This window comes from Streptosporangium sp. NPDC005286, assembly GCF_040607515.1.
Lineage (GTDB): Bacteria > Actinomycetota > Actinomycetes > Streptosporangiales > Streptosporangiaceae > Streptosporangium.
In genome coordinates, this window is the sequence record NZ_JBEXGU010000060.1 from 1 (window position 1) to 49,919 (window position 49,919).

Sequence of the window (49,919 nt, forward strand, 5' to 3'; positions counted from 1 at the left end):
CCAGTCTCAGCAAGAAGGACTCAAAGATCCCGGAACGAAGAAGGCATCCGCCCCCCGACCGGGGAACGCGCCCGCACCGTCATTAGGAACGAAGCCCTGGACCGTCGATCGCCCCCAACCCTTTGCGGGGATCAGCCACAGTCAGGCGATCGTCAGGGTGGCACCACTAAGGGAAACGTGGCGATATGCGGCTTGCTGTGGTCAGAGCCAGGCATTGCGTGCGACCAAGTTGAGCACCAGGGCACCGGCATTCCAGGCGTCGTCAACTCCACGGTGTTCTGTGCCTTCCAAAGGAAGGCCGGCGAGCCGGAAAGCCTCGGGGCGGTCGGGCCCATGCGAGAGACCGTAGGCGGCGGCAAACTTTTGTTTGGCATTGGTATGAAAAGGGCTGAGAGGGTAAAAGACGCCTGCGGCGGCGCACTGTTCGGTGAACTGCCTGCGATCGAAGTCGCCCCAGCTCGCCCAGTGCCGTGTTCTAGCCTCATGATCGCTGACGAGCAGGGCGCATGCCTCGGAGAAGGAGAGGCCCCGGTCGACCTCGCGCTGGGTAAGACCGGTCAACTCAGTGCAGAAGTCGGTGACCGTCGAACGCTCTGGCCGGATGAGGATCCGGTGCCGGGACACCCGAGTCCGAGTGGTGAGGTCCACGACGCACAGGCCGACTTCGATGATCTCTGTGATCTGACCGGGTGGCGCGACACGACCGGGCCAGCAGGTCGCCTCGACGTCGATGACATTCAGTAACATCAGCACCTCATCCGGATGTTTTCAAACGCACTCTACTGACATTTCGCCCACTCGCTGATGATCAATGAGTTTGCCAGTCGGTTGCGGGCTCGGCAGGAGGACATCCCGGCCATCGTCTGGGCTCTTGCTCGCTGAGGCACAAGTAGTTTCCTTGGTTGCTGAGCTGGTCTTGGCTGATGTACCCCGGCTTTCGTGGAGTCGCTTTGGTTGACTTACATGCCTCCACCCCCTTCAGGAAAGGTCGGCATGGCAAGGAGATATCCCCCTGAGTTCCGTCGGAAAGTCCTGGATCTGTTGCAGGCCGGCCGGACCGTGCGGCATGTGGCCTTCGATCTACAGATCAGCGACCAGACGATCTACAACTGGCGCGAGCAGGAGCTAATCGACACCGGCCAGAAGCCCGGCATCACCTCCTCTGATCACATTGAGCTGGTCGCGGCCCGGCGCCGGATCGCCGAATTGGAGACCGAGCTGGCCGTGACCAGGCGTGCCGCCGAGCTGTTGAGAGAGGCGGTGCCCCAAAAGGCGGTTCGAGGCCATCGCGGTGATGGCCGCCGAAGGACTCCCCATCCAGGTCTGTTGCCGCATTCCGAACGTCTCGGAGTCGGGCTTCTACGCCTGGAGAGACCGGCCACCCTCAGCCCGGGCGCTCCGGCACGCCTGGCTGACCAATGAGATCCGGCAGGTGCACGCCGCATCCAACGGCATCTACGGCGGCCTGCGGGTGCATGCCGAACTCACCTTGGGACGCGGCATCGCGGTCAGCCACGGTGCGGTGGCCATGCTGATGCACCGCGCCGGCATCAAGGGCCTACCCGGCAACAAGCGCCGCCGACCCGTTCACCGGACACCCACCGCCGCGGACCTGGTCGACCGCCAGTTCGCCCGAGACGCCCCCAACGAGCTGTGGGTCACCGACATCACCGAGCACCCCACCCGCGAAGGCAAGGTCTACTGCCGAGTCGTCTTGGACGTCTACTCTCGCCGGGTGGTGGCTGGTCCATCGATGCCGGCCAGACCGCCACCCTGGTCACCAATGCACTCGGCATGGCCATCCATAACCGCAGGCCGGCGGCGGGCACGCTGATTCACTCCGATCACGGGGTGCAGTTCACCTCCTGGGCCTTCACCCGCCGTGCCCACGATTCCGGTCTGGTTCCATCGATGGGGTCGATCGGCGACTGCTTCGACAATGCAGTCATCGAGTCGTTCTGGGGACGGATGCAGACCGAGTTACTCAACCGCAAGCGGTGGAAGACCCGTATCGAACTGGCGAATGCGATCTTCGAGTACTTGGAGATCTTCCACAACCGGCGGCGACGACACAGTGCCCTGGGGATGCTCACCCCCATCGAGTACGAGATGCTTTACCCGAACGCCCAGCTGGCATGAGAGTCAACCAAGCCGACTCCACCGAACTCGGGGTACATCATTTGCGAGTAAGACCGATGCGGATGTCTGGCTTGCTCGGAAAGAGGGCGAGATCCACGACCAGGAGTGGACCGATCCGGACGCGGGCAAGGTCCCTTTCCGGAGTTACGCGGCCTCGTGGATGACGGAGAGGGCGCTCCGTCCCAAGACGGCTCAGCTCTATGAGGGTCTGCTTCGGCTGCACATCGCTCCGACCTTCGGCGAGAAGCTGCTGGCGGAGATCACCTCACGTCACGTTCGGCAGTGGCACACCAAGCTCCTGGAGGGCGGTCCCGGTGCGTCCACTGTGGCCAAGGCGTACCGGCTGCTGCGGGGCATCCTGAATACGGCTGTGGAGGATGACCTGATCAAGAAGAACCCGTGTCGGATCAAGAACGCCGGGGTGGAGCGTCCCGAGGAACGCCCGGTGTTGACCGTCTCGGAGGTCTTCGCGCTGGCCGGTGTCGTGCCTCGCCGGCTCCGCGCCCTGGTGCTCCTGGCGACTTTCGGCAGTATGCGATGGGGTGAACTCGCAGCTCTCCGGCGTCACAACCTCGACCTCACGGCGCGGACGGTGAAGATCGAGGCGTCGGTCTCGGAGATGAGGACGGGGAAGTTGGTCACTGGCCGGCCCAAGTCGGATGCGGGAGCTCGGGTCGTCACCCTGCCGGAGATCATCGTCGGTGACCTGGCCTGGCATCTCCAGCGGTTCAGCGAGCCGGAGCATGACGGCCTGGTCTTCGTGGGGGAGGAGGGCGCCCAGCTCCGGCGCAGCAACTTCACGAAGGTCTGGGCCAAGGCACTCAAGGACGCCGAGCTTCCGCAGATCCATGTTCACGACCTGCGGCACACGGGCAACACCCTGGCGGCGATGACTGGGGCCTCACTCAAGGAACTGATGGCGCGGATGGGCCACTCCAGCACCAAGGCCGCGATGATCTATCTGCACACGGCCAAGGACCGGGATAGGGCCATCGCCGACGCACTGGGGGAGATCGTCAAGGAAGGGCTCAAGTCCAAGGGTGACGACGGCGATGATCCGCCCCTTGTCGGGGCCAAGATCAACTGATCTGGCACGAATCTGGCACGCGAGTGAGAATGGTCTCCGAAAACAACTAAGACCCCGGTTCGGATTCATATCCTGACCTGGGCCTTTGAGTGTGGAGCGGGTGACGGGAATCGAACCCGCGCTGTCAGCTTGGGAAGCTGATGTTCTGCCATTGAACTACACCCGCAGCGGTATGCCGCCCCACCACTGTAGCGGAAGTTGGGTGGCTCTCGTCCACTGTGGGAAGCGGGATCGGGGTCTGTGCCGACGCTCCCGGGAGGGCGTGGCGTTGGTAGGTTGCCTCACGTGCTGCTTTCCGATCGTGACATCGTTGCCGAGATCGAGGCGGGGAGGGTGAGGATCGATCCCTTCCAGCCGGAGATGATCCAGCCGTCCAGTGTCGACGTATGCCTGGACCGCTACTTCAGGGTCTTCGAGAACCACCGGTACCCGCACATCGATCCGGCTGTCGAGCAGCCGGACCTGACGCGGATGGTCGAGCCCGACAAGGACGAGCCGTTCATCCTGCACCCGGGGGAGTTCGTGCTGGCGAGCACGTACGAGGTCGTCACGCTGCCGGACGACATCGCCTCGCGGCTGGAGGGGAAGAGCTCGCTGGGCAGGCTCGGCCTGCTGACCCACTCCACGGCAGGGTTCATCGACCCGGGCTTCAGCGGGCACGTCACGCTTGAACTCTCCAACGTCGCGACATTGCCGATCAAGCTCTGGCCCGGGATGAAGATCGGCCAGCTCTGCATGTTCAGGCTCAGCTCGCCGGCCGAGTATCCCTACGGTTCGGAGAAGTACGGATCCCGCTACCAGGGGCAGCGGGGACCGACGCCGAGCCGTTCGTACCTCAACTTCCACCGGACGCCGATCTGAGATCCGGGATCAGATCCCGGAGGCGGATTCTCCGCCAAAGATGAACTAACGGTGAATTCAAAGTGAACTTTCATGCCGGGGCGGGTTGTCGTGGCGGGGTGAACCCTCCGAAGAAGGGGAGCGCCCGGGGACTCCGAGGGGCGAGAGGCCGCGGGAACGGGTCCGCGGGTAGGGCTGCCGTGAGCAGGCAAAATTCGGGTTAACGGACGATCGTGATGGAAATCACCCTGATTTTTCGCGGGAGGCCGACGAGCCCTGGCGACCTTGGTGAACCGTGCGGGAAGGGCACTGGACGCGGGGGTTTCCGAGGGAGGTACGGGGAAGGTGCCGGATGGCGTTCAGGGGTAGAGAAGTCCCATACTTGGCCTGTCTTCGTCATACTGTGGCCGAAAACCAGCAAAACGGTCAGCGGAAAGATGACCTCAAGGCTGCCTCAAGCTGTGTGTCGCCGGGTATGCGCCGGGTAGCGACATCGGGAAGAGTGCATGTCTAGCGGGTGAAGTTCGCATTTCCGCTGGTAACCCGTACCCTTCTCTGCGGACCATCCCCGCACATCTGGAGAACGACGTGCGCCTCCGTCTCACACCAAGTGAGGACAGCTACTACGACTTGTTCGCAGACTCGGCGAACAACCTCGTCACAGCGTCCCGTCTGCTGGTAGAGATCATCAGTGACGGATCGGACAGGGAAGCTCTGGCCGAGAAGATGCGCGCATGTGAGCACGCCGGTGACGAGCGTACTCACGCGATCATGAACCGGCTCAACGAGAGCTTCATCACCCCCTTCGACCGCGAGGACATCTACCGTCTCGCCTCGAACCTCGACGACGTGATGGACTACATGGAGGCGGCCGCCGACCTCATCGTCCTCTACCAGATCGACCACCTGCCCAAAGAGGTGGTCCGGCAGGTCGAGGTTCTGGAACGTGCCGCCGAGCTCACCGCCGAGGCCATGCCACGGCTGCGCTCGATGAAGAACCTCAACGAGTACTGGATCGAGATCAACCGGCTTGAGAACCAGGCCGACCAGGTCTACCGCCGCCTTCTCGCCAAGCTCTTCGGCGGGGAGTACGACGCGTTGACCGTCCTCAAGATGAAGGAGGTCATCGATCAGCTCGAGATGGCCGCCGACGCCTTCGAGCACGTGGCCAACACGATCGAGTCGATCGCGGTCAAGGAAAGTTAAGTGGATCTCACGCTCGCACTCGTCATCGGCGTGGTGGTCGTAGCGTTGGTGTTCGACTACACCAACGGCTTCCACGACGCCGCGAACGCGATCGCGACCTCCGTCTCAACGCGCGCGCTGACGCCGAGGGCCGCGCTCTTCATGGCCGCGGCCATGAACTTCCTGGGTGCGCACCTCGGTACGCAGGTGGCCGCGACCGTCGGCAAAGGCATCATCGACGCTCCACAGGGAAGCCACGGTCTCGTCATCGTCGGCTCGGGCCTGATCGGCGCGATCACCTGGAACCTCATCACCTGGTACTTCGGCCTTCCCTCCTCAAGCAGTCACGCGCTGATCGGCGGTCTGGTCGGCGCCGCGCTCGCCTCGGCGAGCAACGTCCACTGGGACGGGGTGATGGAGAAGGTCGTCATCCCGATGATCCTGTCTCCGGTGATCGGCTTCACCCTCGCCGGGCTCATCATGATCGGCATTCTGTGGGGGTTCCGGCGCTCCCAGCCGTCGAAGACCAACCGGGGCTTCCGGTACGCGCAGACCGTCTCCGCGGCGGCGATGGCGCTGGGTCACGGCCTCCAGGACGCGCAGAAGACCATGGGCGTCATCTTCCTGGCCCTCGTGGTCGGCGGTTACCAGCATGACGGCGACCCGATCCCGCAGTGGGTCATCCTCGCCGCCGCCACGGCCATCTCGCTCGGCACGTACGCGGGAGGCTGGCGGATCATGCGGACGCTCGGCCGCCGGATCATCGCGCTCGACCCCCCACAGGGATTCGCCGCGGAGACGGCCGCGGCGACGGTGCTCTACACCGCGGCCATCGGCTTCGGTGCCCCGATCTCGACCACCCACACGATCACCAGCGCGATCATGGGCGTCGGCGCCACCAAGCGCCTTTCCGCCGTGCGCTGGGGCGTCGCGGGCAACATCGTGACCGCCTGGGTTCTCACGATCCCGGCCGCCGCGTTGGTCGCCGCGCTGTCCTACTTCGCGCTGCACTGGATGATCGAGTAGTACTCCAGGTGGACCAGATCCCTCGGGGGGGGACCTGGTCCACTTCAAGTCCGTCAGGCACTGCCCTTCCGGTACATCACGTCGACGTCCCAGCGGGTGAAACCCAGCCCCTGGTACAGGCGGATCGCCGCGGAGTTGCTCTCGTCGACGTACAGCATCACGTGGGTCAGGTCTCGCGAGCGCAGGTGGGCCAGGCCCGCCAGGGTCAGTGACCTGCCCAGGCCGCCGCCCTGCTCGGCGGGGTCGACGCCGACGACGTAGACCTCGCCGATCGGCTCGTGCGCGTGGTCGCCGTCGCCGTGCACCTTGGTCCAGTGGAAGCCCACCAGCCGGTCGCGGCCCTCGGGGCCGCCGGGCCGTACGGCGAGGAAGAACCCGGCCGGGTCGAACCAGGGTTCCCGCTCGCGCAGCTTGAGGTCGTCAAGCGTCCACGCGCCCTGCTCGGGGTGGTCGGCGAAGGCCTTGGCGTTGAGGGCGAGCCAGGCCTCCTGGTCTGAGGTGCCGGGCTCGAAGGTGCGGAGCCGTACGCCCTCGGGGAGGTCGAAGCCACCGATGTCGGCGGTGAGGGGGCGGCGCATCTGCCACAGCGACCTCGCCCTTTCGAACCCCTCCGACAGGGCGAGGGCATCGGCCGCCGGGTGTCCGCCGTGCGCCCACAGCCGCAGGTGCCCGCCGGCGCGGTCGAGCACGGCCCGCAGCAGCCGCCGTCCGTATCCCCGCCCGCGGAACGCCGGGTGGACGACCAGTTCCCCGCTGGGCCCCTCGACGGGGTCCGTCGGGTCCAGGTGGGCGTAGCCCGCGAGGTCGTCCCCGGCGTACAGGAGCACGGCTCCGGCCCGCTCGTCGCCGCCGTAGCGCAGGTGCAGCATGACATGTTCGTTGAGTGGCCGGACCCCGTCGGCCTTCGTGGCCGCATCCACCACCGCAAGGACCTCGGACACCTCTTGTTCGCCGAGTAGCCCCCGGTGTTCAACACGCACATTCATGTTCTGGACTCTAGGCGGGTACACGTCCTGGGAGAGCACCGGGGACTGGCAAAAGCCGCCAGCTACCGGTCGGGTGAATCGTTATCTCTCGGACATTCCTTGCACAGATAGTCCCCTTAGTGTCGTGGACCATGATGTCTCGTTCCTTCCTGCGGCTGACCATGGCGTGCGTGCTCGCCGGGGCCGGTGTCACGCTTGCGATTGGGCCAGCCGAGGCGGGCAACAAGCCCGCCAAGACGGTGCCGGTCCGCCTGCTCTCCCTCAACGATTTCCACGGCAACCTTGAGCCGCCGACGGGTTCCTCCGGCCGCATGGTCGATGAGAACGGCGCCACAGTCGACGCGGGTGGCGCCGCTTACGTCGCCACCCACCTCAAGCAGCTGTCCGACAAGAACACGCTGAAGGTCGCCCAGGGCGACCTGATCGGCGCGACCCCGCTGATCTCCGCGGCCTACCACGACGAGCCGTCGGTGGAGTTCCTCGGCAAGATCGGCGTCACCGCCTCCGCCGTGGGCAACCACGAGTTCGACGAGGGGTACGCCGAGCTCAGGCGGATCATGAACGGCGGCTGCCACCCGGTGGACGGCTGCTCGCCCGCGGGCAGGTGGAAGGGCGCGGCCTACAGCTACCTCGGCGCGAACGTCGTCTTCAAGCGGCCGGCGCAGGGCGCGGAGAAGCAGGCGCTGGACGCCCTGGGCGGGACGAACACCCCCTCGCTGCGCGCTCTGCTCAAGGACTACGGCATCCCGGCCCTGCCCCCGGTCGCGATCCGCTGGATGAACGGCGTGCCGATCGGGTTCATCGGCCTGGTCACCGGGAGTACCCCGAGCATCGTCACCTCGGAGGGCATCAAGGACCTCGACTTCATCGACGAGGTGAAGGCCGCGAACGTCGCGTCCAAGCTTCTCAAGATCGTTGGAGTCAAGGCCCAGGTCGTGCTCGTCCACGAGGGTGACCAGGTCACCGCGGGCCAGTCGCCCGACAGCTGCAGCGCCCAGCCGGGCGCGGGCAACCGGATCGCCACGCAGGTCGACGCCGAGATCGACATGATCCTCAGCGGCCACTCCCACCAGGCCTACCTGTGCACGGTGACCGACCCCAAGGGCGCCAGCCGCCTCTACAGCCAGGGTGGTTCCTTCGGCCGGGTCATCACCAAGGTCGACTTCCAGGTGGACGTCAAGACCCGCGATGTCGTGCGCTCCTCTGTCGTGGCCGACAACCAGGTCGTGACCAGGACCGTCACCCCCGACCCGGAGATCAGCGCGTTCGTCCAGACCTGGAAGGACCGCGTCGCGCCGGTGGCCAACCGGCCGATCGGCAAGATCACCGCGGACATCACCAACGCCGCGTCCGCGTCCGGCGAGTCCTCGCTGGGCAACCTGATCGCCGACGGCCAGCTCGCCGCGACCAGGACCGGCGGCAACGCCCAGATCGCCCTGATGAACCCGGGCGGCGTGCGGGCCAGCCTCACCTACGCGGGCTCGCCCGCCGGTGAGGGCGACGGGGTGGTGACGTACGGCGAGGCGTTCACGGTCCAGCCGTTCAACAACCTCATGCAGGTGGTCACGCTCACCGGTGCGCAGCTCAAGACCGTTCTGGAGCAGCAGTTCACCGGCGGCCCCAACGCCCAGCCGTTCACCAAGATCCTGCAGCCCTCGTCGAACTTCACCTACACCTACAGCGCGAGCGCGCCGTGGGGTTCGAAGATCTCCGCCATGAAGATCGACGGTGTCGGCGTGACGGACACCCAGACGATCAGGGTCGCGGCCAACAACTTCCTCGTCGGTGGCGGTGACGCGTTCGCCGCCTTCACCGGTGGCACCGACCTGTGGAGCGGCCCGCTCGACATCGACGCCTTCGCCGCCCACTTCGCGGCGAACCCGTTGATCACGCCCCCGGTTCCCAACCACATCACGGTCGCTCCGTAGCAGGGGCGAAAGGCACGACGCACGCGTCAGACCTGCCGGATGCCTCCGGTGGGTCTGGCGTGATGCCGGGAACCCGGGCCCACGGGGCGCGGAGGCACCGGTACGACCGCGGACGCGCGAACTCACCGATCGGCGGCCGACCTGGCAGCTTGGAGAGGCCAGTGCCGATCGCGGCGGGAGTGCCCGTCTCCCGCTCCCGCGCGGCGATCGCCGCGGGGTGGGAACCGCTCGCCCTACTGGCGGGCGGGCTCGCGCTCCTCGACGGCCTCGTTGCCGCGCTCGGGGACGAACCGGTAACCGACGTTGCGGACCGTTCCGATCAGTGCCTCGTACTCGGCGCCGAGCTTGGCGCGGAGCCGCCGGACGTGGACGTCCACGGTACGGGTGCCGCCGAAGTAGTCGTATCCCCAGACCTCCTGGAGGAGCTGGGCACGGGTGAAGACCCTGCCCGGGTGCTGCGCCAGGTATTTCAGGAGCTCGAACTCCTTGAAGGTCAGATCCAGCGCGCGGCCGCGGAGCCGGGCGGTGTAGGTGGCCTCGTCGATCGACAGGTCACCGTTGCGGATCTCGTCCGGCACCTCCTCGGCGGCGGCCAGGTTGAGCCTGCCCACGGCCATCCTGAGCCGCGCCTCGACCTCGGCGGGACCGGCGCTGTCGAGAATGACGTCGTCGGCACCCCATTCCGCGGTCAGCCCGGCGAGACCGCCCTCGGTGACGATCACCACCAGAGGGCAGGAAACGCCCGTGGTGCGGAGCAGCCTGCACAGGCTCTTGGCCTGGACGAGCTCGCGGCGTGCGTCCACCAGGATCGCGTCGGCGGGCGGGGCGTCGAGCAGGGCGGACGCCTCCGCGGGCACGACACGTACCGAGTGCAACAGCAGCCCCAGCGCCGGGAGCACCTCAGTCGAGGGCTCAAGGGCGTTGGTGAGCAGTAGGAGATTGCTCACAATGCCTCCTTCCCGCGTCATGTCGGCGATAGCCGTACAAACACGTAAGGACCCGGGGGCTACGTTGCCCAGGTCCCGTAGTACGTGAGGATAACCCACGAGGAGTAAGCGTCCAGCGAAGGTCCACCTGGTGAACACCGGTTCTCCGAGTGGATTCGCCGTAATGGTGTGGTAACCCTGTGTGTGTTCGAGGAGTTGATTCACAGGTGGCGACGGGCACTGTCAGATATTGGGCCGCGGCCAAGGACGCGGCGGGCATCGCGGAGGAGCCTTTCGAGGCCGAGACCCTTGCCGAGCTGATGACGAAAATCACACCGGGCCGTGAAGAGCTGGCCCGCGTGCTGAAGCGGTCGTCGTTCCTGGTCAACGGGGATCCGGTGGGCAGACGGGCGCACGAGACGATAGTCCTGGCCGAGGGGGCGACGGTGGAGGTGCTCCCGCCCTTCGCGGGGGGTTGATCGGGTGCTATCGCCGGCACGGCGTTTCGTACAGGATTGCAGGGGGAGGGCACGCGAACGGGCCCCCTCGGGCTGGAGAATGAACAGGGAGTCGGATGCGCAAGCTGATCGTTTTTCTGGTCCTGCTGCTCGCTCTCGTCGCGATCCTGGACAGGGTCGCCGTCGCCGGAGTCCAGCGTGAGATCGCCACGCAGGCGACGGCCAAGTACGACCTGGAGTCCCCGCCAGAGGTCACCATCGAGGGCATCCCCTTCCTGACCCAGGCGATCGCCGGGCGCTACGAGGAGGTCAAGGTCGCCGCGGGCGCGATGACCGTCTCGGGTGTCGCGCTGTCGAGCGTGGACTTCACCCTTTACGGTGTCACCGCGCCGCTTGCGGACCTGGTGCTCCGCCCCCAGCAGGTCGACATGCGCGCCGAGCGCGTGGTGGGGTCGGTGGTCGTCCCGGTGAAGACGCTCAGCCAGCGGGCGCCCCGCGGGATCAAGGTCGACGTCGTGGGCGACGCGCTCAACGTCAGCGGGGAGATCACCGTGCTGGGGCAGAAGGTGCCGGTGAAGGCGGTGCTGAAGGTCGAGATCGTCGAGGGCGGCCTGCAACTCGTCCCCGGGAAGGTGACCCTGGGCGGCGGCATCCCGGTGCCCGATCCCGAGCGGTTCATCAACTTCCGGATCCCGATCGGGAAGCTGCCGTACGACGTCAAGCTGACCGACATCAAGGTCGCGCCCGAGGGCCTGCGCATCTCGGGTGAGGCCTCCGATGTGCCGCTGAGAGGCTGAACGTGCCCCGTGTCTGAACCGGATCGTCCCGCCGTACGTCGTGGGGATGTGAGTCAAGCCGGAACCGCCGACGAGCAGCTTGTCAGAGCGCTCTTCGACGAGCACGGCGGACCACTCTACGGTTACGCGCTGCGGCTGACGGGCGACTCGGGGAGAGCGGAGGATGTCGTGCAGGAGACGCTGTTGCGGGCCTGGCGCCATCCGAACGCGTTCGCCGGCCGCTCCATCCGCGCGTGGCTGTTCACGGTGGCCCGCAATCTCGTCGTCGACCAGCACCGGGCACGTAAGGCGCGCCCGCCGGAGACGGGCGACGAGGCGCTCGCCGTGGTGCCCGCCGATGACGAGCTGGAGCGGGCGGTGGAGTCGTGGGCGGTCGCCGAGGCGCTGGCCGCGCTGCGGCCCGAGCACCGCGAGGTGCTGGCCGAGGTCTACTACCAGGGGAAATCCGTCGCGGAGGCGGCCGCGTCGCTCGGCATCCCCGCCGGAACGGTTAAGTCGCGCACGTATTACGCGCTTCGGGCGCTCAAGCTGGCGCTGGAGGAGCGGGGGCTCGCGCCATGATGACCTGTGACGAAGTACGGATGTCGCTCGGGGTCTACGTGCTCGGAGCCCTGGAGCCGGACGAGCGCGTGCTCGTCGAGGCCCATCTCGCCGAGTGCGCGGAGTGCGCGGCGGAGCTCGCCGAGCTGAGCGGGGTGGCGACGTTCCTCGGCAGGGTGTCCGAGGACGATGTGGCGCAGGTGGCGAGCCCGCCTACGGCGGTGCTGGAGCGGCTGCTCAGCGCCAAGGTCAAGCGGCGTCGCATCACCCGGCTGATGCTCCTCCTGGCGGCCTCGGTCCTGGTGGTCGGGCTCGGTGGCGGGACCTTCTGGGCCGTCATCCAGTCCCCGGGGGACGTCGCGACGGTCGCCGGGTCCGCCGCGCCCGAGTCGGCCGCGGACCTGAGCACTCAGGAGTACGCCGAGCCTCTCTCGGCCTCGGCCTCCGCGCCCGAAGCCAGGGCCAAGGCCTCTCCCACCTCCGCGCCCAGCGCCGACTCGCAGCTCCTGCTCGCCCCGAGCGACCTGCGGGTCACCGGGGGGGACGGCACGATCCGCGCGGTGGTGACCGCGTCCGCCGGGCAGGGGGCGACCACGGTCAAGGTCGTGCTCACCGGCGTGGCCAAGGGCACGCGCTGCCGGCTGGACGTGATCGGGGACGGTGGCGTCAGGGAGACGGCGGGCAACTGGACCGTCAACCGGGCCGCCTATGACAAGTCGGGCGCCTTCACGGGCACCACGACGATCCCACCGGAGCGCATCACGTCGTTCGAGATCGCCACCGCCGAAGGACGGGGGCTGCTCACGGTCGACGTCCCCTGAGCCTGTCCGGCGCCGCCGGGACCGCGTGGCAGGCGAGGGCGTTCGGTGCGGGGGCGTTCCGGGCGCGGAAACGGCGCCGGATGGCTGAGCGGCGCGGGAATGGCTCGGAGCGCCCGCCTGTTGTCGTGTTCCGTGACCGGATTGACGGTGGTGGTCGTCACTCTCGCCCTCGCCACGCTCGTGGGCGTGGTGGCGCGGCGGCGGAACGGCGTGGCGCGAGAGGTGAGGGGCGAGGTGGAGCGGCTCACGTCCGGCGACATCCACGCGGAGCTGGGGGAGCGGGCCACGCTGGTGCAGTTCTCCAGCTCCTTCTGCCAGCCGTGCCGGGCGACCCGGCGGATCCTCGACGAGGTGGCGGGGATGGTGCCCGGCGTCGCGCACGTGGAGATCGACGCGGAGTCCCACCTCGATCTGGTCCGGTCGCTGAACATTCTGCGCACCCCCACCGTCCTCGTCCTCGACGCGTCAGGGCGGGTGGTGCGGCGCGCATCCGGCCAGCCCAGGAAGGCCGACGTGATCGGCGCTCTAGGTCTGGTGATCGACGGATGAACGGGTCACCCTATCGTTCCTCAAATGATCACGTCTCAGAAATTGGACAGGGATGTGACAGATGGCGGGACACCGGGGTACTGTCGTGGACATGAACCCCACGACAGAGCTGCTCACAAAGCGGCGCGCGGTTGATTTCTGCCGCGTGACCACCGCGCTCTGTCGTATTTCCTAAAGGGCGATCTCAAGCGGCCGTCGAGCCGCACCGATCTGCACAACCCTTCAGGAGCATCAAGCGATGCAAGCTGATCCCCGAGCTCTCCGCTTCACCGCGGCCGTCACAACAGTCGTGCTCGCGCTCGTCCTCGTGACGGGCAGTGCGTGGCTGCTGGTTGCACAGGCCGTGGCGTTCGCACTGGGCACTCTCGGCCTCTCGCCGTACGGGATGGTTTTCAAAGGGATAGTGAAAAGCCCTCCGAAGGAGTTGGAGGACGCCGGCCCGCCGCGCTTCGCGCAGGGAGTCGGCCTCACCTTCGCCCTGGTGGGCTTGGTCGGATACGTCGCACAGATCACGCCGCTGGCCCTCGGGGCCACCGCGGCGGCACTTTTCGCCGGATTTCTCAACGCCGCTTTCGGCTTCTGTCTCGGCTGCGAGATGTTTTTGATCATTCGCCGCCTACTACCCGCCGCACGATGATCCTGGAGGATCAAAATGAGCCGCTCCGCCGTCCTGGTCGACGCTGACTGGGTCGAGGCCAACCTCGATACCCCCGGTGTCGTTCTCGTTGAAGTGGACGAGGATGCCAGCGCATATGACAAGGGCCACATCCGTGGCGCCGTGAAGGTCGACTGGAAGAAGGACCTGCAGGACCCGGTCCGCCGTGACTTCGTCGACCGCGAGGGCTTCGAGGCGCTGCTGTCCGCCCGTGGCATCGCGGGCGACGACACCGTGGTTCTCTACGGTGGCAACAACAACTGGTTCGCCGCCTACGCGTACTGGTACTTCAAGCTGTACGGCCACGAGAACATCAGGCTTCTCGACGGTGGCCGCAAGAAGTGGGAGCTTGAGTCCCGCGAGCTGGTCAAGGACGTTCCCAGCCGCCCCGCCACGGACTACAAGGCCAAGGAGCAGGACCGGTCCCTGCGCGCCTCCCGCGACGAGGTCGTCGCCGCGATCGGCAAGCTCAGCCTGGTCGACGTGCGCTCGCCCGACGAGTTCACCGGCAAGCTGCTCGCCCCCGCGCACCTTCCGCAGGAGCAGGCACAGCGTGTCGGCCACGTGCCCACCGCCCGCAACATCCCGTGGTCCAAGGCTGCCAACGACGACGGCACCTTCAAGTCCGACGAGGAGCTCAAGGCCCTCTACGAGGGCGCGGGTGTCGACTTCAGCAAGGACATCATCGCCTACTGCCGCATCGGGGAGCGCTCGGCCCACACGTGGTTCGTGCTGCACGAGCTCCTCGACCAGGCCGGTGTCAAGAACTACGACGGTTCATGGGTTGAGTACGGCTCGCTGGTCGGCGTGCCGATCGAACTGGGAGAGGCTCGATAATGACTCAGGGATGCGCTGCTCCGGAACAGACGATTGCCCTTCCGGCCGGGATCGATCTTACGAACCAGGCCGTCATCCAGGGCGTGGTCACGGGCGCGGGCACGGCCTACGCCCGTCTGCTCGACCACTCCGGTGAGTTCACCGGTGAGGTCGTGGTGTCCGAGGAGGGAATCTTCCGCTTCTTCGCCGCCCCCGGTGACTGGACCGTCCGCATCATCGCGGGCGGCGGCGTCACCAAGGACATCCCGGCCCAGGCCCGCCTGGGTGAGGTCACCCAGCTCGCGGTGTCCGTCTGACCCTTCGGTCCGACGCCCGCCGAGCCGGCTCGGTAAAAAGGACCGGCACTCCCTCGAGGGAGTGCCGGTCCTTTTGGTCAGGCCAGGTCAGCCGGCCAGCCGGTGCTCGACGCGCCGGAGGGCGTCGAGGTAGTCGGGCTCTGGGGACATGGCCGCGGCCAGGCGCAGGTGTGGCAGGGCCTCGGGGTGGCGGTTGGCGCGTTCGAGGGTCCTGCCCAGCAGGAATCGGGCGTAGTGGTCACCGGGGGTGCGCTCCAGCAGCGACTCCAGCGTCTCGCTCGCCCGGCCTAGCTGGGCCGAACCAAAGTAGGCGCGGGCCGCCAGCAGGCGGACGGCGGGGTCCCCGCCGTGCTCGGCCATCAACGGCTCCAGGGTCCGCAGGGCGCCGAGGGGATCTCTGACACCCAGCAGGGCCTCGGCCTGGCGTAGCCACCTGACCTCGTCGGGGAGTTCCCGCCGGGGAGCGGCGTGCCGCACCAGGTCGGCGAGGACCTCGGGCGGCTGCGCGCCCGCGACCGCCGTGTCACCCACCACGAAGGTCGGCGAGGTGGCGATGCCGAAGGCCTTGCCGCGCAGCAGTTCGGAGCGGACCTCCGCCGCCCCCTCGCCGTGCTCCAGAGCCTCGGTCATGCCCCCGAGTCCGGCCTCGGCGGCGAGCGCTGCCAGCGTGCCGCGGTCTCCGATGTCGGAGCCCTCGACGAAGTGGGCACGCAGGATCCGCTCCACGACCGCGTCCTGGAGCGCCGCGCCGCCGCGGCCGTAGGCGAGGGCGATGACCCGGTGGGCGTCGAACGTGTTCGCCCGCCAGACCGCTCCCCAGCGCCGCCCGCCGTCGTCGGCGCGCTCGCCGATCCGCTCCGCGGCGGCGACGCGCGAGACCCGGGCCCGGTTCTCGGCCGGGGTCAGGACGGGGTGGCAGGCCCGCAGGGCACCCTCGGCGACCGGGTCGCGAAGGGCGTCCTGCAGCGGCTCGGACCGTGCCGGAGCCATCGGGTCGATGAGGTACGGGCGCCAGACGATCTCCACGTCCGCGCCGAGGTCGGCCTGCTCCAGCCGTCGCTTGCCGATGTAGGCCCACGCGCAGACCATGTCGGCCCAGACTTCGATGCGCTTCATGGCCGCTACAACAAACGACAGGTGTCGTTTATTCGACAGGTGTCGTTTAAGGTTGACGGCGTGCCCGGAGACGATCCCAGAATCCGCAGAACCCGCGCCCGGCTGCGGTCCGCCGCCCTGGAGTTGACCGCCGCGCGCGATCCCGACTCGATCACCGTCGCCGAGATCGCCCAGCTGGCCGGGGTGAACCGGGCCACGGTCTACGTTCACTACCGTGACCGCGACGACCTCGTGCTCGATGCCATGGAGGCCGCGGTCAAGGAACTGGCCGCCGAGGCCGCGCGGTGTCCCTACCGGGAGCCGGGGCCGGTGCCGGCGTCGCTGGTCGCGCTGTTCGAACACGTCGGTGAGCGAGCCCCGCTCTACCGGCGGATGCTCGGACCCTCCGGCAGCGCCCGCTTCTGCGCGCGGCTGCGCGAGGCGTTGGTCGCGGAGCTGCGCGGCCCCTTCGCGGCGGGCTCCCGGCCCCCCGGGCACGACGAGGTGCCACCGGAGATCCACGCCCATCATGTGGCGGGCGCGCTGGTCGGGCTCTTCACGTACTGGCTGGGAGAGTATCCGTCCCGTCCGGCCGAGGAGATCGCGGCGGTGGCGTGGAACCTGATCCGCTGATGTGGACCCCGGTGGCCGGGAGTGGACGACGCCGGTCCGGCGATCCCCGGCGTCGTCAGGAAGGTCGTCATTTTCGGGGAGGGAGCGTGGGCGCCGATGGCGATCGGTGACGTCCATCCCATCCGACTCATCGATCCCTTAAGTGGTGGTAAAACTGGGGAAAATACAGCGGATTGACGGGAACGCTGCCCGAATATGATGTCGAACTCTTACGCTGTCTCAGAGGCTTCCGATGAGCCCGACGGCGGAGGGGTTCCGTGGCGGACGTGCATCCCGAGCATGCGCAACTCCAGGCGGACCGGATCTACCTGGGCTGGCAGTATGCGCTGTTGCACCCGGATCCAGGTCCGGCTCCCAGGCGACCCTCGCCGGTGGAGAATCCCGCGGAGCCCGTCGACCCCGAATGGGTGCGCAGGGAACGCCTCAACGAAGACCTCCTGAACCGGCCGGTCAAGATCGTCCGTGCGTTCATGGCCGCACTCGCCACGCTGATCCTCGTCCTCGGCCTCACCGAGATGCTGAGCTGGTCGTTCGCCGTCGTCGGGGTGATCGCCGCCGGTGGCATCGCGGTGTTCTGCAGCTACGCCGTCCACCAGGGCGACCGGGCGGTCCGCCACCGCATCAGGGAGCGGGAGGTGGCCGGTGACCGGCTACGGGAGGAACGGGATCGGGAGCTCTTCGCCGCCCAGGAGGAGCACGCCGCCCGATACCGGGAGTGGGCCGAGAAGAAGGAGCGCCACGACCGCCAGCTGACCTGGTATGCGGTGGCCGTGCCCGACGAGATCGACCGGATCGACGTGGCCGGCGGCACGCTGCCCGGCTGGTCGGCGCTGATCACACTGCTCGGCGCGACCCGCCTCTACAGCGGTGGCCACCTGACTGTGCTCGACCTGTCCGAGGGCGCGATCGCCAAGGACCTGATCGAGCTGGCGCGCAGGGGTGGTGACGACCCGCTGGTCTGGGTGCTGCCGGTCGACCTCCCCAAGCTCGACCTGGGTGCCACGCTGGCCCCCGAGGCGTTCGCCGACGTCCTCGCCCACGTCGTGAGCGTCAGCGAGGAGCACCGCACGACCAGGGACCTGTCGTTCGACAACGCGATCCTGGAGCGGGTGCTGGAAGTCCTCGGTGAGAGTGCCACGATCAACCAGGTCACCGCCGCGCTGCGCGCCCTGGCCCAGGTCGGCGACCCCCGGGAGGACCTGCGGTGCGGCCTGATCACCGCCACCCAGCTGGAGCGGATCGGCACGCTTTTCGGCCGTGGCGTCAGCGACCGCGTGGTGATCGAGCGGGCCTGGGCGCTGGAGTCGCAGCTGCGCAAGCTGGAGACCCTCGGCTCGGAGGCGGTGCGCCTGCCGCCCGCGCGCCTGCGGGTCGTGTCGATGGACCGCCAGGCGGGCGTGTTCGGTAACCGCGTCCTGGGCACGTACGTGGCCACCGCGCTGACCCACATCCTGCGCCAGTCGCCCGCCTCCGAGCGGCCCTGGTACCACACGATCATCGTCGCGGGCGCGGACAAGCTCCGCGGTGACGTGCTGGACCGGCTCATGGACGCCTGCGAGACCTCCAGGACCGGGCTGGTGCTCACCTATCGCTCGCTGACCCCGCCCGTGCGGGAACGGCTCGGGCGCGGGCACGCGGCGGTCACGTTCATGCGGCTCGGCAACGCCGAGGACGCCCGGATCGCCAGTGAGCACGTCGGCACCGAGCACCGCCTGGAGCTCGCCCAGCTCACCGAGACGATCAGTGCCGCCGGGGCCGGTATGGACGGCGGCTACATCTCCACGGTCGGCCAGGCGGAGGAGGGCGACGACGAGCGCGACGTGAGCCGCGCGGACCTCAAGGAGGACATCACCTTCTCCACCGAGTGGGGCCGCCGCGCGACCAAGGCGATGGGGGAGACGGAGCGGGTGTTGCACCGTTCCCGGGAGTTCCTCGTTGAGCCTCACCAGCTCCAGCAGCTTCCCACCACCTCGGTGATCGTCACCGACGCCACCGCCGAGGGGCGCAGGGTCCGTCTCGCCGATGCCAATCCGGCCATACTGACCTTCCCCAAGACGACGCTGGGCGAGTTCGACGAGATCAAGGAAGCCGTGCTGGAGCGCGTACAGGAGAGCAAGGCGGAGCCACGCGAGCCGAGCCCGTTCGAGGACGCGCCGCCCAACCTCGGCCCGCCTCCGGCAAGGCTCGACTGGCGCCGCCGCCAATGAGGTCCGGACCCGCGCCGCCGACGAGCCGGTGGGCGGGGATTCGGCCGGTGGGGATCCGGGTAGCGATGATCCCGTCGGGGACGGTATCGCCGGGCATGCCAACGGGGCGTCCGTATGTCGTAATGGGATGGTCAATGTGGAGGTGCGAGCCCCGAGTCAGGTTCGACCGTGGTTACGGGGGTGACCTACCCCCGATTACGCGTCGGCCGGTATGGCGGAGTGATCCGTGAAGCGTCAACCCTCCGGCCTGGAGCCGGGTCCCCCGGGTGGAGACCAAATGCAGCCAAGTGTGTCCCGTCCGCCCAACGCCCTGACCGGTCCCTGGTACAGAATCCAGGCGATCACAGCACCCTCGCGCAGTTCCTCCGCCGAGTGGGACTTCGTCACGGTCCTGCCCGCCGTGCTCTCCACGGCCCAGCGCAACCGGCCCTTCGTGGTCGGCTGGCTCTCACGGGGGTCCGGCGCCCCGCTGGAGCTGATCACCAACGCGGGGCCGCTGACTCCGCCGCGCCCGCCCCGCAGGGCCGCCACCGAGGTCGAGCACGCCCCCGGCGGTCCCGAGCCGCTGCTCTTTCCCAGCGGCGCCCGCGGCGTCCGGATCGGTGACGAGTGGCTCCGCGACCTGTCCGACCTGGTGTGGACCATCTGCCCCGGCCGGCAGGCCCCGCCGCTCGGCGGCCGTCGCGAGCCGGACGCCGACGAGATCAGGCGGCCGACGCTTTTCGAGTCGACGCTGGTCACGCTCATGTCCCGGCCGTTCGCCTGGCTGGTGGTGGCCGAGCAGACCGACCTGCTGGACGCCGAGGTCGCGCACCTGCGCACCCAGCTCAACGTGTTGCGGCAGTACGGCGACGCCTCCGAACGCTCCCGCTACGACGCGGAGCGGGCCGAGCGGCGCATGCAGGAGCTGGACGCCTTCCGCGAGGCGGGGCTGTGGAACGTCCGGTTGCTGGCCGGGGCCGCCGGTCCCGAGGAACTGCGCCAGATCGCCCCGGTGCTCGTCGGCTCCGCCGAGATGAGCCACCACCCCTACCGCCTGCGCAGCGCGCTGTCCGGCCCCGTACACGGTTTCGCCGAGGCGCTGGCGGTGACCCTGCAGGATCCGGCGGACGGTGCCGCCGCCCCGTTCGCGGCCACCGCCGGGGCGCTCGCCGCCCTCGCCGGGCTGCCGCACCGGGAGGTGCCGGGGGTACGGGTGCTCGACGCGGGCTTCTTCGACGTGACCAGCGAGGCCGACACCGCGCCCGGCACGCCGGCCGTCGAGCTCGGGGCCATCCTCGACGGCCAGGACAGGCCGGTCGGCTCGTTCAGGGTCCCGCTGGCCACCCTCAACCGGCACGCGTTCGTCACCGGCGCCACCGGCTCCGGCAAGTCCCAGACCGTCAGGCACCTGCTGGAACAGCTCACCGGCGCGGGCGTCCCGTGGCTGGCCATCGAGCCGGCGAAGTCCGAGTACGCCTCGATGGGCGGCCGGATCGAGCACCTCGCCCCGGTGACCGTGATCAACCCGTCCGCCCCGGAGAGCGTGCCGTTCAGCGTGAACCCGCTCGCTCCCGAACCCGGCTATCCGGTCCAGGCCCACATCGACATGGTCCGGGCGCTGTTCATGGCGGCCTTCGACGCCGAGGAGCCGTTCCCGCAGATCATGTCACTCGCCCTGCAGCGGGTGTACGAGGCCAACGGGTGGGACGTGGTCACCGGCTGGGCCGCTCCCGGCGCCGCCGTGCGGCCCGCCGTGCCGACCCTCGAACAGCTGCAGCGGCACGCGATGGAGGTGATCAAGGAGATCGGCTACGGGCGGGAGGTCCAGGCCGATGTGGAGGGCTTCATCTCGCTGCGGCTGCGGTCGCTCCGGGTCGGTTCCGCCGGCCGGTTCTTCGAGGGCGGCCACCCCGCCGACATCGGCGACCTGCTCCAGCGCAACGTGGTGCTCGCGATCGAGGACGTCGCCAACGACGAGGACAAGGCGTTCCTGATGGGCACGCTGATCATCCGGATCGTGGAGCACCTGCGGATGCGGGCCAGGAAGGAGCGGAGCAGCGGGCTGAAGCACGTCATCGTGATCGAGGAGGCGCACCGGCTGCTCCGCGACCGGGGCGCGGGGCGGGCCAGCACGCACGCCGTCGAGCTCCTGGCGGGCATGCTCGCCGAGATCCGCGCGTACGGCGAGGGCATCGTGGTCGCCGAGCAGATTCCCACGAAACTGGTCTCCGACGTCGTGAAGAACACCGCGCTGAAGGTCATCCACAGGCTCCCCGCCGAGGACGACCGCCGGCTGGTCGGGGCGGCGACGAATCTGAGCGAGGAGCAGTCCCGGCAGGTCGTCTCGCTCCCGCCCGGTGTCGCCGCGGTCTTCGCCGACGGCATGGACCGGCCGCTCCGCATCCAGGTGCCGCTGGGCGAGGACCGCGAGCGCCCGGTCCCCGGCCACACGCCGCCCATCTGCGGCCGCCGCTCGGCGGCGTGCGGGCAGGAGTGCCGCAACGGCCGGGCGTGCACGCTGGTCGAGCTGCGCGAGGCGGACCTGCTCGCCGAGGCGCCCGAGTGGGCCTGGCTGCGGATCTGGACGGACACGCTGGTGCTGGCGTTCTGTACCAACAGGCCGGCGCCCGGGGTGCCCCGGGCGCTGGCCGACCTCTGGGCGGAGCTCCCGGCACGGCGGCGCGAATGCCTGCTGGCCACGACCGCCGAACGGTGCGTGGGCCGCCGCGCGTGGTCGTTGCGGACCGTCCACGACCCGGCCAAGCTGACCGAGCAGGTCGCCGCGATCGCGACCAGGCTGCTCGGTCCCGACCGCGACCCCGGCGAGCGGCCCGGACCCGCCTGGGTCATCCCGCAGGTGCGGTGGCTGCATGAGGTGGACCGGCTCTTCCCGCACGGCCAGCCCGCGCCCAACCCGCGCGGCTCCGCGCCGGTCATGGAGTACGCCCTGTTCAACCGGCCCGCGGGCGGCTCCGAGCTGCTCGGCCACCGGGCCAAGGCGCTCCGCCACCACCCGCTCTCCATGGAGGTGGACCGCAACCGGGAACTGGCCTGGCGGGTGATTCTCGGCGACGACGAGCGCGAGAGTGTGGAGCGCGACATCCTCACAGTCACCATCGGCATCGACCCGGCCGAGCGGCTCCGGCACGTGGCCCAGACGATGGGGGCAGGCTGGCTGGAGAGCGTGCTGTCGTGGCCGCACCGGTTCGTGCTGCCGTTCGACGCCGATTCGCAGGAACCCGTCGAACTCGCGTTCGCCGAGCAGTGAGGCGTGGCCGGGAGGGATATCCGGCCACATCCCCCGCTGTGGAGCCTGTGGAGTTCGTTCCCGCCGTATGGTGAGAGCGGTCTGGTCTGCGGCCTTTACGCTTGACCATCACCGGCCGGGGTGTGTGACGTGCCGTCCGGGGGTGGGGGTGCCGAAGCCCGGCTAAGATCTGCGGCATGAACGATTCGGCGATTCCGGCCCCGCGGCCGGGCCGGCCGGCCGCCGGGTCGTCCCGCGAACGGTCGCCAAGCGAGGAGACGGCATGACTCAGCTTCCGCTGCGGGCGCAGCTCGCCACCGCTCTCGGCCGGACGGCCGCGACCCTGTCCCGGGTCACCGGACGCGGAGACGGGTCGGTGATCGGAGGCCGGGTCAGCATGCTCCTGGAGCCCGACCTGCTGCGCCAGCTGGCACGCGACCGCAAGCTCGCGCTGGTGAGCGCGACCAACGGCAAGACCACGACGACCCGCCTGATCACCTCCGCACTGTCGGATCTCGGCGACGTCGCCACCAACGCCTTCGGCGCCAACATGCCCGCCGGGCACGTCTCGGCACTGTCGTCGGCCAAGCACGCCCCGTACGGGGTGCTTGAGGTCGACGAGAAGTACCTGCCCGAGGTGATCGACACCACCGGCGCCGGGGTCATCTGCCTGATGAACCTCAGCCGGGACCAGATGGACCGGGCGGGCGAGATCTGGCTGCTCGCCCAGAAGTGGCGGCGGGCGCTGGCCGGCAAGAACACCCATGTGATCGCCAATGCCGACGACCCGCTGGTGACCTGGGGCGCCTCCACCGCGGCCTCGGTCACCTGGGTGTCGGCCGGGCAGCCGTGGAAGGAGGACTCCTGGTGCTGCCCCGAGTGCGGCGGCCCCCTCGACCGCAAGGGCATGGAGTACGTTCCGCCGGGCAGCCTCGGCTCCGGTGCCTCCTCGCAGGCCGGGGAGAACGACTGGGCCTGCCGCGAGTGCACCTTCCGGCGGCCTGAGCCGTCCTGGGTGCTCGACGACGACGCGGTGATCGACCCGCGCGGGCAGCGCTGGGTGCTGGACATCCAGCTCCCCGGGCGGGCCAACCGGGCCAACGCGGCGATAGCGCTGGCCACCGCCGAGGCGTTCGGGCTGCCCGTCGAGCGGGCGCTGCCCCGGCTGCGCGAGGTCAGGTCGGTCGCCGGCCGCTACACCACCGTGGAGCGCGACGGACGGCACGCCCGGCTGCTGCTGGCCAAGAACCCGGCCGGCTGGCTGGAGGCCTTCGACGTGCTCGACTCCTCGCTGCCGGTGATCCTCTCGGTCAACGCCCAGGGCCCCGACGGCCGCGACACCTCATGGCTGTGGGACGTCGACTACCGCGTGCTGCGCGGCAGGCCGGTCTTCGTGACCGGTGAGCGGCGGCTCGACCTCGCCCTCCGGCTGGATGTGGCGGACGTGCCGTTCCAGCTGGCCGGATCGTTCGAGCAGGCGCTCGGTGCGCAACCGCCGGGCAAGGTCGACGTGATCGCCAATTACACCGCCTTCCAGCAGATTCGATCGGAGTTCGGTCGTGCAGTCTGACAGCGCTCTACGCCTTGTCTGGATTTATCCGGACCTGTTGAGCACGTACGGCGACCAGGGCAACGTCCTGGTCCTGGAGCAGCGCGCCCGGCGCCGCGGCATCCCGGTCGAGACCGTGCACGTGCGCTCGGCCGACCCGGTCCCGGAGAGCGGTGACATCTACCTGATCGGCGGCGGCGAGGACCGGCCGCAGATCCTGGCTTCCGAGCGGCTCCGGCGTGACGGTGGCCTGCACCGGGCCATCCAGCGGGGCGCGGCCCTGCTGGCCGTGTGCGCGGGCTACCAGATCATGGGCACCACCTTCGGCGGCGAGGAGGGGCAGCCGGTCGACGGCATCGGCCTGATCGACATCTCCAGCGGCCGTGGTGCGGGCCGGGCCGTCGGTGAGCTGGCCGGGGAGGCGGACCCGGCGCTCGGCATCCCGACGCTGACCGGTTTCGAGAACCACATGGGCGTCACCCGGCTCGGGCCCGGTGTCCGGCCACTGGCGCGTACGGCGGTCGGCACGGGTAACGGCGACGGCACCGAGGGCTGCTACACCGGCAAGATCGTCGGCACCTACCTGCACGGTCCGGCGCTCGCCCGTAACCCAGGCCTCGCCGACCTGCTGCTCACCTGGGCGGTGGGCGCCCAGTTGCCGCCGATCGACGACTCCTGGTTCGAGCGCCTCCGCGAGGAGCGCCTGGCCGCGGTGCTGCCCGGCTGACGCCGGAAACCGGCCGTCCTGCCTTGCCGGGCGGCCGGAGGGCGTGCCTCACCAGGCGGCGTTCAGTAGACGAGAGCCTGGACGCCTTCGCCCAGGACCTCCTCGACGAACGTGGGGCCGCCCGCGATGCGGATGCCCTCGATCACGTCATCGACCGTTATGTCGCGCCGGGCCGCGCACTGGGTGCACAGCGTCACCCTGCCGCCGGCGAGCACCGCGTCGAGCAGGTCGCCGAGCTGGGCGGCGTGCGGGAGGGTGAACTCCTTCGCCCGTCCGGGGAGGGCGAACCACGCGGACTCGCCGGTCAGCCAGAGCGAGACGGGGACTCCGCTCGCCAACGCCGCCGCGGCCACCGTGAACGCCTGGTTGCAGCGCTCGGGTGAGTCTTCGCCGGCGGTAACCTTGATCACCAGTGATCGTGCCATGCCCGAAGCCTATGCGGGTCCGCCTCGCGGGCGCGAACCATATCAGGGCGGTTCCAGGTCCTGTTTCTTGGATCTTTTGCCCACCGCGGTCGGTCGGGCGGCGCCGCACCGCGTTGCCGCCGCTCCCTTCTCCGTCCCGCCGGTGCTGTGGCCGGAAACGATCAACGGGTTCACGGGTAGCCGTTCGCACCGGCTGGATGTGCGGTGGTGGAGCCGGTCAGGAAGGGCAGAGGTCGCGGCGGATCGTGCGCCGTTGGGGCGGCCGATCACTCTCACCCACACCGTTTCGGTGACGGCGCCGGCGACGCGCGGCCGCCGCGTTCCGCGCGAAACGCGTTGAACAGGTGGTACGCGCACAATCATGATGAACTTCATGGACCTCATCTCCTCCCTGCCCGCCTTCATCCTGGCCGTGGTGCTGATCTCCGCCTCGCCGGGGCCGGCGATGGCGCTGATCCTGCGCCGTGCGGCCCTGCGCGGCTTCTCCGGCGCGGTGCCCACTGTGCTGGGCCTGGAAGCCGGTCTGTACCTGTGGGCGTTGCTCGCCGCCGCCGGGCTCGCCGCCCTGGTGGCCGCCTCCGAGGTGGCCTTCCTCGTCCTGCGCGTGGTGGGCGCGGGTTTCCTGCTGTACCTCGGGGTCAAGGCTTGGCGCTCGGCGTGGCGCGGGCGGGAAACCGGCGGGGTGGCCGAGGAGGTCGCGGTCGGGGAGCCGGTGCCCGGCTCGGCGCTGACCTGGTGGAAGGCGTTCGGCGAGGGATTGGTGGTGATGCTGGCCAACCCGAAGGCCGCCGCCTTCATGATCGCGCTCTATCCGCAGTTCGTACCGGCCGACCAGCCGCTGTTCGCCACGACCGCGCTGCTCGCCGTGCTCCAGGTGGTCATCGAGATCGTCCTGTATCTGGCGCTGGCGGCCGTGGTCGGGCGGGCCGGCGCGTGGTTCCGCCGCCCGGTGATCCGGCGTCGGCTGGACGCGGTCAGTGGTACGGTCCTCGTCGCGCTGGGGCTGCGGGTGGCCGTCGAGGGCCGTTGACGCGCCGGAGCCGAGCGAGTGTCTGCCCGGCCCTCACCACGGCGAGCGTCGTGCGACAGGGCCTAGGCTCGGACCCATGGACGTTCCCGAACTGCATCCCGATCTTGAGCCGATCGCCTTCCTCGTGGGCGTGTGGGAAGGCGCCGGCGTCGGGGGATATCCGACGATCGAGAGTTTCAACTTCGGCCAGGAAATCGTCTTCGGCCACAACGGCAAGCCGTTCCTGACCTACAACAGCCGCACCTGGCTGCTCGACGAGGCGGGTAACAAGGTCCGCCCGCTGGGCGTCGAGACCGGTTTCTGGCGCCAGCTCCCCGGGCGTCAGCTGGAGGTGTGCCTGTCACATCCCACGGGCATCGTGGAGGTCTACGTCGGTGAGGTGGTCTTTCACAAGATCGAGCTGCATACCGACGTGGTGGCCCGCACCGCCACCGCCAAGGAGTACACCGGAGGCCACCGCCTCTACGGCCTGGTCAACGGCAACCTGATGTGGGCGTACGACATGGCGGCCATGGGCCAGCCGATTCAGTCCCACATCTCGGCCGAGCTCAAGCGGGTCGGTGACTTCGTCCCCGACGCCGGGTGAACTCCCGAAGGGGCGCGAGCCGGCTACCGGATGAGCGCTCCTGCTCGCACTCGGGGGCGACAGAGGCAGGGCGCTGACTACGCTTTGTGGAATGAGCACTCCCTTCACCCCCGAAGCGGTCGAGGCCATCAAGCGCCACATGAACGACGATCACGCTGACGACGCGCTACTGATCTGCAAGGGCCTCGGTGGACAGCCCGAGGCCACCGGCGCGACGACGACCGGTGTCGACGCCGAGGCGATCGAGTTCGCCGCTGTGGTCGGCGGGCTTGAGATTCCGGTCCGGGTCCCGTGGAGCGGCACGCTGACCGAACGCGCGCAGGTCCGTACGGAGGTCGTCCGCCTCTATCGGGACGCCTGCGCGGCCCTTGGCGTCCCTGCCCGCGGTGAGCACTGACCGGGAGTCTCCTCGGTCCGAGACCCTGCCGGCCGGCGCCGGCCGGCGCCGGGCGCAGCGGTCGTGAGGATCGGCGGGCCGGTCACCGGAGCCGATCCCGGTCGCGGACCTTCGCTTTCCGCTGCCCCGGGGCACTGCCCGGAGCCTGCCCGGGGCACCGCCCTGGAGGCGCTGGTCGGGAGCCGGGGCCGGCGTGAAGCGGGGCCGGTGATTACGGCGCCGGCCGGGGTTTTATTCGGATGACCTTATTCGTTGGATTTCCCTGGTTTTTCACACCTTGAATGGATTTTCGCCCGGAACTTCCAGCTGGAGGAGGCGACGAAGGGACAAGTCCGAAAACAGGAGAGGCTGATGGGGCCGTTGGTGACAGTCGGGTCAATGCCAGGACTGATCGTGGCATTCGTGGAAAGCTCCCAGATGCTGAAATTTCCTGAAATAAGGAGGCGCGGTGAAACCGCGAGCCCTTGTGCTGGCGCCAATGCGAGGTCCGGAGTGGGACCGTCTGAGAGAGCTGATCGACGTCCACTACGACCCGGCTGAGCACGGTCCGTACCAGGCTGCCGACCTCGCCTGGCGGCTCGCGGACATCGGGGCGCGCATCCTCATCACCGAGTCCGACGAGGTCGCGGGCCCGGTGCTGGATCTTCCCCTGCTGGTGGTGGGCTGCGCCCGCGGCGACGCGGGGAACGTGGACCTCGGCGCGGCCACCGACAGGGGCATTCCCGTCGTCTGCGCCCCGGGGCGCGACGCCGACGCGGTGGCCGAGCTCACCCTCGCCCTGATCCTCGCGGTGACCCGCCGGGTGGCGGTCGGCGACCGGGAGATCCGCTACGGCATGGTCTCCTACCGGCGGCACCGCGCGTGGGAGCTCGCGGGCCGGACCGTCGGCCTGATCGGCTACGGGGCGGTCGGCCACGCGCTGGCCTGGCGGATGAGGGGGCTGGGCATGCGCGTCATGGTCTACGACCCCGAGGCGGCGGAGAACCGGTACGGCCTCGACGTCCTGCTGGCCCAGGCCGACGTCGTCTCCGTACACGCCCCCGCGTCCGCGAGGCCGCTGATCGGCGCTGTGGAGTTCGCCGCGATGAGGACCGGAGCGATCTTCGTCAACACCTCCGACGCGGCCCTGCACGACATGGACGCCCTCGTCGGAGCGTTGAAGGCGGGCCATCTGGGCGGCGCGGCCCTCGACAGGTTCGCCGGGGACTGGCTCGACCCGTCCCACCCGCTCGCCGACATGGACAATGTGGTGCTCACTCCGCACCTGGGCTCGGGGACCTACGACACCGAGATCAACCACACCCGGATGATCTGCGAGGACATCGTCAGGATCCTCGGCGGGGAAAGCCCGCTGCACTGCGCCAATCCTGGTTTCCAGGGGTGACCCCAGCCCCTCGGCCCCGAGGGGGTCACGGTCCCGGATCCGTGCACCGCGGCTTGACGGGAGGCGACCGCGACACGATCTGGAGTCGTACCGGAAAGGCGCGTCCCGGCCCGGGGGCGGAGGGCCTGGAAAGAGGAGTGCCGGAAAGGGAAGAACCCCGGGCCGCTTCCTCCTGGCTGAGCAGGAGGGCCGGTGGACCAAAGGCGGGATCGCCCGCCCCCGGCGGCCCGGGGTTCCGGTGATTGTCGTGGATTCGCCGAACGTCGCCAGACGCCCGGACAGAGTCCGGTCGCGGCGTCCTAGCGGACAGCCACCTCGCTAGCCCAACTATGATCAACCATTGTTCGGACCACCTCCTTTCGGCGTGCCTGTACGTTATGAAATCTCATGCCGCCGAGGCAAATGAATATTCTCCATCCCCCGAACTGAGGCTCCGGCCCTAGAGCCGATCCCCTGACCAGGCCCGATGCGGCCTGATGGGAGCGAGGGGCGGGCAAACGATCACAGTTGCTCCGCCGTTGCCGACTCTGAACAAGGCTGCGGTGCATGACGCCATGCGCCGTGCGAGCCCCTGGTCTTCGTGAGGGGCCTCGGGGATCGCCGCCGGTCCGGGCCGGAGTTCAGGGCAGGGATCGCCGAGCCGCCTCGGTGCGGGGTTCGTCCGGCCGGCCAGGTAGGACGATCAGGATTAATGCCACTTTAATTATAAATTATCCCATCTGGAACATGCGGCCAAGATGCTTTCGCTCGTAGCACCTTGTGATCTTTCCACTGTCAGGAGGCTGGTAGTTGGCCGATCCCGACTCCGTAGGCAATCCGTCAACCATGGCTTACAACCACGATCAGCTGCAGGATCGGGCGGGGCTAGGCTTCGCCGACGTCAGCAGTGATCTTGGCGCCGTGGTCAAACGCGCCCTTGAGGACTTACAGGCCATCGGCCCCCTGCCGAGCGGGGAGGAGGTGGACCAGCGGTTTCTCGAATGGTTCACCCCCAAATGCGAACAGATGCTGACACTGACGGCCGACCTCGCCGGCGCCTACGGTGACATCGGAAAAGGGCTGATCGCGATGAGCCGCAACGTGTTGGAGATCGACTGGGGCTTGGCGAAGAGCCTGGACGCGGTGCCGGACTACACCGACGACGGCCCGGTGAAGCGGGCCGAATCATGATCCCGACGAAGGCTCTTACCATGGTCGGCCTCACCGGGCTGGGCTCCATGGCGGCGCTGAAGATCTACGCCGGCGTCACGGCTCCCGAGATCCCCCCCGACAAGCTGCGGGAGATCGCGAAGATATTCTTCCGGCTGGCCGACGAGATCGACGGCGGAAGCGGGAAGGACGGCATCGCGGATCAGGCCGACGCGCTGGCCGCCTCGGTGTGGAAGAACTCGGGGAACGAAGGCCAGGGCAACGAGGGTCAGAGCATCGAGGCGTTCCGCCGCGTCTATCAGGACGCCGTGTCCGTCTACGTGCCACAGCTCGCCAAGGACTGCCGCATCGTGGCCATCGGATGCGAGGCGTACGCGGAACAGGTCGAGGAGGTCAAAAAAGGCTTCGCCATGTACGAGGACATGATCCTGCAACTCGTGTGGCTCGTGGTGTACCAGCCGATGTCGACCGCCCTCTACGGGTTCGCCGCCGCGCGGATCGCGGCGCTGGCCGCGGCGGCGAGGGGCCTCCAGACCGCCTTCGCCATGAACGTGGCGAGGATCCTGGAGATGACCGTGCCGAAGTACGCCACGACGATGCTCCTCTACCTGGCACTGGACGGCGCGGCCTACGCCGCGGGGTCACTGGGGATGACCAAGATCGCCCAGCTCGACAATGGCCGGCCGATGGGCTCGCTGAAGGAGAACGCGGCCGAATTCGGCAAGATCTTCACCGCGAACAGTGCGTTCAACCTCGGCTACGAGGCGGCCAAGGCACCCCTCGGCAGGGCGCCGACCACTCGCGGCATCGAACTGGGCGCGCGCCTCGTCGGCTCGGGTCTCGCCTACACCCCCACCTACAACCTGTTGGACGACGAGAAGGAGGGCATGACCACGAACGATGAATGGGCGTTCAAAATCACCGGGCACGGCCTGCGCGCGGTCATCTTCCCGCCTGGATGGAAATTTAGGTAACGAAGGAGCACGCTGTGAACCACCCGAACGACGCGATCCTGCGCGTGATGGAGGACGGTCTGAGTGATCTCACCGGCAAGGGCGAGGCCGCCGACGAGATGATCCAAGCCGTCACCGACTCGGCGGGCCGTCTCATGACGCTCACTTTGAATCCGCGCGTCATGCGTATGGACAGCCAGAAGCTGGCGGAAGAGCTCTGCCTGGCCGTACAGCGGGCGCAGGCGGACGGGGAGCGCAAGACGCGGGAGCTGGTCGGTGGAGTACTCGGCTCGCCGATACCGGAGAATCTCACCGATCGCACACAGTTCTGGGATGGGCTGCGAGGGCTGCGGGAGTCCTTTGACCGGTCGATGACGGAACGGGCGGAGAAGGTCGCGCGACGGCTCCAGGACCTGGACTAGCTCCTCAGGCCCGGCCTTCGGGGCTGTCCGGCGTACGTGTTCCGTGGCGGAGGGCGTTCACCGACATGACGACTGCTCCTAGACTCTGGACATGACCGAGACGTCGTGGCATGAGGAACTGCGGGCCCGTGGTTACCGGGTCACTCCGCAACGCCAGCTGGTGCTTGAGGCGGTCAAGGCCTGCGAGCACGCCACCCCGGAGGAGATCTGCAACCGGGTGCGGGAGACCGCTCGCGGGGTGAACATCTCGACCGTCTACCGGACCCTTGAGCTCCTTGAGGAGCTCGGCATGGTCACCCACTCCCATCTCGGGCACGGTGCCCCCACCTACCACCTGACCTCCGAGGCCGATCACGTGCATCTGGTCTGCCGCGGCTGCGGGGAGATCAGCGAGGTCAGTCCGGATCTGGTGGAGAGCTTCGTCGACAACCTCGACCAGAAGCTCGGGTTCGTCACCGACGTGCACCACCTGACGGTCTTCGGCCGCTGCCGGAACTGCCGCTAGCGGCGGGAACCCGGCCGCCACCTTCGCGGACGCGGCCGGCCGGGGACCGCGCCGGTGCCGCGGCGGAGGCACACCCGGCCGCGGGGAACCCGGATCGAGGCGTGATCAGTGGAGCGTCGGCACCTCGCCGCCCTCCACCCACTCGACGCCGACTCCGCGCAGGCCCGCCGCCCACGGACCGGCCGTCTCGGCCAGCGAGGCCGTGTCCGGCGGCGTGCGGCCGAGCCCTATCGCGAACCGGGCCATTCCCGGCCCGGTCTCGAACGGCCTGGGCCAGGCGTGCGCGTCCCGTGCCCCCGCGCGTTCCAGGGAGGTGAGCAGCGCACGCACCCGGCCCCGGACGCGGCCCAGCGTCACGGCGAACCTCTCGGCCCGCTCGTCCCGCACGGTCACCACCGCCCATGCGGCGTGCCGCCGGTGCGACGGCGGCGCCGACAGCAACTCCTCCCGGGGGCTCCGGCCGGTCCGCGCCGCCTCCTCCACGATCTCCCAGGCGGTGTAGAGCTCCTGTGCCAGCAGATCCCGCCCGCCGGGGCCGACCTGTTCACTGCACAGGCGGACGGGGGCCGTGGGGGTCGTGACCGACACGGCCGCGCCGGACCCTCCGTCCGGGGGCCCGTCCGGCGGCCCGTCCGGTGCCTCCGGCCACAGGCCGATCGGCCGGCGCCAGTCCCATGCGGCCCAGGTACCGAAGAAGTGCCGGAGCAGGTCGCCGGGAGGAAGATCCCCGGATTCGCACACCGTCCGCGCCGCGAGGATGGTCCAGGCCAGGCCCGGCAACCCGCCGAACGGGGCCGAGTCCAGCCCGCGCGCCCTCGCCCATGCCTTCACCTCCCGGGCCAGCCCGGCGAAGGCGGCGCGGTTCGCGCCGACCGCGGCGAGCACGGCGTCGGCGTCGCTGACCGCGCTCAATGCGATCGCCGAGGCCTCGTCCAGCTCCGTACGGCGCGACACCGCCTCGGCGGGGGTGACGCCCGTGACCGCCACGACGGCCAGATCGACGTCCAGACCGTCGATCCGCAACCGGAGGCCGGGCACCCTGGCGCCGATCACACTCCGCAGCCCGATCGCCTCCGGCAGTGCCGCCCGCACCCGCGCCTCGACGTCCGCGGGGGCGACCGCCGTGGGCAGCGCCACCACCAGGTCCAGGTCCGCGTCGGCCAGGGCGCAGCCCAGGCGTCGCGACCCGGTGACGTGAACGACCCCCTCGGCCAGCGAGACCCGCAGCCGCGCCACGACCTCCCGTGCCACGGCGGCGCCGTGACGTTCCCGCGCCTCGGAGCCGTCCTTCGCGCGGGCGCCGTCCTTTCCCGACCCCGGGGCGTCCCCGGGGGTGCGCGCCGGCTCCGGTGGGCCGTCGGGCGCGCGTGTTCCGTGGTCGAGCCAGCGCACCTCGCCCGTTCCGAGAGCGACGGTCGCCCGGGGCCGCATGGGCTCCTCACCCCGGCGTGACAGCAGGACCAGCTCGCCGACCCGCACCGACCCGCCGCCCAGCCGCGCCGCGCAGTCGGCGACGAGCCGTCCGGGATCCCGGACCCTTCCCAGGGTCAGGTGCGGGGTGTAGCCCGCGGAGCGGCCCCGGCAGCGGGGGAACCCGCGCTCCAGCGCGCCGCGCAGCGCGGCCCACGGTTCGGCTCCGCCCGCGGCCGGGTCGAGCCAGACCGTGGAGCCGTCCCGATGGGAGAAGGCGTGCACGCCCTCCAACCGGGCGGTGAACGGGGGGATCGCGGCCGCGGCGGCGGCCAGCAGGGGGGCCGCCACCTCGAAGTCGGACTCCGGTACGAAACCGAACATCACCGTGACGTGCGGTGGCCACCTGCGGATCTGCGGGTCGTGCTCCCGGCGGATCTCCTGGATCGCGGGCCAGAGCTCCCGCGGTGGGATCCAGACCAGCGCGGTCCGTGCCGTCGGGCGCGCGTCGAGGACGCCGGAGACGCCGTGCCCGCTGCCGCCGATGGCGACGTCGGCGGCGACGGCGTAGTGGTCCGACACGAACAGGCCGTCCGGCGCCGGAACGTCACCCCGTACGGCCGCGGTCGTGACGCGCAGGTCGTGGCCGCGCAGCAGGACCCGGTCGAGCCGGGAGGCGCGGCCGGAGAGCGAGGAGAGGGCCGCCAGCGGATTGACCCGCGGATCGAAGGTGGCGGTCGCGTCATCGGGGCCGTGGGCCTCGGTCCAGGCGTCTCGCAGGCCCAGCACCTCGGCGGGCCGGCTCCCGCCGTCGTTGAGATCGCCCAGAAGGATCACATCCCCGTCCACGCCGAGCAGCACCTCGGCGAGCCGGGCGAGCTCGGCCTCGCGCCGGGCGGGGCCGTTGTCGGTGTGGTCGCTGGTCAGATGCGTGGCGGCCACCACGACCGGCCCGGCGGCGGACTCCACCGTGACGGCCGCGACGGCCTTGTGCGGGCCGAGGACGTGCAGGCCCGCCTCTCGAACGGGCAGGCGGGTCAGCAGGAGGAGCCCGGCGTCGTCGACGTCCCGGCCGGCCGGGTCGGTGCTCAGCGTGTAACCGGAGCGGATCCACGGGGTCCGCAGCAGCATGCCGAGCAGCTCGGCCTCGACCTCCTGCAGCGCGATGACGTCCGCGTCGGCCCGCTCCAGCTCCTCCAGCAGCAGCAGCCGGCGCCGCGCGGTGTCCAGCCGGTCGCTGTCGTAGCGGTCCCACAGGGTGTTCCAGGTCAGCACGCGCAGGTGTGCCGTCGTGGACGCGGCCCCGGCCGGTACGGGGGGCGCGGGACGCCAGCCCGCGACCGGATCCCACGCGAACGGCGTCCTGGCCGCGAAGAACGGTGCCCGGAGCCTGCGCGGATCCCGTACCCGGCCGGCCTGCGACGAGTCGATGCGGTCCAGGCCCGCCGACCGGTCCCAGACCGTCTCGCCGTCGGCCTCGACGAACAGGATCCGGTGCCAGGGGATGTCGCCTCCCGGTACGAACGCGGGCAGTGGCACACGCTTGGGCGAGGCCCCGCGCACGTTGATGCCCAGGACGAACCGCGCCGGGTCGAACCGCGGATCCCAGCGGATCCGGTGGAAGATCTCCTCACTCGTCCGCATGATCATTCCTCATCGCTGTCGAGGGCTCCGGCGACGTCGAGGACGTTCCCCTCCGGCCCGATGTACCACGTGCGGTGCGCCTCTCCCGGATAGGGCGGGGAGAAGCGGCGAAGCTGGGCGGAGAGCACCTCCGGCGGCACCGGGTGCGCACGGCCCACGTTACGCCGGGCCAGCACGTCGCCGGGGACCAGCATGACCGCCTGCGTCGTCAGCGCGTCGCGCCCGCGGGCCACGGTGTGCACCAGGGAGCGCTGGTGCCGGTTCAGGGCCGTGGCGTCCCACACCACGGTTCCGCCGCCGGCCAGGAGCGTGTCGAGCCGGTGCAGGCCCTCGCGGAGGATCGCCGGGTTGGCCCGCTGGTCGGACCGGGACCCCCGGGCCTGGCGCAGGTCGTCGAGCGCGACGACGGCCCCGGCGTCCGGGAGACCGCGGGCGAACGTGCTCTTCCCGCTGCTCGACGGGCCGACCATGACGACGAGCCGGGGAAACCGGCCGGACCGCCAGCGCTCGCTCACCGCCAGGCCGCCCTCGGCCGTGGCGATCCGGCCCAGCGCGTAGGACTCCCGCGTCTCGGCCCAGCACCGGTCCGCCACGTCGGGATCACATCCGTCGAGCGCCTGGCGCAGGCCCAGGCGCAGCGGCTCCAGCGGCGCCTCGCCGAGCAGCCCGGCCTCGTCGGCGTGCAGCTCGGACCAGCCGACCTGCTCGCGCGCGTCGGCGGCGTCACCGTCGGCGCGCCCGGTCAGGGCCGCGGCGGCGACCGCGTGCAGGACTCCCAGATCGGCCGCGGCCGTCAGCCGTACCAGACCGGTCCTGCGCTCCTCGTCGGGGAAGGGGCGGTGCAGGCGGGTGCTCAGCTCGGCCAGGTCGGCGACCCGCCGGGCCAGGGGCATGCCGAGGGGAGCCACCAGGGCGGACGCCAGCCAGGCCCGGCGGGTGCCGTGGAACAGGGTGGCCAGGACGCCCGCCAGCCGGGCGTCCCCAGTCCGGCCGAGCAGGTCGAGCCTGGCGGAGACGTCGGCCACGGCCGCCTCGACGCGCTCGGCGGCGGCGGCCGGGATCGCCGGTCCCGCCGGGTCACCGGTCGCCGTGGTCGGCCGTCGCGCCGCTTCCGGGGAGCCTGCCCCCGGCCCCGTCAGGTCACCGGCCGTCATCCCCGTCGCCGCGATGAGCGCCGGCAGGTCCGGATCGGCTCCCGAACGCACCTCCCACAGCGCGGCGGCCGGCCCCAGGCCGTTCTCGACGACGGGCGCGAGCATCCAGTGCTCGGTCGTCCGGACATGCCGTGGACGCACCCATTTGGCGATGTGGTGGGCGAATTCCTCCCGGTGGAATCCGGCGGCCGTTCGTACGACGTACCCTTCCCGCCGCGTCGTGTCCAGGCGCAGGGCCCGCAGCGCCCGCTCGTCGAAGGTGCCGCGCCACAGCACCGGCGGAACCGGGACCCCCAGCCGCCGGGTCAGGCGCACCGTCCTGTCCCAGTCGAGGCAGTGGTCACCGTCCCAGATGGAGAAGGCATAGAACCAGCTCTCCAGGTCCCGGTACTCGATCGAGTGCCGGGCGTAGAGGTTCTCGCCGCATACCCGCCGGCCCGGTGGGAGGAACCGGGCGATCCTGCCGTGCAGGGCCTTGACCCACGCGCGGGACGGATGGTGCGCCGAATCCAGCGAGCGGGCGTGCACCCCGTCGGGGTACACGGTGGTGTTCTCCCCGTCGAGCTTCTCGGTGACGACGACCTCCCGGCCGGCCAGCCCCGACAGGCCGTCGGCGCGTACGTCGTCCGAGGTGGCCCCGGGAGACCAGGGCAGGTGAGGGGTGCGGGGGTAGTGCACTCGCATGATCCGCTCCCGATGACGACGTCGCGCTCCGGCGACTGTAGGGGGAGAGGGAGGGGCGGATCCACAGGATAAAGGCGTGGCCCGCGCCCGGATCGTGACGACCGGCGCGGGTCGGCCTCACCGCCGGGGGACTCGCGCACCCGTTGATCCTCCGGAGGCGCTCCGCCCCTGAGCCGCCGCGATCCGCGGGCGCCCCCGAATTCCGCGGGCGCCTCCGGAACCCGCCCCGGGAGCGTGGCGGAGCCGCCGCCGCCCTGCCTGGTGCGGCCTCGTAGGCTGTGTACATGCGAAGCCCTCTGCTGGACACTCCCGGCGCGGTCGCGGCCGACACCCCCGACGCCGATGTCGCCGGACACTACGGTGACCCGTTCGCCGAGCAGCGCGCGCTGCTCGCCGGAGAGGCGATGGTCGACCGGAGCAACCGCGAGGTCATCCGGATCTCCGGGCCCGACCGTCTGAGCTGGCTCAACAGCCTCAGCTCGCAGAAACTCGACGACCTTGAACCTGGTCGGCCCACCGAGACACTGCTGCTGGACGCCCAGGGCAGGGTGGAGCACCACCTCGTCCTCGTCGATGACGGTGCGGCCGTCTGGGCGCATGTCGAGCCGGGCACCGGCGCGGAGCTGGCCGCGTTCCTCGACAAGATGCGGTTCATGCTGAGGGTCGAGGTCACCGACGTGACGGATCGCTACGCCGTGGTCTCCGTGGCCGGACCGGCGCGGCCCGACCTGCCGGCGGGGGCCGTCGCCGTGGGGCGCGACATCCTGCTCCCCCGCGAGGAGCTGGCGGCGGGGCTCGGGCTGAGGCTCGCCGGGCTCTGGGCGTACGAGGCGTTGCGGATCGAGGAGCACCGCCCCCGGCTGGGTTTCGACACCGACCACAAGACGATCCCGCACGAGGTGGGCTGGATCGGCACGGCCCTGCACCTCAGCAAGGGCTGTTACAAGGGCCAGGAGACCGTGGCCCGCGTCCACAACCTGGGCCACCCCCCGCGCCGCCTGGTCTTCCTGCACCTGGACGGCAGCGTCGACACCCTGCCGAAGCACGGTGCCCCCGTGACGTACGACGGCGCGGAGGTCGGCTCCGTCGGCAGCGCCGCGCGCCACCACGAGCTGGGCCCGATCGCGCTGGCCGTGGTCAAGCGGACGGTGCCGGTGGACGCCACGCTGGAGGCCGGCGGGGTGGCCGCGTCCCAGGAGGTCATCGTGCCGCCGGACGCCGGGCGCAACGTCCAGATCGACCCCGCCCTGCGCCGCCGCATCCGCTGACGGCACCGCTTCCGGCCCGGGGGCGGCGTGGTCGGGCCACCTCTCCGGGTCACCTCTCGGGCGATCTCTTCGGGGCACCGAGCCCCGGAGAGATCGGCTTACCGGGAAAGTCCCGGTCCCGGGGCTCAGACGTCCAGGATCAGGGTGATCGGGCCGTCGTTGGTCAACCCGACCTTCATGTCGGCGCCGAAGACCCCCGTCTCCACGTGGGCGCCCAGCCCGCGCAGTTCGGCGCAGACCGTCTCGACCAGCGGTTCGGCGACCGGACCCGGCGCGGCGGCCTGCCAGGTGGGGCGGCGCCCCTTGCGGGTGTCGCCGTACAGGGTGAACTGGCTGACCACCAGCAGGGGCGCGCCGATGTCGGAGCAGGACTTCTCGCCGGAGAGGATCCGCAGGCCCCAGAGCTTGGCGGCGAGCCTGGCCGCCTGCTCGGGGGTGTCGGTATGGGTCACGCCGACCAGGACCAGCAGTCCCGGTTCGTCGATCGCCCCGACCGTCACGCCGTCCACCACCACTGACGCGGAACTCACCCGCTGCACGACCGCACGCATGCCTCCCATCATCCCGTGCCTCCCGACCTCCCTAGACTCTGGGCGAAAGGAGACAAAGGTGTCTGCTGAGTCATTGTTCGTCGAGGTCGTCCGTTCGGGGTTCGTGGAGTCCACCCATCGGGCGCGGATGCTCGCCGTCGCCGCCGACGGCTCCCTGGTGAGGGTGCACGGGGCGGTGGACGCGCCGGCCTCGCCGCGCTCGTCGATGAAGCCCCTACAGGCGCTCGCCATGGTCCGCGCCGGGCTCCTCCTGGAGGGGGAGTTGCTCGCGCTGGCGTGCGCGAGCCACGCGGGTGAGCCGTTCCACGTGGACGGGGTACGCGAGATCCTGGCCGGGGCCGGGCTGGCCGAGAGCGCGCTGGGCTGCCCGGAGGACCTGCCCGAGCACGCCGCCTCCCGGGAGGAGGTGCTGCGCTCCGGAGGGGGCCGGGCCAGGGTCTACATGAACTGCTCGGGCAAGCACGCGGCGATGCTCGCCACCTGCGTGGTCAATGACTGGCCGGTGGAGACCTACCTCGACCAGACCCATCCGCTGCAGCGGGCGATCCGCGCCACGGTCGAGGAGCTGACCGGCGAGCGTGTCGCGGCCGGCGGGGTGGACGGCTGCGGCGCCCCGCTGTTCTTCATCTCGATGCTGGGCGTGACCCGGGCGTTCCGCGCACTGGTCCTGGCCGAGCCGGGCACTCCGGAGCGCCGGATCGCGGATGCCTTCCGGGCCCACCCCGAATGGACGTCGGGCACCACCCGCCCCGAGGCTCGGCTGATGCGGGCGATCCCCGGGCTGATGGTCAAGATCGGTGCGGAGGCGTTCGACGCCTTCGCCTTCGGCGACGGGCGTTCGGGGACCGTCAAGATCGAGGATGGTGGCCAGCGCGCCCGGGTTCCGGTCACCGTCGCGGCCCTGCGGGCGCTCGGCTTCGAGGGCCCCGAGCTCGACGAGCTGGCCACCGGGGTGCTGCTCGGCGGCGGGCGTCCGGTGGGGGAGATCCGCGTGCGGTAGTGATCAGCACAGGTCTCCCGGTGCCCCGCCGACGAGGTCAAAGGGAGCGGAACTGGCGGGTGGTGGAGATCGCGCCGGAGGTGGTCATGGTGAAGGTCCGCATCGAGTCGGCGAACCTGGACAGGTCCCACTCGGCCGGGCCGTGGTACCAGTACAGGTTGTCGGCCTGCTGACCGTTGCCGGTGACCGAGGAGACCACGCGGGCCCAGCGGTCGACGCTGTCGAAGATCACGGCGTAGGGCAGGTAGCGGGAGAACAGCTCCACCCGCTGGGCCGTCGGCACGTCATCGGTGATGTCACCGCCGGACAGGTACTCCTTGAACCCCAGGGTGTGGGCGAGCGCTCCCGCACCCTTGGCGGTCTTGGCCGGCATGTACTGGCCGCCCACCGCCAGGGCGGCACCGGCGATGATCAGGGCCAGGCCGAGCAGTCCGTACGTGGTGAGCCAGGCCAGCGCGAAGGTGGTGAGGACGCCGAGCACGGTGAGGAGCACGCCGAGGGTCGTCCAGCGGGTGCGGACGGTGTCGGGGCGGCGGGCGAACCAGCCCTGCTTGACCACGTCGCGGTAGAGCGCCTCGCGGACCTTGCCGAGCTTGGCGCCGAACGATCCCCGGAGTTCCGAGAGCAGCACCGTGTCGCGGCCGTCGAAGATGGCGTCGTAGAGCTCCAGCTCGTAGGCCATCAGCGAGGAGACCTGGGCGGCGGGCAGCCGTACGAGCCTCCAGTCGGGTGTCTCGTACGTCTGCCGGGGCTGCTCGTCGATCCTGAGGTAGCCCCGGACGGCCAGGTCGACGATCGTGGCGGTCACGTCGATCACGTCGGCCTGCTCGTCCATGAGGGTGCCGATCTGACCGGGGCGGACGCCGTCCGGCGGGGCGAAGTGGCCGTTCTCGACGCCGCTGAGCGAGCCCGACTCGTGGCCGACCACGCGGGCGTCCCGGCCTCGCGTCCAGTAGAGGAGGGCGAGGCCACCGAGCATCAGAAGAAGCAGGGCGGCCAGCGCGCCGCCGGTCACGGTGTTGAGGGTGAAGGCGTTGGACAGCTCGAAGCGGCGCGCCAGGATCGGCGCGCCCTTGGTGGCGGCGGCGGGGTAGCCGATGACCACGGTGAGCACCTCGCCGGCGCCCAGGCCCTGCTGCCCGAACTCGGCGGCGACGCCCGTGTGGCCCATGGATGCCTCGGTACAGGCGATCGCCGAGGTCAGGGGGCCGGCGAAGCACGACAGGTGCTGCAGCGCGGCCGGGCCGCTCACGGTGACCCTGGCCTGCTCGACCGGGACGGACCAGCCGCCCACGGCGTACCAGCGCAGTTCCTGGGCGTCGGTGAGCGGAGTGATGGTGCCCCTGACGTCGTACTCCAGGACGGCGCTGCCCGTGCCCTTCAGGGTGATGGTGCCGCCGGTCAGAGTGGCGTCGCCCTTCAGATCGGTGACCTGGTAGAGCCGGTCGCTGCGATTGTCGTAGCGGGTCCGGTCGACGAGGTCGCGCGACGGTGCGTCGCCCTCGAAGATGACCTCTTCCTTGACATGAAGCACCCCGTCCTGCCGGAGCTCCATCTGGACCGTCGTGCTCGTCACCTTGCCGTCCTGGGGGGCCTGGGGGGACGCGGAAACGGTCGCGAGGGCAGGGGAGGCGCTGACCAGCGACGCGAGGATGGCCGTCGCGGCCAGGCTTCCGGCTGCTCGGTGCGAGAAAGATGCCGCCATGGGTCGGGAGCCTATCGAGAAGCACCGAGCCGTGATGATCGGCCCCATATCCATTTCTTCACGCCCGTAAACCCATATGTGTGTGTATCCGCTAGATTGCCGCCCGAAGATCCACTCTTTGGAGAGGCGGTCGCATGCGCCCACGAAGGTCGAACCCGCTGGCCTTTGGCGTTCTGGGTATTCTCGCCCTGGCGTTCGCCGGGGTCGTGGTGATCGCCGGCCTGGCCGGTGGCGAGGAGGCCGAGAGTCCGGCCGGTCCCGGGACGGCCCCGGTGGCGACCGGGAAGGCCGTCCCCACGCAGACCGGCGAGGTCGAGATCACTCCGCCGGCCTTCACCCCGCCGCGGAAGCTGAACCTCGGCTCGCTGGGGGACACCGAGATCGTGCCGGCCGCCGTGGAGCGGAGCATGGCCGTCGACCTCCGCTACATGCGCCGTTCCGACACCGCGGCCCGGCTCAAGCGCAACCCGCTGTACGGCACCGGCCTGATGCGCCCCACCTCCTGCCGCGCTCCTCGGCCCTCGACCGACCCCGGCGACATGCTCGCCTACCTCAACGCCGTCACCGGCTGTCTGGACCGGGCGTGGAGCGCGAAGTTCTCCCAGGCCGGAGCGGTCTTCCTGCTGCCGAGCAAGGTCTACTGGTCCCGTGCGGGACGCGGGCCCTGCGGGGTCTATCCCAACCCCGACGCCTCCGCCTACTACTGCCCGGCCAACCGGGGCATGTACATCGGCCTGAGTCATGTGATCCAGCAGAGCGGCCAGGTCGACCCCGCCCAGAACCATGTGCCCTACCTGACCGTGCTCGCCCATGAGTACGCCCACCACGTGCAGTCCATGGCGGGCATCGGCGGGGCCTGGTGGTGGGAGGTCTCCACCAGGTCCCGCGAGGCGCAGGACGCGCACTCCCGTCGCCACGAGCTTCAGGCGCAGTGTCTCGCCGGGGCCTTCGCCCGAACCGTGCGGGTCCCGCTGGGTATCACCGGCGCCCGCTGGCAGCAGGTGCTGCGGACGGACTACGGGCGCGGCGACGACCGGAACGGCAACCCCCGGCGCGACCACGGCAACGGCGAGCACTACGCCGCCTGGCTCCACCAGGGCTGGAAGTACGCCCGGATCGCCTACTGCAACACCTGGGTCGTCCCTCCCTCCCAGGTCAGCTGACCCCGCTCCCGCCGAACGGGCAGGCCGCTCGGAAAGGCTTCCGGGCCCCGTGATGCCACCGGGTCCGGCTTCTCCGCTTTCCGAGTCCGGCTACCGGCGGACATCTACAATCAGTCGGCAGTCCGACGTCCCCCGAGGTGGCATGCGCACGCCCGCACGTAGACGACCGTGGGCGTTCGCGGTCGCGCTTGTTGTAGCGATTTCCTGTCTTATTTCGGGATGTGTCCCTGAGGGCGGCACGGTCGTACCGGTGACGCTGGGTGCCGAACTCCCCGCCTCGGCCACCCCGTCACCCCCGAGCCAGGCGCCACTCGTCATGATCATCGGTGACAGTTTCACGGTCGGGTCGGGGCCGGTACAGGGATGGGACGGCTACGCGGCACATGTCGCCCGGCAGCTGGGCTGGCAGCTGATCACCGCGGGCGCCGCGGGAACGGGCTTCGTCAACCCGGGCAGGGTGGGCCGGACCTTCCAGCAGTCCTTCGTCAAGGAGCTCTCCTGGCGTCCGGAGCCCGACCTGCTGATCATCTCCGGCGGGCGTAACGACCGCCGGATCGGGGCCGCCAGGATCGAGGGAGCGGCGGTCCGCCTGCTGGAGCTGGTCAGGCGGCAGTGGCCGCACACCAGGATCGTGCTGGTCGGCCCGATCTGGATGACGAGGGCTCCCCGATGGGCCTACCGGGTGAGGGAGGCCGTCTCGACCGCGGCCGACCGGCTGGAGGTGCCCTTCCTCGACCCGTTCGAACCGCTCGGCCCACACGGCCGGGGGTGGGGCAGAGGGGCGGTGCTGCCCGACGGCGTCCATCCCACCCTCGTGGGCCATCTGCGCCTCTCCCGCTGGATGGTCGCCAGGCTGCACGAGTACGGCATCGATGCCCGTCCCCTCTGACCCGTACCGCCCGCTGCACTGGCCGGCGGTACGAAAAGCGGTCCGTCCGTTCACGGCGGCGGGACCGGGAGCCGCGGGTTCGGTGGCTCGCCCGGTCCTCGTGGATTGCGGCTCCTCGGGGTGCATAAAGGACATTCCATCCCAAAGCGACTCATAATAGTTTAATGTCCGCCATAACTAGACAAGAATAGTGTAAAAGCCTTGAATCGTTGTTTGTGGGCAGACATGGCAGGAAACTATGACAATCAGGGATGGCTCATATCTGGTCATCTCAGGCGATTTTCGGCCGATCTAGGAAATGCCGGAAATTAGGGTAACTGAACCTTTCGAGGGGAAACACAATGCCCAAGTCCAAGAGTGTTATCGCAGGGCTCGCGATCAGTGCAGCGCTGACCGGTGGGGCTGTCGGTATGGGTGCGGCGACCACCGCAACGAGCGCCAGCGCGACCACCACCACGGTCACCGCCGCGGCCTTCCCGACCTGGGGCGGTGGCTGCGGGCGCGGCTGCGGCTGCCGCGGCGGCGGCGGCTGTGGCGGCTGGGGACGCGGCCACCGCAGCCACAGCCGGGTCAGGGTGATCATCAACAACCACAACAACAACGTCAACCGTCTGAGCAACAGGAGCGGTGGTTCCGGCTTCCGTGGCTTCGACGATGAGGACTAGGCCTTCCGGCCGTCCAACCGTGGCCGCGCTCTGATCGGGGTGCGATGCGGGGCCGGGGCATCCCGGATGTCGAAGACATTCGAGATGTGAGGCCACTCGCGGCCGGATCCGTGATTTCGTGCGGCTCCGGAAGCGTCGCCAAGAGATAGGGATCCGGTATTCACCGGGACCGTGTTTTTCCACAGAGAAACGCCGCCCCGAACCGAGGGCACGGAAACCCGAGAGGAATCTCTTTGGGATCCTGACTCTCAACACAGTGCGAGTTGTTGTTTCTCACAGGATTACCGGCGGCGGCGCCGCGGTTTTCGAACCGCGGTGTCGCCGCCTCGCGCTGTCCGGCTTCCTTCGCGTCATTATCGATCTTGAGGCGGGAAACCCCGTGACGCGGTGTGAACCGGCCACGGGGCCCGTGAGACCGACGGTGGACCGCCGGTCCGCGTACCGCTAGGAGATGGTGGGGGTGGGTGGGGTGCCGCTTCCGCTCCAGCTGCCGATGAAGCCGAAGGTGGTGGATCCGCCGGCGGGGATGGAGCCGTTCCAGGCGGCGTTGGTGAAGGTGAAGGCCGGGGGAGCGGCGGACAGGGTGGAGCTCCAGGACTGGGTGATGTTCACGCCCGAGGGGTAGGTGAGAACGGTCTTCCAGCCGGTGACGGCGGAGGGGCAGCTCACGGTGACCTCGCCCTGGAAACCGCCCTGCCAGGAGTTGACCGTCTTGTAGGTGGAGGTGCAGGGGCCGCCGGGCTGCCCGGCGAGGGTGGTGAAGGTCACCGCCGCGGAGGCGGTCGAGGTGTTCCCCGCCGCGTCACGGGCGACGACGGTGACGCTGTAGGCGGTCTGCGGGCTGAGGCCGGTCAGCGTGATGGAGTTGGTGGCCGACGAGCCGAGCCTGGTGCTTCCCCGGTAGACGTCGTAGCCGGTCACCGCGCGGTTGTCGGTGGAGGCGGTCCAGTTGAGGGTCGCTCCCGAGGAGGTGATGGCCGAGGCGACCGGAGTGCCCGGCCTGGTCGGGGCCTCGGTGTCCGGGGTGGTGGTGCCACCGGCCAGCGCGTCGTGCACCGCCGTGTAGGCGGGCTTCTTGGCGTAGTTCGCGTCGTAGATCAGGGCCGCGCCCTCGCTGGGGAAGGTGTCGGGGACCCAGGAGTACTTGTCGGTGAAGCCCCAGAGCGTGATGCCCGCGCACTGGGTCACCGCCAGGCAGGCGTTGACGACGTCGCGGTAGTAGGTGGCCTGCTGGGCGTCCTTGGCCGCGTCGCGGGGCATCTGGATCCGGACGTCGATCTCGGTGAACCTGACCTGGACGCCGAGGTCGGCGAAGCGCTGGAGGTTCTGCTGGACCTGGCCGGGGAAGCCGTACTGGGTGGCCAGGTGCCCCTGGAACCCGACGCAGTCGACCGGCACGTTCTGCGCCCGCAGCGTCCGCACCAGGTTGTACATCGCGGTGCTCTTGGCGTTGACGCCCTCGACGTTGTAGTCGTTGATGCAGAGCCTGGCGTCAGGGTCGGCGGCCCGGGCGGCCCGGAAGGCATCGGCGATGTAGGTGTCGCCGAGCTTCTGGTACCAGAACGAGTTGCGCATGTTGCCGTTGTCGTCGAAGACCTCGTTCACGACGTCCCAGGAGACGACCGTGGGGTTGGCGGCGTAGCGGCCGGCGACCTTGGCGATGTGGTTCTGCATCGCGGAGCGCATGTCGGTGGCGCCGAGGTTCTGCACCCAGCTCGGCGTCTGGCTGTGCCAGACCAGCGTGTGCCCGTGCACCTGCTGGTTGTTCTGCGTGGCGAAGTTGACGACGGCGTCCGCTCCGGTCCAGTTGAACTGGTTCTGGCTGGGTTCGGTGGTGTCCCACTTCATGACGTTCTCGGCGGTGATCTGGTTGAACTCGGTCGCCGCGATGTTGCGGTAGGAGGTCTCGTTCGCCAGCGGGGAGGTGGCGACCGCGGCGCCGATGAACTTGCCGCGCGCGGCGGCGTGTTCGCGCAGGGAGGCGGAGGCGTGGGCCGGGGTGGCGGGCAGGACGGCGACGGCTGCCGTGACGAGCGGGAGCAGGGCGATCGCCCCTGCCGAGATCGCTTTGCGGAGGCTGGACATGGGGGGTCCTCTCTGAGGGCCGGGAAGGTCCGGCCTAGTGATTAGAAAATTTGCGAGAAGGTACCGAAACTTTCGGAAACAGTCCGGGGGGAGGGGGCACGGCAGGTGAGCCGTACCCCCTTGCCCCGGCCGCACCGGGTTCTCGTACGGGAGGGTCGCTCGCGCGGGAGAACTCCGTGCGGGTGGGGACTGTGGGTGGGCTAGGAGATGGTGGGGGTGGGTGGGGTGCCGCTTCCGCTCCAGCTGCCGATGAAGCCGAAGGTGGTGGATCCGCCGGCGGGGATGGAGCCGTTCCAGGCGGCGTTGGTGAAGGTGAAGGCCGGGGGAGCGGCGGACAGGGTGGAGCTCCAGGACTGGGTGATGTTCACGCCCGAGGGGTAGGTGAGAACGGTCTTCCAGCTGGTGACGGCGGCGGTGCACTTGACGGTGACCTCGCCCTGGAAACCGCCCTGCCAGGAGTTGACCGTCTTGTAGGTGGAGGTGCAGCCGCTCGGCGGGGCCGAGGTGGTGGTGAAGGTGGTGGTGTTGGAAGCGGGGGAGGTGTTCCCGGCCGCGTCCCTGGCCACCACGTGGACGGTGTAGGAGGTCTGCGCGCTGAGCCCGGTCAGGGTGATCGAGTTCGTCGCCGAGGAGCCGAGCTTGGTGGTGCCCTGGTAGACGTCGTAGCCGGTGACGGCGCGGTTGTCCGTCGAGGCGGTCCAGGTCAGCGTGGCGCCGCTCCCGGTGATCGCGGAGGCGGTGGGCGTGCCCGGCTTGGTCGGCGCCTCGGTGTCGGGGGTGGTGCTCCCACCGTAGATCTTGGCCTCGACGGAGGTCTGTGCGATGCCGTTCGCGCCGTTGAAGAGCCGCTGGCCCCAGCTGGTGAGGCTGGTGGCGTTGAAGTTGGTCACCTGGTCGAGGTACTCGACGCCGCCGCCGTTGCCGCTCCACGACCAGCCGAGGTAGCCGATGCCCCTGGCCTGGGCCTGGGCCATGATCGTGTCCTCGTCGGGGTTGCCGTCCGAGTGGTCGAAGCCGAACTCGCCGACGACCAGGGGCAGCCCGGCGGTCTGGAAGCTCTGCATGTAGCCGGTGACCTCGGCGGCCGTGTCGAACACGCCGTACATGTGGATGGAGAAGACGGTGTTGCGCTGCGAGTCGGCGGCGAAGACGGTGGCCGCGTTGTCGCGCATGGTGAAGCCCCAGTCCTGGCCCCAGTTGGGCGCGTCGACCATGATCAGGTGCTGGAAGCCGTTGCTCCGCAGCCGGGAGATCGCGGACGAGGTGGCCTGGGTCCAGCCGGGGGTGGTCGCGTTGTTGCCGAAGGGCTCGTTGCCGATGTTGAGGACCACGTAGTCCTCCTGGCCGACGATCGCGCTCTTGACGCTGATCCAGTAGTCCACGGCCTGGTCGAGGGTGTAGGCGCCGCTCTGCTCGCCGTACCCGGTGGTGTCGTGGTTCTCCAGCACGCAGATGAGCTTGTTCTGCTTGCAGAGCGAGACCACGTTCGCCACGTCGGAGACGCCGTTGGCGGTCCACCGGCCGCCGCTGAGCACCACCCGGACCGTGTTCGCGCCGAGCGACTTGATACCCGCGAACGAGGCGGTCTGGGACGGGTACCAGGTGTGCGCGTGGCTGGTACCCCGCATGACGAACGTGTTGCCGTTCGACTCAACGATCTTCGTACCGCTCACGCGGAGACCGACGGCGGCGTGGGCGGGTGGGATCGAGACGAAGAACGAGAGCAGGAGCGCCGCGAGCAGCGCCAGGCTTCTGAAACGCATGACCTACCTCGGTTGGGGAGTGCCCGGCCGGGCGGAGGGGTCGTCGCGCCCGGCCGGGGCAGGGGGGCGCCGGCTGAGTGGACCGGTGCGCCTGGACATTGGAGGGACGAAGGTGTGTCAGCTCGCGGTGCAGGTCACCGGAGTGGGGATGCCGTTGACGCCGCTCTGGCTCGCGGTGAAGCCGAAGGACGCCGACGCGTTCGGGGCGAGGTTGCCGTTCCAGGCCACGTTCCTGACCGACACGTCCGCCCCGGTCTGGGTGAGCGTGCCGTTCCAGAGCTGGCTGATCGTCTGGCCGTTGGGGAACTTCCAGGTCACGGTCCAGCCGGAGATCGCCGAGGCGCCCTCGTTCTTGACGGTGACCTCGCCCTGGAAGGCGCCCTGCCAGCTGTTGCCCACCGTGTAGGTGGCGGTGCAGCCGCCCGCCGGGGCCTGGGTCGTGGTGAACGCGGTGCTCTCGGACGCCTCGGAGGAGTTGCCCGCCGCGTCCCTGGCCACCACGGACACGGTGTACGCCGTCGCCGGGGTCAGGCCGGTGAGGGTGTACGAGGCGGCCGCGGAGGTGGCGACCTTCGTTGTGCCCCGGTAGACGTCGTAGCCGCTGACGCCCACATTGTCCGTCGACGCGGTCCAGGTCAGCGTGGCGCCGCTCCCGGTGATCGCGGAGACGACGGGCTTGCCGGGCCGGGACGGGGCGACGAGGTCCTCCTGCGGCGGCGGCTCGTCACCGGGGGGAGTGCCCCAGATCTTCGTCGTGCCGGAGTAGAGCGTCATGTTCTGCACCCGGACCGGGGTCGCGCCGGGGGTGGTGGCGACGCCCACGTACGACCAGTCGTTGGACGGGTCCCACGTTCCGGTGCTCGCGAGGCGGAACTGCACCTCGCGCCGGTGCTGCGACTGGCCTGCGGGGGAGATGGAGGTGCCGGAGCAGTCGATGGTGACGTAGTAGATCTTACCGGACAGCAGGGTCGGCCCGGTCGGGGCCTTGCACTGGTTGTAGGCCGACGACACGGTGATCTGGTTCGCTGTCGTGGTGCCGTCGAGGGTGAAGTAGTAGCGGAACGAGCCGTTGGTCAGCGGGCGCGCGGGCCAGGCCGACTGGTTCCTGACGATGGCCTTGATCTCGGTGAACGTCGAGCCCGAGGCGTTCACCCCGGCCTCGGTGAAGATCTCCGGCCCGTCGGGGGTCTCGGCGACCGGGAAGTTCGCGGCGGGGGCTCCGCCGTACTCCCGGTAGAGCCGGGCCAGGGCACTGGTAAAGCCGGCGTTGTAGTCGGTGGCGACCTCGTTCATCACGTAGTCGTCGCGCTTGTCGGTGTACTTGTCGTCGGGGTCGGGCGGGCCGCCGACGAGGGCGCCGTACAGGGTGTGGCGGGTCTCGACCGGGTTGGTCATCTGGTCGGTCCACGAGCCGTGCGCGGTGCGGTGGTGCGGGTTCTTCGGCGGGTTCGCGCCGAACCCGATCACGTACGAGGAGTTGCGCGGGTTGTCGCCGAGTGCGTAGTTGATCTGCCTGACCGCGAAGTCGTGATATCTCGCCTTACGCGTCGCGTCGGTGATCGAGTCCGAGTGGACCAGGGCCGCGAACGAGGTGTTGGCCGCGTAGCGCAGCGATCCCCACCGGTCGAGCACCGCCTGGCCGCCCGGTGAGTACTTCACCCGCTGGCCGTTGACCCCGACGGTCCAGTAGTCGAGCCAGCGGTTGGCGTCGTCGAGGTACTTCTGCTTGCCGGTCAGCTTGCTCAGCAGCACGTAGGTGCCGTACGACTTGTCGTCCCAGGCGATCGTCCACTTGTAGGACTTCGTGGTGGACTGCGGCTCGGTGCCGAGGTTGTCGTAGTACGACTCCGCCTTGGCCAGGTAGGAGGCGTCCTGGGTGGCCCGGTGCAGCCAGATCGCGCCCCAGACCAGCTCGTCGTTGTAGCCGCTCCACGACTGGTAGTAGCCCGACGCGTCGGTGATGCAGTCGCTGTACTTCTTCCGCACGGTGTCGGCGAAGGTGTAGAGCTGCTTGGCGTGCGTCACCAGCGTGTCGGCATAAGTCGGATTTGTCGGACGGAAGACGATGGATGACGCCGCCATCGCCGCCGCCGTCTCCCCGGCCAGGTCCGCTCCGCCGCAGGAGGCGTCGATCTTGTAAGCGGGCCGCTCCATCTGCATAGCCTCGGCGGGACCCCACCAGGCGTGGTCCTTGCCGCCGTTGCCGACCTGCCCGTACAGCACGTTCGCCGACGGGTGGGCCTTGATGAAGTAGTCGTTGACGAACTTGAGGTTGTTCAGCAGGTGGGTGAGCTGCCCTGAGGAGACGTACGCGTCGCGGTACTCCACCGCGCCCCAGGCCAGCATCGTCGCGCTGGCCGCCATCGGCAGGCCGAACTTGACGTGGTCGCCCGCGTCGTACCAGCCGCCTGTCAGGTCGAGCCCGACGTCCTGGCCGTCGGTGAGCCCGGAGTCGCCGCGCCAGCTGACGCGGTTCCAGCTCGGCAGCTTCCCCGACTGCTGGGCCTCGTAGAACCAGATGGACTTCTGCAGCGCCTCGCCGTAGGCGAAGGCGGGCGCCGCCCAGGCGGCGGCGCC

Annotated in this window: 45 protein-coding genes, 1 tRNA gene and 1 pseudogene; 33 read left to right on the top strand and 14 right to left on the bottom strand. The window is 69.7% G+C overall.

Annotated features, from left to right (window positions below; genetic code table 11):
- Positions 1-201: 201 nt before the first annotated feature.
- Positions 202-747 carry a 3'-5' exonuclease gene (locus ABZU75_RS22155; protein ID WP_355557194.1) on the bottom strand — a complete coding sequence of 182 codons (546 nt, stop codon included), beginning with the start codon at positions 745-747 and terminating at the stop codon, positions 202-204.
- Between the two features lie 246 nt (positions 748-993).
- Between ABZU75_RS22155 and ABZU75_RS22160 the strand changes: the two are divergent.
- Together ABZU75_RS22160 and ABZU75_RS22165 are read left to right on the top strand one after the other, a co-directional pair.
- Positions 994-2,139 (top strand): annotated as a pseudogene (locus tag ABZU75_RS22160) (IS3 family transposase).
- Positions 2,024-3,226 carry a site-specific integrase gene (locus ABZU75_RS22165; protein ID WP_355557298.1) on the top strand — a complete coding sequence of 401 codons (1,203 nt, stop codon included), beginning with the start codon at positions 2,024-2,026 and terminating at the stop codon, positions 3,224-3,226. The pseudogene ABZU75_RS22160 and the gene ABZU75_RS22165 overlap by 116 nt, the downstream one beginning before the upstream one ends.
- 92 nt (positions 3,227-3,318) lie before the next feature.
- Here the strand turns inward: ABZU75_RS22165 and ABZU75_RS22170 are convergent.
- A tRNA-Gly gene (locus ABZU75_RS22170) sits at positions 3,319-3,392 on the bottom strand.
- 119 nt (positions 3,393-3,511) lie between these two features.
- Between ABZU75_RS22170 and dcd the strand changes: the two genes are divergently transcribed.
- The 3 genes from dcd (at position 3,512) to ABZU75_RS22185 (ending at position 6,277) form a co-directional block, all read left to right on the top strand.
- Positions 3,512-4,087: a dCTP deaminase gene (dcd, locus tag ABZU75_RS22175; RefSeq protein WP_350911147.1), complete on the top strand. Its 576-nt coding sequence runs from the start codon at positions 3,512-3,514 to the stop codon at positions 4,085-4,087.
- Between the two features lie 567 nt (positions 4,088-4,654).
- Complete coding sequence (locus ABZU75_RS22180; RefSeq protein WP_030924556.1) at positions 4,655-5,272, top strand: DUF47 family protein; 618 nt, start codon at positions 4,655-4,657, stop codon at positions 5,270-5,272.
- Positions 5,273-6,277 carry an inorganic phosphate transporter gene (locus ABZU75_RS22185; protein WP_355557199.1) on the top strand — a complete coding sequence of 335 codons (1,005 nt, stop codon included), beginning with the start codon at positions 5,273-5,275 and terminating at the stop codon, positions 6,275-6,277. It abuts the gene before it with no gap.
- Between the two features lie 53 nt (positions 6,278-6,330).
- On the opposite strand, the gene mshD is transcribed toward ABZU75_RS22185, so the two are convergent.
- Positions 6,331-7,263, bottom strand: a complete 933-nt coding sequence (gene mshD / locus ABZU75_RS22190; RefSeq protein WP_355557202.1) for a mycothiol synthase — start codon at positions 7,261-7,263, stop codon at positions 6,331-6,333.
- A gap of 131 nt (positions 7,264-7,394) precedes the next feature.
- On the opposite strand from mshD, the gene ABZU75_RS22195 reads away from it, so the two are divergent.
- Positions 7,395-9,191, top strand: a complete 1,797-nt coding sequence (locus ABZU75_RS22195; RefSeq protein WP_355557204.1) for a bifunctional metallophosphatase/5'-nucleotidase — start codon at positions 7,395-7,397, stop codon at positions 9,189-9,191.
- Positions 9,192-9,424: 233 nt separating this feature from the next.
- Here ABZU75_RS22195 and ABZU75_RS22200 read toward each other — a convergent pair whose 3' ends face one another.
- Positions 9,425-10,138 (bottom strand): response regulator transcription factor, encoded by a 714-nt coding sequence (locus tag ABZU75_RS22200; RefSeq protein WP_355557207.1) that lies wholly within the window; start codon positions 10,136-10,138, stop codon positions 9,425-9,427.
- A 206-nt stretch (positions 10,139-10,344) separates the two neighbouring features.
- On the opposite strand from ABZU75_RS22200, the gene ABZU75_RS22205 reads away from it, so the two are divergent.
- The 9 genes from ABZU75_RS22205 (at position 10,345) to ABZU75_RS22245 (ending at position 15,070) form a co-directional block, all read left to right on the top strand.
- On the top strand, positions 10,345-10,596 hold the full coding sequence (locus ABZU75_RS22205; RefSeq protein ID WP_350951827.1) for a MoaD/ThiS family protein: 252 nt from the start codon (positions 10,345-10,347) through the stop codon (positions 10,594-10,596).
- 95 nt (positions 10,597-10,691) lie between these two features.
- Positions 10,692-11,372, top strand: a complete 681-nt coding sequence (locus tag ABZU75_RS22210) for a DUF2993 domain-containing protein (RefSeq protein ID WP_355557211.1) — start codon at positions 10,692-10,694, stop codon at positions 11,370-11,372.
- Positions 11,373-11,420: 48 nt separating this feature from the next.
- Complete coding sequence (locus ABZU75_RS22215; RefSeq protein WP_030924537.1) at positions 11,421-11,933, top strand: sigma-70 family RNA polymerase sigma factor; 513 nt, start codon at positions 11,421-11,423, stop codon at positions 11,931-11,933.
- Positions 11,930-12,733: a zf-HC2 domain-containing protein gene (locus ABZU75_RS22220; RefSeq protein WP_355557214.1), complete on the top strand. Its 804-nt coding sequence runs from the start codon at positions 11,930-11,932 to the stop codon at positions 12,731-12,733. The genes ABZU75_RS22215 and ABZU75_RS22220 overlap by 4 nt, the downstream gene beginning before the upstream one ends.
- A 210-nt stretch (positions 12,734-12,943) precedes the next feature.
- The gene (locus tag ABZU75_RS22225) at positions 12,944-13,282 is read left to right on the top strand and encodes a thioredoxin family protein (protein ID WP_350911954.1); all 339 of its coding nucleotides are present in this window, start codon (positions 12,944-12,946) and stop codon (positions 13,280-13,282) included.
- Positions 13,283-13,373: 91 nt separating this feature from the next.
- On the top strand, positions 13,374-13,457 hold the full coding sequence (locus ABZU75_RS22230) for a putative leader peptide (RefSeq protein WP_350911956.1): 84 nt from the start codon (positions 13,374-13,376) through the stop codon (positions 13,455-13,457).
- A gap of 63 nt (positions 13,458-13,520) precedes the next feature.
- Entirely contained in the window at positions 13,521-13,919 is a 399-nt protein-coding gene (locus ABZU75_RS22235; protein WP_355557217.1) for a DUF4395 domain-containing protein, read from the top strand.
- A 15-nt stretch (positions 13,920-13,934) separates the two neighbouring features.
- Entirely contained in the window at positions 13,935-14,774 is an 840-nt protein-coding gene (locus tag ABZU75_RS22240) for a sulfurtransferase (protein ID WP_350911166.1), read from the top strand.
- A complete protein-coding gene (locus tag ABZU75_RS22245; RefSeq protein ID WP_350911168.1) occupies positions 14,774-15,070 on the top strand; it encodes a DUF1416 domain-containing protein in 297 nt (98 codons plus the stop codon). The genes ABZU75_RS22240 and ABZU75_RS22245 overlap by 1 nt, the downstream gene beginning before the upstream one ends.
- Before the next feature lie 87 nt (positions 15,071-15,157).
- On the opposite strand, the gene ABZU75_RS22250 is transcribed toward ABZU75_RS22245, so the two are convergent.
- Complete coding sequence (locus ABZU75_RS22250) at positions 15,158-16,186, bottom strand: DsbA family protein (protein ID WP_355557221.1); 1,029 nt, start codon at positions 16,184-16,186, stop codon at positions 15,158-15,160.
- Positions 16,187-16,246: 60 nt separating this feature from the next.
- Between ABZU75_RS22250 and ABZU75_RS22255 the strand changes: the two genes are divergently transcribed.
- From ABZU75_RS22255 to ABZU75_RS22275, 5 genes are all read left to right on the top strand, one after another.
- Positions 16,247-16,798, top strand: a complete 552-nt coding sequence (locus ABZU75_RS22255) for a TetR/AcrR family transcriptional regulator (RefSeq protein ID WP_355557224.1) — start codon at positions 16,247-16,249, stop codon at positions 16,796-16,798.
- Positions 16,799-17,055: 257 nt separating this feature from the next.
- Positions 17,056-19,005, top strand: coding sequence for a hypothetical protein (locus ABZU75_RS22260; protein ID WP_355557227.1), 1,950 nt, complete (start codon positions 17,056-17,058; stop codon positions 19,003-19,005).
- A 277-nt stretch (positions 19,006-19,282) separates the two neighbouring features.
- Positions 19,283-22,255, top strand: coding sequence for an ATP-binding protein (locus ABZU75_RS22265; RefSeq protein WP_355557230.1), 2,973 nt, complete (start codon positions 19,283-19,285; stop codon positions 22,253-22,255).
- Positions 22,256-22,517: 262 nt separating this feature from the next.
- Positions 22,518-23,804: a MurT ligase domain-containing protein gene (locus ABZU75_RS22270; RefSeq protein WP_355557233.1), complete on the top strand. Its 1,287-nt coding sequence runs from the start codon at positions 22,518-22,520 to the stop codon at positions 23,802-23,804.
- Entirely contained in the window at positions 23,794-24,510 is a 717-nt protein-coding gene (locus ABZU75_RS22275) for a glutamine amidotransferase (protein ID WP_355557236.1), read from the top strand. The genes ABZU75_RS22270 and ABZU75_RS22275 overlap by 11 nt, the downstream gene beginning before the upstream one ends.
- Before the next feature lie 62 nt (positions 24,511-24,572).
- Here the strand turns inward: ABZU75_RS22275 and ABZU75_RS22280 are convergent, their stop codons facing one another.
- Both ABZU75_RS22280 and ABZU75_RS22285 read right to left on the bottom strand, forming a co-directional pair.
- Positions 24,573-24,935, bottom strand: coding sequence for a DsrE family protein (locus ABZU75_RS22280; protein WP_355557239.1), 363 nt, complete (start codon positions 24,933-24,935; stop codon positions 24,573-24,575).
- Between the two features lie 42 nt (positions 24,936-24,977).
- Positions 24,978-25,310: a hypothetical protein gene (locus ABZU75_RS22285; protein WP_355557242.1), complete on the bottom strand. Its 333-nt coding sequence runs from the start codon at positions 25,308-25,310 to the stop codon at positions 24,978-24,980.
- Between ABZU75_RS22285 and ABZU75_RS22290 the strand changes: the two genes are divergently transcribed.
- From ABZU75_RS22290 to ABZU75_RS22325, 8 genes are all read left to right on the top strand, one after another.
- Entirely contained in the window at positions 25,309-25,965 is a 657-nt protein-coding gene (locus ABZU75_RS22290) for a LysE family translocator (protein WP_355557245.1), read from the top strand. The two genes, ABZU75_RS22285 and ABZU75_RS22290, sit on opposite strands and share 2 nt — an antisense overlap.
- Before the next feature lie 76 nt (positions 25,966-26,041).
- The gene (locus tag ABZU75_RS22295; RefSeq protein ID WP_355557248.1) at positions 26,042-26,551 is read left to right on the top strand and encodes an FABP family protein; all 510 of its coding nucleotides are present in this window, start codon (positions 26,042-26,044) and stop codon (positions 26,549-26,551) included.
- A gap of 91 nt (positions 26,552-26,642) precedes the next feature.
- Positions 26,643-26,948 (top strand): DUF2470 domain-containing protein, encoded by a 306-nt coding sequence (locus tag ABZU75_RS22300; protein WP_355557251.1) that lies wholly within the window; start codon positions 26,643-26,645, stop codon positions 26,946-26,948.
- A 448-nt stretch (positions 26,949-27,396) separates the two neighbouring features.
- Positions 27,397-28,332, top strand: a complete 936-nt coding sequence (locus tag ABZU75_RS22305) for an NAD(P)-dependent oxidoreductase (RefSeq protein WP_355557254.1) — start codon at positions 27,397-27,399, stop codon at positions 28,330-28,332.
- A gap of 789 nt (positions 28,333-29,121) precedes the next feature.
- Positions 29,122-29,502, top strand: a complete 381-nt coding sequence (locus tag ABZU75_RS22310; RefSeq protein WP_355557257.1) for a hypothetical protein — start codon at positions 29,122-29,124, stop codon at positions 29,500-29,502.
- A gap of 20 nt (positions 29,503-29,522) precedes the next feature.
- Positions 29,523-30,455 carry a hypothetical protein gene (locus ABZU75_RS22315; RefSeq protein ID WP_355557260.1) on the top strand — a complete coding sequence of 311 codons (933 nt, stop codon included), beginning with the start codon at positions 29,523-29,525 and terminating at the stop codon, positions 30,453-30,455.
- 14 nt (positions 30,456-30,469) lie between these two features.
- Positions 30,470-30,856 (top strand): YbaB/EbfC family nucleoid-associated protein, encoded by a 387-nt coding sequence (locus ABZU75_RS22320; RefSeq protein WP_355557262.1) that lies wholly within the window; start codon positions 30,470-30,472, stop codon positions 30,854-30,856.
- 91 nt (positions 30,857-30,947) lie between these two features.
- The gene (locus ABZU75_RS22325) at positions 30,948-31,361 is read left to right on the top strand and encodes a Fur family transcriptional regulator (protein ID WP_030924489.1); all 414 of its coding nucleotides are present in this window, start codon (positions 30,948-30,950) and stop codon (positions 31,359-31,361) included.
- Between the two features lie 105 nt (positions 31,362-31,466).
- Here the strand turns inward: ABZU75_RS22325 and ABZU75_RS22330 are convergent, their stop codons facing one another.
- A complete protein-coding gene (locus ABZU75_RS22330; RefSeq protein WP_355557266.1) occupies positions 31,467-34,415 on the bottom strand; it encodes a poly(A) polymerase in 2,949 nt (982 codons plus the stop codon).
- A gap of 2 nt (positions 34,416-34,417) precedes the next feature.
- The gene (locus ABZU75_RS22335; RefSeq protein WP_355557269.1) at positions 34,418-36,253 is read right to left on the bottom strand and encodes an RNA ligase family protein; all 1,836 of its coding nucleotides are present in this window, start codon (positions 36,251-36,253) and stop codon (positions 34,418-34,420) included.
- Between the two features lie 284 nt (positions 36,254-36,537).
- Here ABZU75_RS22335 and ABZU75_RS22340 point away from each other — a divergent pair, with 284 nt between their 5' ends.
- Positions 36,538-37,521 (top strand): glycine cleavage T C-terminal barrel domain-containing protein, encoded by a 984-nt coding sequence (locus tag ABZU75_RS22340; protein ID WP_355557272.1) that lies wholly within the window; start codon positions 36,538-36,540, stop codon positions 37,519-37,521.
- A gap of 125 nt (positions 37,522-37,646) precedes the next feature.
- On the opposite strand, the gene dtd is transcribed toward ABZU75_RS22340, so the two are convergent.
- On the bottom strand, positions 37,647-38,072 hold the full coding sequence (dtd, locus tag ABZU75_RS22345) for a D-aminoacyl-tRNA deacylase (RefSeq protein ID WP_350911198.1): 426 nt from the start codon (positions 38,070-38,072) through the stop codon (positions 37,647-37,649).
- A gap of 58 nt (positions 38,073-38,130) precedes the next feature.
- Here dtd and ABZU75_RS22350 point away from each other — a divergent pair, with 58 nt between their 5' ends.
- On the top strand, positions 38,131-39,072 hold the full coding sequence (locus ABZU75_RS22350; protein WP_355557275.1) for an asparaginase: 942 nt from the start codon (positions 38,131-38,133) through the stop codon (positions 39,070-39,072).
- Positions 39,073-39,109: 37 nt separating this feature from the next.
- Here ABZU75_RS22350 and ABZU75_RS22355 read toward each other — a convergent pair whose 3' ends face one another.
- Positions 39,110-40,777 carry a DUF2207 domain-containing protein gene (locus ABZU75_RS22355; RefSeq protein WP_355557277.1) on the bottom strand — a complete coding sequence of 556 codons (1,668 nt, stop codon included), beginning with the start codon at positions 40,775-40,777 and terminating at the stop codon, positions 39,110-39,112.
- Positions 40,778-40,911: 134 nt separating this feature from the next.
- Between ABZU75_RS22355 and ABZU75_RS22360 the strand changes: the two genes are divergently transcribed.
- From ABZU75_RS22360 to ABZU75_RS22370, 3 genes are all read left to right on the top strand, one after another.
- Complete coding sequence (locus ABZU75_RS22360) at positions 40,912-41,940, top strand: neutral zinc metallopeptidase (protein WP_355557280.1); 1,029 nt, start codon at positions 40,912-40,914, stop codon at positions 41,938-41,940.
- A 250-nt stretch (positions 41,941-42,190) separates the two neighbouring features.
- On the top strand, positions 42,191-42,829 hold the full coding sequence (locus ABZU75_RS22365) for an SGNH/GDSL hydrolase family protein (protein ID WP_355557283.1): 639 nt from the start codon (positions 42,191-42,193) through the stop codon (positions 42,827-42,829).
- 341 nt (positions 42,830-43,170) lie between these two features.
- Entirely contained in the window at positions 43,171-43,494 is a 324-nt protein-coding gene (locus tag ABZU75_RS22370; protein ID WP_355557286.1) for a hypothetical protein, read from the top strand.
- Between the two features lie 444 nt (positions 43,495-43,938).
- Here the strand turns inward: ABZU75_RS22370 and ABZU75_RS22375 are convergent, their stop codons facing one another.
- From ABZU75_RS22375 to ABZU75_RS22385, 3 genes are all read right to left on the bottom strand, one after another.
- Positions 43,939-45,579 carry an endo-1,4-beta-xylanase gene (locus ABZU75_RS22375; protein WP_355557289.1) on the bottom strand — a complete coding sequence of 547 codons (1,641 nt, stop codon included), beginning with the start codon at positions 45,577-45,579 and terminating at the stop codon, positions 43,939-43,941.
- 200 nt (positions 45,580-45,779) lie between these two features.
- Positions 45,780-47,342: a cellulase family glycosylhydrolase gene (locus ABZU75_RS22380; protein ID WP_355557292.1), complete on the bottom strand. Its 1,563-nt coding sequence runs from the start codon at positions 47,340-47,342 to the stop codon at positions 45,780-45,782.
- Positions 47,343-47,459: 117 nt separating this feature from the next.
- On the bottom strand, positions 47,460-49,919 hold a 2,460-nt coding region (locus ABZU75_RS22385), incomplete at its 5' end, for a glycoside hydrolase family 9 protein (RefSeq protein ID WP_355557295.1).

Coding starts and splice junctions, on each gene's coding strand:
- ABZU75_RS22155 (WP_355557194.1), bottom strand. CDS start 747: ATGTTACTGAATGTCATCGACGTCGAGGCGACCTGCTGGCCCGGTCGT.
- ABZU75_RS22165 (WP_355557298.1), top strand. CDS start 2,024: ATGCGATCTTCGAGTACTTGGAGATCTTCCACAACCGGCGGCGACGAC.
- mshD (WP_355557202.1), bottom strand. CDS start 7,263: ATGAATGTGCGTGTTGAACACCGGGGGCTACTCGGCGAACAAGAGGTG.
- ABZU75_RS22195 (WP_355557204.1), top strand. CDS start 7,395: ATGATGTCTCGTTCCTTCCTGCGGCTGACCATGGCGTGCGTGCTCGCC.
- ABZU75_RS22210 (WP_355557211.1), top strand. CDS start 10,692: ATGCGCAAGCTGATCGTTTTTCTGGTCCTGCTGCTCGCTCTCGTCGCG.
- ABZU75_RS22220 (WP_355557214.1), top strand. CDS start 11,930: ATGATGACCTGTGACGAAGTACGGATGTCGCTCGGGGTCTACGTGCTC.
- ABZU75_RS22230 (WP_350911956.1), top strand. CDS start 13,374: ATGAACCCCACGACAGAGCTGCTCACAAAGCGGCGCGCGGTTGATTTC.
- ABZU75_RS22235 (WP_355557217.1), top strand. CDS start 13,521: ATGCAAGCTGATCCCCGAGCTCTCCGCTTCACCGCGGCCGTCACAACA.
- ABZU75_RS22240 (WP_350911166.1), top strand. CDS start 13,935: ATGAGCCGCTCCGCCGTCCTGGTCGACGCTGACTGGGTCGAGGCCAAC.
- ABZU75_RS22245 (WP_350911168.1), top strand. CDS start 14,774: ATGACTCAGGGATGCGCTGCTCCGGAACAGACGATTGCCCTTCCGGCC.
- ABZU75_RS22250 (WP_355557221.1), bottom strand. CDS start 16,186: ATGAAGCGCATCGAAGTCTGGGCCGACATGGTCTGCGCGTGGGCCTAC.
- ABZU75_RS22265 (WP_355557230.1), top strand. CDS start 19,283: ATGCAGCCAAGTGTGTCCCGTCCGCCCAACGCCCTGACCGGTCCCTGG.
- ABZU75_RS22270 (WP_355557233.1), top strand. CDS start 22,518: ATGACTCAGCTTCCGCTGCGGGCGCAGCTCGCCACCGCTCTCGGCCGG.
- ABZU75_RS22280 (WP_355557239.1), bottom strand. CDS start 24,935: ATGGCACGATCACTGGTGATCAAGGTTACCGCCGGCGAAGACTCACCC.
- ABZU75_RS22290 (WP_355557245.1), top strand. CDS start 25,309: ATGGACCTCATCTCCTCCCTGCCCGCCTTCATCCTGGCCGTGGTGCTG.
- ABZU75_RS22285 (WP_355557242.1), bottom strand. CDS start 25,310: ATGAAGTTCATCATGATTGTGCGCGTACCACCTGTTCAACGCGTTTCG.
- ABZU75_RS22295 (WP_355557248.1), top strand. CDS start 26,042: ATGGACGTTCCCGAACTGCATCCCGATCTTGAGCCGATCGCCTTCCTC.
- ABZU75_RS22300 (WP_355557251.1), top strand. CDS start 26,643: ATGAGCACTCCCTTCACCCCCGAAGCGGTCGAGGCCATCAAGCGCCAC.
- ABZU75_RS22315 (WP_355557260.1), top strand. CDS start 29,523: ATGGTCGGCCTCACCGGGCTGGGCTCCATGGCGGCGCTGAAGATCTAC.
- ABZU75_RS22325 (WP_030924489.1), top strand. CDS start 30,948: ATGACCGAGACGTCGTGGCATGAGGAACTGCGGGCCCGTGGTTACCGG.
- ABZU75_RS22330 (WP_355557266.1), bottom strand. CDS start 34,415: ATGCGGACGAGTGAGGAGATCTTCCACCGGATCCGCTGGGATCCGCGG.
- ABZU75_RS22335 (WP_355557269.1), bottom strand. CDS start 36,253: ATGCGAGTGCACTACCCCCGCACCCCTCACCTGCCCTGGTCTCCCGGG.
- ABZU75_RS22340 (WP_355557272.1), top strand. CDS start 36,538: ATGCGAAGCCCTCTGCTGGACACTCCCGGCGCGGTCGCGGCCGACACC.
- dtd (WP_350911198.1), bottom strand. CDS start 38,072: ATGCGTGCGGTCGTGCAGCGGGTGAGTTCCGCGTCAGTGGTGGTGGAC.
- ABZU75_RS22355 (WP_355557277.1), bottom strand. CDS start 40,777: ATGGCGGCATCTTTCTCGCACCGAGCAGCCGGAAGCCTGGCCGCGACG.
- ABZU75_RS22360 (WP_355557280.1), top strand. CDS start 40,912: ATGCGCCCACGAAGGTCGAACCCGCTGGCCTTTGGCGTTCTGGGTATT.
- ABZU75_RS22370 (WP_355557286.1), top strand. CDS start 43,171: ATGCCCAAGTCCAAGAGTGTTATCGCAGGGCTCGCGATCAGTGCAGCG.
- ABZU75_RS22375 (WP_355557289.1), bottom strand. CDS start 45,579: ATGTCCAGCCTCCGCAAAGCGATCTCGGCAGGGGCGATCGCCCTGCTC.
- ABZU75_RS22380 (WP_355557292.1), bottom strand. CDS start 47,342: ATGCGTTTCAGAAGCCTGGCGCTGCTCGCGGCGCTCCTGCTCTCGTTC.